Genomic DNA, 56955 nt, shown 5'->3' on the forward strand with positions numbered 1-56955 from the left:
GGTCCACGATCTCTGCGGTCATCACTCACAGTGCCCATCCCGCCGGATCGAAGTCCGGCGAATCGGGCCAGAAACACCGTTCGTGGCACAGTCCCGCAGGCGGTGCAGATTGCTCGTGAAGATGTCGAGGTTCTCGATCTCCTGATCGCTGTCCGGGGCGAGTTCCGACCGCATCCAGTCGATGGGGTGGTGCAGCAGCCGCAGCTGGAACTCCGCTGCGGTGTAGCGTGCCGCCGCCGCGATCCAGGCGAGGACCAGTTGCGGGTGTTCGGCGAAGGTCTGGTCGAGGTCGCCGTTGTCGGTGATGGTGTAGCCGGCATGTTCGGTGAGGTCGGTGAGGACTTGATCGATGGTGGCCGACTGCGGCACCGGCCGCAAGTCGTAGTTCTCGAGCACGATCCGTTCCTTTCGCGGTGACATACAGAGAGCCACGGCCGGATGGCCGTGGCTCTGCGGGGCGGTGTAGGGCTGGTCGTACGCGGTCAGTCGGCGCGGGTGCCGGGGTCGGCGCAGCGCGGCGGATACGGCAGCGCGTCCTGCGGGGCCGGTTCCAATCGGACGCGGGCCGGGTCGATCTCGGTGATCGCGTAGCCGGGGACGGTGGGTCCGATGTCGCCGAGAGCCACCAGGTCGTACTGGTAGGGGGCGTGCAGGTCGTCGCGGACGACGTACAGCTGGTCCGGAGTCTCGTCCCGGTGCTCGGGGTCGATGATGTGCACCAGGGAGCCCAGGCCCGGCAACGCCGCTCGCTCTTGCCGGTCGGTGATGTGGGCGGCGACGAGCGCTATCTGCCAGTCGGCGGGGTCGGCTGGTGCGCCGGTCGGGCCGCGGTGCCCGTATGCGGTCAATGCCGCTTGTACAACGGTGCGCAGGCCGGTGGAGACCTCGCCGGATGTCGTCTTGTCGAGTGCTCGAAGTCCGTAGAGGCCGTCGGCGTACAGGTCCGGGCTGGTCGTCTCGCGTACGGGGGTGAGGTGGTCGCCGGCCGGGAACCGGAAGTGTGGGTCGAGCAGCCGGGGCAGCGGGATCAGGTCGCCGGGATGCGGCGCCCACTGGCCGGTCGGGGCGAGGACGGTGCCGCGGCTACGGCCGGCGAGTTCGGCGTCGCCGCACCTCAAGCAGTTGTCGGCGGCCCGGCCGGTGCCCGTGCAGTCCGGGCAGTCGCGCCAGTTGGCCGGGTCGCTGCGCGGGTCGTAGCCGGGGTCCCAGGCGCCGGTGAATTCACCGCCGAGCCGGTAGCTGTTGGCGGGCAGGAAGTGCAAGGGTGCGGCGAGATGCGCGCTGATCGTGTCGATGGTGGCGCTCGCCGGGACGAGCACCGCGACGATGGAAGCGATCGTGGTCATCGAGGATTCCTCTCTTGGCGTGGTTGGGCGGTGCTGGGGTGCCGGGTGCCGGGAGTGCGGCGCGGCGTCACCACGCCTGTTCCTGGCCAGCGGCCGGCAGCTCACCGACGAGGCGATCGCAGGTGGCGGGGTCGACCGCGTCCCAGCACAGGTTCATGGACCGCACCGACCACCGGCCGTCGGCGCGGGCGGTGCTGCGTTCGATCGCTTGCGGATCGCCCTGCCTGCTCCGCTGGTCGACGACAAGCGTGTCGCCGTCGAAGTACATCCGGCCCCAGCGCAGGTCCAGTTCCCGTTCCTGCTCGGCCGGGGTGAGCCCGCTGTCACGGTCGGCTTCGCGGTCGGCGGCCCGGTCCGCGAGGATCTGTTCGGCGACCGGCCGGTCGCAGGCGAACACCACCCACCCGTTCCAGAAGCTCTCGAGGACGCCGACGAAGCCGACCCGGTAACGGACCGGCCCGTCGTCGTCGGTGAGGTACCACTCGCCGGAGAACACCCCGTACCTGCCGACCCGCATGACGTTCGGGTGCAGGCGGGACAGGTCGCGGCCGTCGCCGGTCGGGCTCACCACCAGCCGGCACTGCTCGGCGACGTGCTCGAGCAGGGCGGTGTCGTACGCCTTGATGTAGGCGTCGAGGGCCTGCTCGTGCTGCTGCGGGGTGACCGTTACCTCCGGGGGCACGGGCATGCCGTGGCGCAGGGTGAGCAGGTCCAGGCCGGTCGGATGCTCGGTGAAGGGTTCGTCGCGGGCGGTGGACATCGGCAGCTCGTCGATCATGTCGGGGCAGTCCTCTGCGACGTCGAGGAGTGCGTTACGGGCGGCCGCCTTCGGATTGCGCAGGGCGTTCGCGCCGATGTGGTGGCGGCACCACCAGTCAGCGGCTTCCCGCCCGGCTCGCTCGCCGGCGGCGCGGACCGCGTCGAGGGCCTGCTGCCAGGACAGGCCGGTGCCGGCGGCGGGTACCCAGCTGGAGGTCAGCCGGATGAGCCGCGTCGTGGCGGACAGGGTTTGCCGGTTGCCGTCGTCGAAGTCGACGACGAGGGTCTGCTGCTGCGGGTCGAAGCTGTGGACGGTGCCCTGCGGGCCGTGCCCGAAGGTGCTGGCGATGTCGCCCTCGATCACGGCGGCGACGCGTTGTCCCGAAGCGAAGGGTTTCACTGTGGTTCTCCCATCACGTGGTGGAGGGTGCGTTCGGCGCTGTCGTTGCCGGTACGCAGAGGTGGCTGCCCAGGTGGCCGCCGATGTGCGGCCAGTGCTGGTGGCCGTCGCTGTTGGGCTGTGGTCTGGTGATGGCGAGCGGCCGGTCTCCGGCGCCGGGGCGGCACGACGTGCTGCGCCGATGGCAGCGCAAGCGCCGGTGGGGCTCAGGGCGCAGCGCTGCCGTCGGTGTGACGGCGCAGGATCAGCCGCTGGCCACGGCCGAGACCGAGTCCGACGCCGTGGGTTCTGAAGCAGTCGTCGCACATGTAGGCCCAGGGGCCCTGCCGTGTCGCGCCGTCGTAGCTGGCGGCGGGAGCCGCCGTGTCGCGGCTGGGACGGTGGAAGGCGCACGGCGGCAGTTCGGCGATGTAAGCGACGGCATCACTGTCGGCTGGTCTCGTGCCGCCCGCTCCAGGTGGTTCGAGGGGATTCGGTGGGGTTCGGTTCACCATGGGGTTCTCCTTCGCGGATCTGAGCGAACCGCGCCGGTAGTACGTCGGCGCGGTGTCCCCGTGTTCTCGGGCATTGGCGGCTGGCAGGCCGGTGGAGAGCAACGCGGGTGCCGGCGAGGTGGCTCAGTGACCGCCGTGCGGCGCGGGTCGGCGTTGCCGCGCGAGCGGTCGGGGCGGGCTAGTTCATCGAGATGTGGACATGATTGGTGTGCCAGCCGCTGGCGTCGTCGCCGCCGAAGGGGTTGTCGTAGGCGTGCCAGCCCCGGCCGTTGGCAGTCCAGATCATGCGGAACCAGATGACGTACCGGATGCCGAGCGCGTCGGCGTTGGCGACCGCCCAGGCGGCCATCGCGTCGCCCATCGCCTTCTGGCTGCCGGTGGCTTGCTCGCCGGCGGTCACCATCCAGTCGCAGGCGCGGCCCTGCGGGTGTTCGCCGTGGTCATCGACGCGGAAGCAGCGGGGATCCGGGAACCCGGCGGCGGTGGCCTGGCGGACCAGGTGCAGCGTGCGCGGGGTCAGGCAGCCTGCGCCGGTGGTCGGATCCGGTCGGATGGCGCATCGTTCGTGCGGCCAGGAGCCGTCGGGGTTACGCGGGGCGGGGACGGCTGTCCCGTTCCCGGTGCAGACGATGTCGGTGCCGGTGATCGCGGCAACGACCTGGATGGCCTGCGGCTCCCATTTAGCGTAGGCGTCCGGGTAGGCGCTGATCTGCACCGTCTGCGCTGCCCGGGTCAGGGGCATCGTCTGCCAGCCGGCAACGGCCAGCAGTCTGGTGTAGAACAGGGTTGCCGCGTACTGCGGATCCTGCAGCTGGGCGGGTGTGCCCCAGCCTTGGCTCGGGCGCTGCTGGAACAGCCCGATCGAATCGCGGTCTCCGCCGGGCAGGTTGTTCAGCGAGGATTCCTGCATGGCGGTGGCCACCGCGATCACGCGACCACGCAGCGGGATCTGCATCCGCTGGCCGACCGCGACGATGACCGCCGCGTTCGTGATCTGCTCGGTGCTCCACGCTCCGATCGGTGTGGGCGACATACGTGTGCCGCCGCTGCCGGATGCGCTAGAACCGGTCGGTGATCCACCAGCGGGCGGGCAGTTCGCCGGCGCGCCACCGCCGAGCATGCCGGCCAGCAGGCCGGAGCAGCCCAGCAGCACGACGATGACCGTGACCACGATTCCCGCGATCGCCCGGGAGATCACCATCGGTCACCACTCCTGGCGGTTCCTTTGCCCGGCTGGGCGGCGGCAGGTCCACCCGTCGTGAGCGGCCCGCCTCGTGGCCGATCCGGGTGCGGGCCGACCACGAGGCGGCGGCTCATGACGCGAGTGGCACGGTGCGGACGATGCAGGCACCGATGGCACGCACGGTGACGGTGTCCTCGCCGGGGCCGAGCCGGTGGATCCGTGGGGCGTCCACGTCAACGGTCGCGGGTAGCGCGGCGACGGTGACCGGTCGCGGCGCCCGGACCTGCGTGCGAGCGCGCAGGTCAACGGCGGTGCGGGCGTATCCGGCGAGAGTGTCATGGGGCACGAGGTTCATGGCTGGTTCTCCTGTTGTCATGGGGTGGCGGTGGGCCGCCGGAACGGGGCGAACACCGTCGGGTGAGTTGTGGCGTCCACTGCGGTGGTGGGCTCAGGCGCCTCGATGAGCGAGGCGAGACCGCTCGGTCCACCGGGCACGGCGGCGCGCCCTCGCGCCGGATGCCGATCCGTCGGCGGCGGTACCGGGCCAGCCGGGATGCGGCGGGCCTCTTGGGCGGCGGCGTGTGCGGTGCGGGCGGGACCGCAGGGTGCCCGCTGGCCGGGGCATTGCAGATTCGTGCAGAGGCCGTCGGGTCCGGCCTGGTGGGCTGCGGCGACGGCTGTGGCGAGCGCCGACAGCCTGCGGTCGTGGATGTGGTCTGATCCCGGGCTGTGGAAGGGACGTGACGGGTCCGTGTGCGGGTGGTGGTGCGGTGATGCCATGGGCGGTGACCTCCGTCGGCAGGCGTCGGGCAGGGTGACGGCCACTGCCTGGTATCTGGCCGGCGAGACGTCTTTCCTGGCCAGGGCACCGAGCTGCGACCGCGATCTGATCGACGCTTGCCTGTGAATGAAGGTCAAGTCGGCGGCTTGCGGGGCGCGCCGGGCCGAGGGCTTCGCGTCCATGGATTCCGGAGGCGCGTCCCGGGCCGGTAGGCATGTGAGGTCAGGTGGGCCGGGCGTCGCGGCACCGGCGGTGACGCGGCATGGTGGGCGGGTCGGTGGCCGCCGACCGGTCGCAGACCCCGCCGCCGGCTTGTTTGGCCTGGTACATCGCGATGTCGGCACGGCGCAACAGGTCGCGTGGCGTAGCGCCGTCGGTGGCGTAGCCGACGCTGGCGGCGACCGGCCATGCGGTGCGGTCGTCAATGAGGATCGGGCGGCCGGTGATCGCCCGCCAAGCGGCGCGGGCGCAGGCGGCCGTCTGTTCGGCGTCGCCGTCGACGATCAGGGCGAACTCGTCGCCGGAGAGGTGGGCGGCGAGCTGGACGGGTGCGCGCAGGTCGGCCAGGCGCATGCCGACGGCGGCGAGCAGGTCGTTGCCGGTCTCGTGACTGAAAGTGTCGTTGACCGTTTTGAAGCCGTCGAGATCGATCATCACCACCCCGGCCGGTTCACCGGAGCGCAGTGCCTGCTGAAGGTGCTCGAGGAAGGCGAGCCGGTTGGGCAGGCCGGTGGTGGCGTCGCGGCGGGCCAGCCGTTCAGCCGTCGTGGCGCGATGCTCAGCGGCAGTGATCCGGTGCCGCGCGGTGTCGAGCTGGGCGAGGAACCGGTACAGCGTCGCGGCGGTGACGGCGAAGCCGGCCAGGACGCCGCCGAGGGCGGTGAGGATAAGAGTCCAGGTGGATGACAATGGCGTGGCTCCTTCACCAGTAAGGAGCACCGGAGCGGGCGGGTCCTGCACGACTGACGCCCGCTCCGGGCTGTCAGATGTATCCGGGTTCAGCCGTCGTCGGCGATCCGGAAGGTTGCGGCCTTGCGGTCGTCGATCCGCACGGCGGTGCCGGCGGCGGCGAGGTTGTCGAGGGCGTTGGCGACGGCGCCGTGACTGGCGGCCGGGTAGCCGGTGCCAGCGTCGGCGTGGTCGATCGCCTTCTTCAGTTGATCGACGGTGTACTCGCTGGCCGGGGCCGCCTGAAGGATGTCCAGCGCTCGCCTTTTCAGCGCCCCTTTTGGGCGCCTGATCTTGGCCGGTGCGCCAGCGGGGCTCCCGGCCGCGGGAGTGGGATGCCTGGTCGTCTCGTCCTTGCGGGATTCACCGGCCGTGTCGTGGGGGTCTGTTGTCGCCTGCGGTGAGGCGATCGTGCCGCTGTCGGCCGCGATGGCGTCGGGTGGTTGCGGCACCTCGCTGGCGTCGTTGCCGGCCGGTGCGGGTGCGGGCGGCGAGTCCGGGCCTGTTGCCGGTGTGTCGGCTGCGGGCCCGGTGTCGGCGGTGGCGGGCGTGGCCGCGGCGGTGGCCGGCTGGTCGGCGGTGAACTGGGAGGGGGTCGCGGTGCTGGCGCGGCCGGCGGCGGTCAGCCGCCACATGGTCTGCCCGTTGTGCCGGACCCGCTCGGCCAGTCCGGCGGCTTCCCAGGCGCGCAGTTTCGGGTTGACGGTGGAGTAGCCGATCCCGACGCGCTGAGCGATGGTGGCGGGGGTGGCCTGGCCGAGATCGGCGATCGCGGCCAGGACAGCGAGGTTGGTGTTCGCCGGAGGGTCGTCGGCGGGTACGCCGGCAGAGGAGTCGTCGGTCATCGGTGTTCCTTCCCTGGTGCGGCGGTGGTCGAGGGATGCACTGATCCACCCTTCGACCAGGCGATCGATCAAGTCGGATGCGGGGCCGGGGCTCGGGATTGGTGCCGCGGTCACCGGTTGTCCAGGCGGAACCAGGTCCAGAGGTGAGCGCCGAGGGCATACCGGCCGTCGGGGTCCGGGCCGATCACGTCGTAGCGGCGCGCGCTCGTGAGGCCGCCGCCGATCTGCTCGCCGTACACCTCGACGCGGTCACCGGCCCACCGCAGCAGGGCTTTGGTGCCGGGCTGGTAGCCGGCGGCGTGACGGACCTTGTCGAGGTCGGCGATCATCTGGGTGACGGTGGCGGTGTCGAAGCGGGCGAGCACACCGTGATGCCGGTTGTGGTAGCCGTCGGCGACCAGCGCCGGGTATCTGCCGCTGCCGGTGTGCGGTACGCACGCCACGGTCGTCTCGACCCAGGTCACGTCGTCGGGGTAGCGGCCGCCGTGCTGCTCGTGCAGATCGAGGCGGGCGAGGCTGATCACGCGGCTGCGGCCGGTGGTGTCGAGGCTGAGCCAGTGCTTGTCCCGCGATGCTGCGAGCAGCCCGTAGACGAGGACGGTGTCGCAGTCCGGGCCGAGCAGCGGAAGGTAGCCGCCCCGGCCGGAGTCGATGCCGCTGCCGGTGGCACGGGCCCGCCAGGTGTGGGCTCGGGCGACGTGCGGCTGACCGTTCTCGTTGTGCCAGCCGGGCACGCCGTTGGAGGTCAGCGTGTCGCCGCCGGGTCCCGATTGCCAGGTCAACGCCGGGGCGAGCGGAGCGAACGTGGTCAGCTGGGCCTCGGTGATCGCCAGCTGTGGTGTGCCGACGGCGTGCATCGCCAGCGGTACGACGTCGTCGAGGTGGAACCAAAGCCGCCTCTCAGCGTCGGCGGGCGGCTGCGGGCGGGGTGTGGTGGGCAGGGTCATGGCGTGGACTCCTTGCGGTGAGAAGGGAGTCCGGGCACGGCCGATCACGGCCGCGCCCGGAGACTGCGAAAGGGGGGACGCGCGGAACGCGTCGGGGCCGGGCGTCGGCCGCACAGGGGATCTAGGAGAGGTGCTGCGTCATACCGAACCCACGTCGCTGACGCGGGACGGTGGCACCCGCCGGCAGGCGCCCGGCGCACCGGTGTGACCAGTGGGGCTGGCGGCTCTGCCGGTGCGGCCGTTTAAGGCTGCTGGGCGGCATGGAAGGCGTCTTTCACCTGGCGGGGGATGTTGCCGTGCTCCTTGAATACCGGCAGGTCGTGGGATTGCTCGTTGGCGGCCCACCAGCCGCGGATGGTGCGGGCTATCGGGCTTCGAGCGGCGGGCGTGGCGGATCTGTTCTTCGGTAGCCGGCGTGCCGCCGCGAGGTAGGGGCGTAACGCGGCGACGAGGGTGTCGAAGTTGTGGTCGGCGAGGTCGATCTCGTAGTCGATGCCGTCGAGGGCGAGCCGGTGGGTGGCGACGTTGGTGGGGGTGCCGTCGAGGTCGTCGACCAGGACGTGACTGACGCGGGTGGCCATGTGTCTCTCCTTTTACGGGTTGATCGGACTGAAGCAGCCGTGGGGTGGCTGGTCTGGTCAGAACGGCTTCAGGTGGGACAGGACATCGTCGGCGCCGGTGACCAGCCGGTATTCGGGTCGGCGCAGCAACTGGTGGCAGCCGGCGGACAGGTGCGAGGTGACCGGCCCGGGAACGGCCATCGCGGGTCTGTGCAGCGACGCCGCGGTCGTGAGGGCGACTTTCACAGTGCTGCCGATGGCGGCTTCGACCAGGACGCTGCCGCAGGTCAGCGCACCCATGAGGCGGGTTCGGACGTGATGCCGTTCGGCGGTGGGGGTGCTGCCGGGCGGGTACGGGCTGACCAGCAGGCCCCGCTCGGTGATCCGGTCGAAGAGGGCGGTGTGCCCGGCGGGGTACGGCCGGTCCACGCCGCCGCCGAGAACCGCCACGGTGACACCGTCGCGGGCGAGGACGCCGCGGTGGGCGGCGGCGTCACAGCCGAAACTTCCCCCGGCCACGACGGTCCAGCCGACGCCGGCGCAGCCAGCGGCGATCTCGGTGGCCACGTGGACCCCGTAGCCGGTGGCGGCGTGGGCGCCGACGATCGTCACACTGCGCTGCAGGGCCGCGGCGAGGTCCGTGTCGCCGCGGGCCCACAGCGCCAGCGGCGGCTGCCAGTCCTCGTCGGTGGCCGGCGTGTCGAGGTGGGCCGGCCAGTCCGGGTCGGCGGGGATGACCAGGCGTGGCTGGCCTCGGCGAGCGGCGTGGAGGGCCCGGGCCAGCGGGAATTCGAGGTGGTCGAGGATCTCCCGTTTCGCGGTGATGAGGTGCCGGTACGCGTCGACGGGCCCGTGCCGGCGGATCAGGTCGCGTGTGGCGGGGTCACCGCAGGGGGTGAGGGCGGTGATCGCGGCGAGGGCGAGCCGGTCGTCGCCGTCGCGGATGGCGAACGGCCCGGGTGCGGAGCCGGAACGAGGTGCGGCCATGACGGAATCCTCTCGATGAGAGCGGGTGGAATCCGGGCACCGCCAGTCGGCCGTGCCCGGGGTGCGCGGGTCGCGCCAGGTGGCCGGGCAACGGCCGGTGTCTGCGAGGGTCAGGGGTCCACGGTGGTGCGGTCAGGTCGCCGGCTGGGCAGCGCTGTCGCGTCGGTGCCCCAGACCAGTACCCGCGGATACGGTCTCGCCCGGTAGGGCGGGATCGGTGCGGTCAGTGGCGATCAGCGGTCAGGTGGGCGGGACGCTCGGTGACGTCGATCCAGCGCCCGGCGTCTGTGGCGGTGTCCCAGAGTTGCCACCACGCGAGTTCGTGCGGGGCGAGTTGCGGATCGCCGAGCAGGTGGGCGCGTAGCCGGTCCCGGTCGGCGGCCCACGCGGGTGTGACCTCGGTGGTGGCGGCTTCGGTAGCCCAGCCCATCGGTCCGCCCAGGTCGTGGTCCTCCAGCAGGCGCAGCAGGGTGTGGCCGCGCTTGGCGGCCCGGGCGATGTCACGGCCGGTCTGGTACTCGGTGACGAGGTCGCCGAGCAGCCATTCCAGGTCGGGTGTGATGCCGTGTGCGATGGTGCAGCGGGCGGCGAACGCCTGGAGGGCGGGTACCTGGGTGTGGTGCCCGTCTGCCCTGTTGGGGTGGAAGGTGTCGGGGCCGCCTCTGCCGTCGTTCTCGATGGTGCCGATGGTCGTGCGGTTCAGGCGCAGCGTGGCGGTGAAGGCGACACCGTCGTGGGTGCGGCGCTGCTGGTAGGAGGTCACCGTGTATCCGGCGTGGGGGACGGTGAGGCCGCTGTGCGGCAGGTGAAGCGGTGCAGGCTGCATGACGGGTCTCTCCTTCATCGGATGAGGCGGGCGGCGTTCGTCGCCGTGGGGTCGGTGGCGTGCCGCCACGGCCACTCGTAGGCGCCAAGCGGGTAGCGGCCGTCGCGGTCGGGGGTGAGGTGGTCGGTGGTGCGGCGCGGCTGCACGTGGCCGGGGTCGAGCCGGTACACGATCAGCAGGTCGCCGTCCCAGCCCAGCCCCACGTGGGCGCGACCGGCCGCCGATGCCTCGGCCGAGGCCCGGCGGCCGGGCCGGGTGTGCAGGTCGTCGGTGATCTTCTCGACGGTGTCGGGGGTGAAACGAACCAGCAGGCTGCCGTCGTCGCTGGTGTAGCCGTCGGCGATCCAGCCCCCGTAGGCGCGGCCGCCGACCTGCGGGCAGGTGACCTGGCCGGGATACCAGCCGGCGTCGGCAGGGACGAGTTCGTCGCGATTCGACACCAGGTGCACCCGGGAGGCGTCGATCAGATGCCGGTCGGCGGGGTCGATGTCCACGGTGAGCCAGCCTTTGCCGCGGCCCTGCCCGGAGCGCAGCAGGTCGATGATCGGGCCGGTGTTGCCGCCGCCGTCGGTCAGTGGAAGGTAGGCGGTGGTGTAGCCGTCGCGGCCTGCGGTGTGGTAGCCGCCGTGCGGGTCGCGCCATCCTCGGGCGATGGCGGCCAGGGGGGTGCCGTTGCTGGCGTACCAGGCCGGCAGGCCGGTGGAGGTGAGCAGGTCGAGCGAGGCGGTGCTGGTCCAGATCAGCGCGGGCCCGGCGAGGCCGGCGCCGACGACGGGGATGCCAGTGGCGGGTTCATGGTCGGCGCAGTGCAGGGCGTGTTCGGCCAGGGGCACCACGTCGTGGGACCGGAACCACAGTCGATGCGGCATAAGGATCGAGTCCTCCAGTGCTGGTAGCGGGATGAGGTGAGCGAGGGCGGGACCGGGTTCGCCCCGGGGAGGGCCTGAACCCGCGTTACGGGGCGGGTCATGTCGGCCGGTGGGACGGGGTGAACGCGAGCCCGCCGTCCGGCAGGCGGCAGGCCACCAGGACACCGGCGTGGAGGGCGTCGATGAGGGCGAGGTCGAAGGGCAGGCCGCCGGCGTCACTGCCGGGATGACGGCCGGTGGCGACTATCGCGATCGCCTCGTCGGCGGTGAGCAGCTGCGCGCCGGGCGGCAGCGGTGGCAGATCGGCGGCCGGTGGTTCGGTGACACCGTCGCGCGGTGCTGCATCGTCGGCGGTCTGCTCGGCCTGCTCGGGCGAAGGCGGGGATGCGGTCACGGATTTCTTCTTTCTCGTTGTGCGCTGGCTGGCGCCCGCGCGTCGGCGTAGCGCCGGGTTCTCGGGCCGGTGATGGGGGCGGCTGCCGGGAGACGGCCGTCCGGCTTCGGGGACGATCCGGTCGGGTGATCACTGATCCAGCGGCGGCAGCGTCGCGGCGAGAGCGGCGGTCTTGGCGCCGAGCCGGAACATCGCCACCGCGTTGCCGGGCTGATCGGCGATCCCCATGGCCCGCTCCTGGGTGGTGAACGGCAGTTGGCCGTGCGGGCCGATCCGGAAGACCGGCAGGTCGCGGTACTTGCGGGCGACAGGGCCGGCACCGGCGACCGTGTACAGGTCGCAGCCGTCGGGGCCGCCCAGGCCCTGGATGAACGGTTCCTTGGCGCCGGTGCAGAGCACGGCCAGGTCGTAGCCGATGCCGTCGATGAGGGCTCTGCCGGGAAGGTTGACGACGCTGGCGCGGCGCGGCACCACGCTCAGCCGGCGGGTGCCGTAGCGGTCGGAACGCAGGTGCGGGCCGATCGCCTGGTATCGGCCGCGGATGTCCTGCTGCCACTGCGGGCAGCTGGTCGGCAGGTCTTCGGCGTACCAGTCGATGCGCTGGACCCAGTCGAGGGCGGCGGCGGCCATGAACGGTTGCGGGGCGATGCCCAGCAGGGATTCGACGGCGCATTTGCCGGAGTCGCCGCCGCCGACGACGGCAACGCGGCGTAGTCCTCGCAGAGGCCAGGGTCCGGCCATGCGCTGCAGAAACTGGCCGAAGTGGAGGATGGTGGTGCCGTTGGTGAGGGGGCCGTCGGCCGGGTCGCCGAGGCCGCGGGCGTCCAGGACGCGGGTGGCCTGCACGGTGGGACGTCCGTCGAGGTCGAGTTGCAGGCGGGCGCCGTAGTCGTCGGTGACGGCGGTGACGGCGGCGTTCGGTACGACGTCGGCGAACTGGGCCAGGGCCAGCCGGATGACGAAGGCCATGTCGGTGTTCGTCTGGTACTCGGTGGCGGACACGTTCGCTGCCTGGATCGGCGCGCCCGGCAGGTGGTTGGGGCTGGCGGTCTGATCGCCGGCCAGTCCGGGGCCGCCGGGGCGGTTGCGGGAGTTGAGCCAGAACACCGGCCGGTGGGTCATCGCGAAGGTGCCGCCGACGCGCGGGCCGCGTTCGAGGACCAGCGGTCGCGGGTGGCCAGCGAGCACGCGGGTGGCGGCATAGACGGCGGCGTGGTATCCGCTACCGATGATCACCTCGCGCGCTTCGGTGGCGTCGAGGGTGTCGCGCTGGCGGGGTTCGCTGGCCCAGTAGGTGTCCAGGAACCGGTCGGCGATCTCGCGGCTGGCCGGGTCGAGGGCGATCCCGGTCAGCTGGGCGGCGGTCGGGTGCGGGAAGTCGGCGGCGCGGTCGTTGATCAGGCGCGGACCGTCGGCGGGGGTGGACGCGACGGCGGCCAGCAGGTCCGCGATCGGCGTGGAGGGCTGGAACATGGTGTGGGTTCCTTTCTGGTTTGCCCGGTGGTTCCGGCCTGCTCGTGGCGTCTGCCGGAGGACGGGAACCGGGCAGACGGTGGCTTGAGAGGCCCGGCTTTCCGGGGGAGGTGGCGGCGGGTCGCCGCAGCACGGGGCCGGCTGGCGCCCGTGGGAGGTGATGGGTGGGGGGAAGAGGGATAGGCGGCTGTGTCGCCGGCCGCGGCTGGAGGAAGCGCCCCGGCCCGGGCCACTGGCCTGCTGTTCACGAGCCGGGACGGTGGCAGGGCAGTGGGCTGGTGTTCGCCGCTACCGGCCGGCGCGGGGTCGTCTGCCCATCGCCAAGGTGCCGCTGTGTGGGCGCCGGGGTTGGCGGCCGGTGAACGGCGGCGCGGGCGTTCGGTCAGGTGGTCACCGGCTGGCCGGATTCCGCGTCAGGTGGCGGAGCGAGCGCCGGTTCGAGGTGGAGCCGGTCCGGGCTGCCGTGTCCCTGGGGTGCGGGGGTGTGAGGGCAGCTACCGGACCGGTCCGCGGGGTGTTTCAGAGGGTGACCGCGACGAGCCGCTGGCCGGTGTTGTCGATGCCGGCCAGGTATCGGACGGCTTGCTCGAGGTAGGTCATCCGGTCGGCGAAGGTGTCGCTGGCGGGTGCCAGGTGGGCGCCCTCGGCGGTGAGCAGCGCGTCGCCGCAGATCGCGGTCATGGCGCTGTAGTGCTGGTAGGCCGCGGGTCCGGCTTGCAGCATCTCCAGTTCGTCGATCGCCAGTGGCGTGCCGACGGTGGCCGCGTTGTGCGCGCGCATCGCGCTGATGCGGGCCTGCTGCCAGAAGTCGGCGGCGGCCTGCTCGTAGCTGTACTTGCCCGGCTCGCTCAGGTGCCGGGTGTGGAAGGTGACCCACGGCTGTGCGGGGCGGGTGCCCTGTACGGCCTGCTGCCACAGCTGGTGGCGGATGCCCGCACCGACGCCGGCGGCGTGCCGCAGGCCGGTGAGATCGAGCAGCCGAGCCGGTCCGCCCGCGCACCAGAGGGGCTGGTTCCTGACGGCCTTGGCGCGGCCGATCAGGTGGCGCAGCTGCCACAGGTGCAGGTGGGGGTTGGCCCAGTACCGCGGCCGCAGGGTGCCGGAGACACCGAAGTGCCGGTCGAGGTGGTGAGCCGTCAGCGGCTCTCGGGACAGCTCGTCGGGCAGGGACACGATCATCGTGGTGATGGTCGCGGCCGGCCGGACCGACGGTTGTTCGTTGGCGGCAGCCGGTGCCGGCGGGTTGGGCACGCGCCGGCCGTTGCGGGCCGCGGTGTTAGTGCGCATGGGTTCCTCCCGGGGTGTGGCGTGCTGCGGGCACGCGGAAGTGACCGGCCCACCGGGTGCGTGGGTCGGTTCACAGGGGGTTGAGGGATTCGGTGCTGCTGGTGCTGTGGTGCGGTGCGACCTGCGGGTCGCCGCGCGGCGCGGGCGCCGACCGGCCTCGCAGGGGAGGGCGGTGGGTGCGGGCACCGGTGTGGATGCGGCGGTGGTTCCCCAGGGCGGGACCGGACCGGGTGGAGCGATATGTGAGGTGAGGTGTTGCCGGAAACGGTAGCGGCCGTCTCTGTCAGGACCGGCCGCGCCCATGATCGCCGGAATGTGCTCTGACCTGTGCTGTCGGACTGCGGTGGTGCGGGTGGCAGGCCGGTGTGCGGGTTCTGTCAGACATCGCGGGCCCGCCCGGGGTCGCCCGGAGGGCTTGCGCCGCGGGACCGGGCCCTGGCGGCTACAGCGGGGTGGCGCCGGTGTAGCGGTGCGGGTTCGTGGCCGGGCTGTCGGGGCCGTGGTCGGACGGCAGTTCGTGCAGCCACCGGCGCGCCGTGGGCTCGTGGGTCAGCGTCCAGGCGGGCCCGGCGGGGTGTTCGGCGTGGATCCCGGTGGCGACCGGCATCGCCAGGCGCACTCCGGCCAGCACGTCGAGCAGGTGTTGTTCGCGGCGGCGGCCGGGGACGCGCAGCAGTACCGGGTACCGCGGGCCGTAGGCGGCGAGTTGCTCGTAGGCGCGCAGCTTGCGCAGCACGGTGCCGATGGTCTCGGTGCCGTTGTCGTGTTCGAGGAAGAACCCGACCTGCCGGCCGCCGCTGTCCCAGACGCCGTGGCCGTCGGGGCGGATCCCGGCGCGGACGTACACGTTGGTGGCGTGCTGTTCCGACCACCACCGCCGCAGCTGGGCGTGCGGGTCGGTGCGGGTGTAGGAGTGTAGGTCGATGAACAGCTGGTTGGTGCCGAGCAGATGGGGCAGGCGGCGGCTGCCGATGATGCGTTCGGTGCGTTCGACGGCGGACCGTGGTTCCCGGCCGTCGGCACGCAGCGGATCGTTGTACTGGGTCGGGTAGACCACCGTGCCGAGCGGGCCGAGGGTGTAGAGGTACTGACGGTCGCCGGTGGTGACGTCGACGAATCGGGTCACCGCCTGCAGGGTGTGCAGCACCGCCAGCCGCAGCCGCGCCGCGCGCGGGGACGGGAACAGCGCGGCCGTGATCTGGGCGGTGCTGAGCACGTAGTGCTCGGCGAGCCAGGCCAGCAGGAGATGGTCGCGGCCGGTCAGGCGGCGCAGCCGGTCCAGGCGCTCCAGCCGCGCCGAGGCCCGCACGGGACGGACGGAGGCGGGCAGGCGCGACGCGGCAGACGACGCCGGAGGGGAGACGTTGGAAGCGGACACGAGGGTGCTCCTTCAGGCGGAAAGGGTTGTCCCTCCGGTGGAGGGGTGTCGGAGTTCGCGCGGCGACGCCGGGCGGCGGGCTCGGCGGCGGGTGCTGGGCGAACACGGCGCGAGCCGCCGGTTCTGTCGGCGGCATCGGCGACCGGTGGTGAAGGGCGGGTGAAGCCACGACGGAAACCCGGCCGGTGATCGATAGGCCCCGATGGGGACTGCCCAGCCGGTGTTGACAGACCGGGGCCGCTGGGCAGGGCGGGGTGTGGCCGCTGACGGTTCGCCCGGGGTCAGGTTCGCGGGTTCTCGCTGTTGGCTCCGCGCCGGCGGCGGCCGTCGTCGGACGGGGCCGAATACTTCTCCACGAGTTCGTCGATGGCGCTGGTGTCCTGTGCCGACACGCGTGCGGCGGCGGCCTGCCGGATCGCGGTCGCCTCTCCGACGACCGGTTTCGGTGGGCGGGTCTTGAAGGTGAAGGCTGGGGTCTGCCGGCCGTCGACGATGAGCCGGGCGGCGGCGGTGTAGGCGTCCAGGTGCGCCAGATCGTGCTCGTCGAGTTCGGGCATCGTGTGCCGGGCCAGGACGCGGGCGTCTTCGGGCGCCACCGAGAAGAAGATCTTGTTGCGGGCGTTGGCGGAAGCCGCCGCGAGGAGGTCTTTCGGGAACTGGGCCAGGTCCTGGTGCGCGAGGACCATGGCGAGCCGGTACTTGCGGGCTTCGGCGAGCATCGTGTCCAGCGACGAGGCGAGGGTGAGGAAGTTCTGCGCCTCGTCGATGATCAGCGTGGCGTCGCGGCGCCGTTGTGGCGCGACGCTGGCGCGGGCGGTAGCGGCCTGCCACACCTGGGCCAGGATCAGGCTGCCGAGCAGTTTGCTGGTGTCCTCCCCCAGCTGGCCTTTCGGGATCCGCACCAGCAGCGCGCCGCCGTCGAGGATCTTGCCCATGTCGAAGCTGCTGCGCGGGTACCGCATGGTGCGTTTGACGAAGTCGCGCAGCAGGAACGACCGCAGCCGGGCCAGCACGGGCCCGATCACCTGGGAGCGCAGCGCCGGGTTCAGCGAGTCGTACCACTGCCAGAATCCGGACAGCCCGGCCGGGTCGTCGAGTCCGACGGTCATCGCCGACCGGAACTGGGCGCTGTTGAGCAGCGGCGGGATGTGCTGCAGGGTGACGTTGGCATGCCGCAGCAGGGTCAGGCAGGCGACGCGCATGACGTCGTCCATCCGCGGCCCCCACGCCTTGGCGAAGATGTTGCCGAAGATGCTCACGATGTTGTCGACCACCAGATCCGGGTCGTCGCCTTCGAGCGGGTTGATGGTGGGCGGGTTGGGCTGGTCGGGGTCGAACAGCACCACCCGATCCGCGACGCTCGCCGGGAGCCGGTCGAGGATGTCCAGGACGAGGTCGCCGTGCGGGTCGATCACCACGGTGCCGCGGCCGGCCTTGATGTCGTCGACGGCCATGTTCACCAGCAGCGTCGTCTTGCCGGAGCCGGTCGAGCCAACCACATGCAGCTGGTAGCGGGCGTCCGCCACCGCGAGGGCGACCGGGTGGGCGCCGATCTCGGCGTCGCCGATCACCTTCGCCGCGCGGCCGCCGGTAGGAACCGCCACCGGCGCGGGCATCGACTTGGCGCGGGCCCGGTCCAGGCCGGGCACGGCCAGGTCCCGCGGGAGCGCGGCCAGCACCGCCAGTTCGGGGGTGGAGGCGAGGAACCCGGCGCCGAGGCGCCGGGCGGCGGCCACGGCCACCGGCCGGCTCATGCGGGTGCGATGCGCCAGCCGGTTACGGCCGGCGTAGACCGCGTACGCGGAGGCGATCGTGTCGGCGATGCCCCGCAACCGGTCGCGGGCGTGGGTGCCGCCGCGTTCGTTGTCCTTGGCCACGACGTAGCGGATGCCGACTGTCCACAGGCTGTGGACGGTCTTGTCCAGGACCGCGCGCACGTCGCGTTCCACGCCCGGATCCCGGCGAACCGCCGGGGCACTGCTGCGAGCTGGTGTGCCGCGGCCGGGCAGGAAGATCTCCAACAACCACAGCAGCGGCGCCGCCGGGTTGATCGCCGGGATCGCGGACGTGCCGTCGCGCAGCCGGCCGGCGGCCCGCCGCGCCCGGGCCGCCCGCCGGGGCGGGGCCGGGCGAGCAAGGACCTGCACGCAGGCATACTCGTCGTTCTTCAGTTGGGAGCCGGCCGACATCAACGGCCGCAGCGGGTCGTTGTCGTGGTCGGTGTTCCACGGCAGCCACTCCGCGGCCTGCGGCAGCAGGTGCCCGCCGGTGGCCTGCGGCACGCCGAGCGGAATCGGCGGCGCGCTCTGGCCGGTGGTGCAGGCCGCGCCGGGCCAGGCGGCGCGGATCGCGGCCTCGACCGCGCCGTGCGGCACGGTGCCGGGCACCCACACGCTGATGAGCAGCTGCCGGCCGGTCCAGCGGTATTGCCAGACCACGTGCGGGCTGCCGTAGCACCATCGCCGGCGGGTGGAGGGGGTCAGGGTGCCGTGCAGGTTCGCCCACAGCGCCGCGGCGCTGGACGCATCGACCTGCGGTGGCGGCGCGATCGTGACCAGGCGGGCGCCGCCGGCATGGTGGCGGTGCCGCCACCCGGCGAGGAGGTTCCGGCCCGCCGCAGAGGTCACGAGCAGGCCGGCGGCGATGCCGAGCAGCCAGGGCCGCTGGATGGTCCAGGAGGCGGCGTCGAGAATCCACTGCGTGGACACGCTCGGCGGCGCGATACCGGGCGCGGCCGGTGTTACCGACAGCGGGTTCACAGGCCGGTCTCCTCGTCGTCGAGGCCTGCCAGGTCGGAGGGCTTCGTCGTGGCCAGCGCGTGTTCGGCCCGCGACGCGATCGCCTCGAACGCGGTCCGCTGCGGCCCGGAGATCAACAGTCCGTGGCCGATCCGGGCGGACAGCAGCATGCGCCGCTCGCCGGCGGTGAGCCCGAACGCCTCGGCCACCGCGTCGATGGCCTGCGGCGCCTGCTTGAGCAGCACCTGCGTGGCGGCGTTGCTCACCACGGCCTGGCCCAGGCCGGTGCCCAGCACGTCGGCGGCGTCCTGGGTGACCACGGACAGGCCGGCGTTGCGTTTGCGGGCCGCCTTGCTCATCTTGAACAGGAACTTGGCGCCCTCGCCGTCGCGCATCAGCAGCCACGCCTCCTCCACGACGACCAGGCGCCGCACGCCGAGACCGGCCGGGCCGGGGGCGTCGACGCCGCGCCAGATCGCGTCGAGTGCCAGCAGCGTGCCGACGGTGCGCAGTTCGTCGGGCAGCTGCCGCAACGACCACACCACCAGGTGCCCGTCCGGGCGGGTGGTGGTCGCGCCGTTGAACAGCTGCGAGAAGCTGCCGTGCACCCACGGAGCGAGCCGGGCGGCGAGCTGGGCGGCGGCCGGATCGGGATCGGCGGCCAGGACCGCGGCGAGATCGGCCAGCAGCGGCGCCGAGCGGTGGTGGGTGGCCGGGTCCGCGGTGATCCCGGCCTGCCGGTACACCGCGAGGATGGCCCGGTCCAGGGCGGCCCGTTCGGCCGGCGGCGGCACCTCGGCCAGCAGCACCGCGATCAGGGTGTGCAGGAACAGGCCGCGGCGGGTGAGGACATCGGGCCGGCTGTCCCGGACCGGCAGATCAAGAGGATTGATCTTCACGCCGGGGGCGCCGAGCCGCACGACGGCGCCGCCGACGGCGTCGGCCAGGCGCAGGTACTCGTCCTCGGGGTCGACGACGGCGACCCGTACCCGCTGGTAGAGCTGGCGCAGCACGTCCAGCTTGGCCAGGTACGACTTCCCGGCGCCGGAGCGTGCCAGCACGATGCTGTTGTAGTTCTCCTGGCTCCACCGATCCCACCAGACGATGCCCTGGGAGTCCGGGTTGACGCCGTAGAGCACCCCGCCGTCGGTCGCGGGGTCGCCGGGCAGCGGCGCCGGCAGGTCCGCCGACGCCAGCGGGAACGCGGCAGCGAGGGCCTGGGTGTCCATGGTGCGGCGCATCTGCAGACTGTCGGTGGCCAGCGGCAGGGTCGTGGTCCAGCCGGGCAGCTGCCGCCAGGTCGCCGGCTGCACTTCGATCAGCGTGGACGCGGCGGCGGCTTTCACCTGGTCGCACGCCTGCAGCAGTGCGGTCTCGGTGCGGGCGTGCACGGTCAGGTACAGGCCGACACGGAACAGCTTCGACACCCCGCGGGCCAGGCGTTCGGCGAGGTCGGCGGCGTCGTCGGCGGCGGCCTCGACGTACGGGTCGGTCAGCTTGCCCGTGGCCGCGTCGGCGCGCCGGGACGACTCGAACCGGGCCCGCTGGGTCCGCAGCCGCGCCGCGGCGGTGGGGGCGGGGATCGGGTCGATGTACAGGGCCAGGTCCAGCCGGCCCGGCCAGGACAGCAAAGGTTCGAGCCAGGCCGGGCCGACCTCGGCCGGGTAGCCGGTGACCACCAGAGTCGCGACGTACCCGTCCCCGACGCGCAGGCAGCGGGGGGTCACCTCGACGGCGGCGGGGGCGGCAGTGGCCGCCAGCGACGAGATCCCGCCGCCGGGCGGCGGCGTGTGTCCTCGGCGGATGAATGTCTTCACGATCGTCTCCTCGATGGGGCCGGTGTGGGGCCGGTGATGACGGCGTCGGGCGCGGCCAGCCCGCCGGGCCGCGGCGGCCGGTAGGGGTCGGCCGCCGCGGCCAGGGCGGCGGTGGCGGCGGATCCGTCCAGGGCGCGGGTGGTGACACCCAGCCCGGACAGCGCCCGCACGGTGCCGTCGGCGCGGCGACGGGCGGCGTGCTCCCCGCGTTCGCCGGTGCCGGCGCGGGTGACGATCAGGACCTGCCGCCGCAACGGGTCACGGCGTTCGGCGAGATCGTGCAGGAACCGGGCGTGGTCGGCCGCCGCGGCGGCCAGCGCCGGATGGGGCATCGTGTCGGCGGCCGCGGCGAGGGTGCGGGCGTGGGTGGGCAGGTCGACCGGCTGCGCCGACACCACGATCTGCGTGGCCGTGGACAGGCTGTTGAGCCACCGGCCGAACACCCCGACCAGGGCGGCCTGCTCGTCGCCGGTGCGCAGCGCGAGGTTCACGCTGGTGACGGCGACCATCGCCGCCCGGCTGCCGCCGAGGACGATCTCGCCGTCGCCGGTGATCGCGTCGGCGGGCAGCCGCAACGGCGCCGGCAACAGGACCTTCCCCGCCGGCGGCTGGACCCAGTCGGGAACCTTCGCGGTGGTGTCGGTGGTCGACAGCGCCCGCGGCGCCCGGCTGTACCGGATCGCCGCGAGCAGCCACCCGTCCAGGGGCAGGCCGTCCCGGCGGCCGACGGCGAGCCCAAACGCCAGCGCGGCGACCACGACGCCGCCGGCGAGCAGCACCGGCACCGCGACGAGATCCCGCAACAGCCCCCAGGCGCCGTAGCCGCAGACCGCGGCGACGGCCAGGATCGCCAGCTGACGGAAGGTCAGCCCGTAGGCGACCTTGTCGGGAGCATCCACGTCGGCCGGCATCCGGGCCCGCACCACGTCAGGATCACGAGGCTCGCTCATCGGCGCCTCCGGATGATCGGCAGGGCCCGGGTCAGCTGCTGCACGACCACGACCCGCACCACCGCGCCGAGGAACCCGTTGGCGCGGCCACCGTCGGCGGCGTACCGGCCGACCAGGCCCGGCACCCGCACGCAGAGCCACAGCAGGACCATGACGATGAACAGGTTCAGCACGCTGCCGGGCTCGACCGGCAGGCCCAGCTGGGGCAGCAGAGCCGCCGGGTCCAGCAGCATCCACTGGGCGGCGAACAGCACGAATCCCTGCAGCAGCGGGACGGCCAGAACCCCGGCGAACGAGCGCCACCACAGCCGGGCGATCGGGTCGGTCTGCGGTAGCGCGTGGCAGGCCAGGGCGATCGGCGCGGCAGCGGTCAGCACCAACGCGACCGTGATCCGCACGATCGCCGAGCAGAACGTCGCGGCCGTCAGAAACAGGATGATCGCCAGGCAGATCAGCATCAGCAGGCCGCCGCTCTCGCCCGCGGTGGTGATGTGCCGGCGCATCGCCTGGAACGCGCCGTCCCGGTCGAGGTCCCGGTCGGTCAACGCGGCGGTGACCGCATTGACCAGATCGATCATCCGGCCGGCGATGAGCTGCGAGAAGTGGGCGGTGATGAACGCAACGACACAGCGCGGCACCAGTTCCTTGACCGTGTAGCGGGACCTCTCGTCCCCTTGATCGGTCATGGTCAGCACACCGGCGGCCAGGAACACCAGCACGAACGTCGTGTCGACGATCCAGAGGGAACGTCCGGTCAGCGCCTGCACCTGCGGCAGGCCGGTGACGTTCGGGGTAACCAGCAGGAAGTCCGTGATCAGCCCGATCATCGTGGTGAGGCTGTCCAGCAGCAGCCTGGCGAAACCGTCCAGGATGCCGTCGAGCCAGCCCATCGGGTCGAGCCAGCCCATCGGTCAGCCCCCGACGATGCCGCGGACGACCTGCAGCAGGACCGGGGCCAGCACCGCCAGGCCGTAGCCGACCAGCGCGTTCTTCAACGCGTTCTTGGATTTGTCGACCTGGGCCGGATCGCCGCCGGCAGTGGCCCAGTACACCCCCGCCAGGATCAGAAACAGCGTGGCGACACCGGCGAGAATGCCCATGATCCACATCTGCAGGTTCGTCACGACCTGCGGCAGGCTGTACGCGGCCACCGTCACCGTGCCGGGATCGGCAGAGGCGGCAACCGGAGCAAGAAGGATCAACGCGGCCACCACGGCGGGCGCGGCGATACCGGCGACTCGACGGGCCAGGGTCAGGACAGGGATGATCAGGGCACGCCGGCGTGCCCGCGGTGTGCGGTACATGAGTGGGTCACCTCCCGCCGCGGCCCGTCCTACAGGAGAGGGCCGCGGCGTTGCTCGAACGGCGAGAAGACCGCCGCCCGGGCCCCGAGACGAGGCAGCGGTCGCGACGTGAGCCGGTATCTCGGGAGGAGCTCGTCCTCCCTTGTCGGGTTCGCGATGATGAGTGTCAGCGCATCACAGACGCGGCACCCGAGATCGTCACCGGCTCACACCGACCGCACCCGACAGGTTCCGGGACCAGGCGGCGGGCGTCTCCCTCACCGGCGCCATGAGTCGGTGCCGCGACGGATCCGCACCCTCAAACCGGGGCTTGTCGGCTCCCGCGAACACTCGCCCACCTGACACGGATCTGACCCAATCCTGACAAGCCTGTCAGTGCGGCCCGGAATCCGCTCCGGGACCGCGCAGGGTGACTTCGCAGGGTCAGATCATCGGCGTGAGCGTGGGACGCGCTGAAGGGCGGGTGACGTCAAGCGACAAGGAGGAATGCACCCGATCGAGTTGGCCCCCGAAGCCAGCAACAGACCCCGGTCAGACCGCCACTGAGCTATGCATGATCGAAGGTGCGGCGGAGCGTGAAAGGCGGCGCGGTGTCATCCATCGGCTCCACGCTGCCGCCGGGCTCTGCCGCATAGGCATGACCGTCCTGCACGTAGAAGTTCAGCCAGGGGTGCAGCGACAGCTCCTCCCGCGCCTGACCGATCCACCCCTGCGTCAGCGACCACCGCGCCAGCCAGGCCGGCACCACCGACATCAGCTCATACATAACATCGTCGAGAACGAACGTCCGCACGAACAGCCCCCACGAGCCGGGCCGGTTCACATACGGCTGCTGAGCAATCAACGATCGCACGCTGCCGCCGGGCAGAGCATCGTCCGGCTCCGTGAACAGGCAAGGCCGGTCGATCTCCAGCTCAGCCTCTTCAGGCAGCTGCTCAGCCAGACCGAGGTGGAAACGGAGCTCCTCCAGCAATGATGCGGGCACGTCCGGGCGCAGACGCAGCGAGAGTGTCCACTCGTAATGCAAGCTCACCGGCTTCCACCCGTTCACCGCTCGGCCTGGTCCACTGGCAGGTATCGGCAATGTAGCGCCCAGGGACAGACGGGTCCTTCACAGGCGGAAGCCCCGGAGTCATCGGCGAGCCCGAGCGCGCCGGCTCACCCACTTGGGCCACGGCCGACGCGGCCCCGGTCAGGAGCCCGATTCGTCAGCCTCCGGTAGCCGGCTCTTCCGTGAGACGCGCGTTCCGCCGCCCGGTGATCGCCGCCGGCGCAGGGACCCGGCGGCGGTCATCGGTCAGCCCACCAGGTCGCGGTAGGTGGCCGTCAGCCGTGACGGGTCCAGACCGGCGCCCTTCAGTGTCACGTTGAGGGGGCCGTCCACCAGCTCTCGCTCCGTGCTGTTGCACAGCGTCACGTACAGGTCCGCGGCTTTCTGCCGGCCGCCGACCTTCTCGGCGGCCAGGAAGTAGGCGGCGCCCAGCTCATAGTTGAAGTTCGTCCGCTCGTTGCCGCCGGTGTGGAAACCGGCGTTGGTAGGAAAGAGTGTGGCCGGCCGGAACCTCGTCATGTTGCGGCGCACATAGGCGGCACCGGCCTGCGCCGAGCCCGGCTCGGCCAGGTGCTCGACCCAGCGGGCGAAACCCTCGATCACCCAGCTCGCCTGATCGTTGCCCGGAACTTTGGGGTCGCTGGTGAGCTGCAGGTTGTAGAGCAGATGGGGGCCGAGCGCGTGGGCCATCTCGTGCGCTGCGACCTTCTCGATCTCTCGCGCCCCGATCTTCGTCATGTCCAGCGTGATCCTGGCCCCGGCGGTGAGCTCCAGGTGGCGCGGCTTCGCCGGGTCGTCGAGGGACCGGCCCCGGTCGCGTACGGCCCGGCGATGCTCCCCGTTTTCGTCGGCCAGTCCGGGGAACGTGGCCACTCCGATGGCGTGCTCGACACTGTTGACACCGAACCAGCGCCGGAACTGCCGCTCGTCGCCGAGGAAGAGGGTGAAGTCCGTGGCGCCCTTGCGGTTGCCCCACACCGAGACGACCAGTTGCCGGGCCCGGGTCACCGCCGCCAGGTAGGCGCCCGGATCCCAGAGGCTGTCCTGCGCGGCCACCACGGTCACACCGTTGCCCCGCGCTACCCGCAGCGGCACATCGTCCCAGGGGGTGTTGAACGTCCGGTCCTGCTGGTCGCCCATCACGTGCCCCGCAGACGCGGTGATCATCGGCCGGTCCCCGCGGATGTCGATCTTCCACTGGTGGTAGCTGCCCGAGTTCGCCACATCCGACGGCAGGCGCACAGCTTGCCTGACGAGGTAGGTGGAGGTGTCGCTCGGGACGGTCGTGGGGACGAAGACGAGCCGGAAGTGAGCGGGGTTCAGCAATCGGAGGTTGCGAAACCGCATCCGCTCGAACTCCACGGCCGCGGTCGCGGTGGGATCGATGTCGGCCAGCCAGCCCGCCTCGTCGCCGGCCATCATCGCAGCACTGCGCCGGGCGGCGATCTCCACGCCCGCCTTGATCTTGCGCTCGTTGGCCTGCTCCCACGACAGGGACATCTCGGTGGAACTCGCAGGTCCGGGCTTCGGCTGATCTTTCCTGCTGGTCACCACGATGGCGGCGCCTACTACCAGTAGGACGGAGAGACCAACAGCCAGGAGCACCCACAGGCGGTTCGAGAACACCGGCTCCTCGGGCCCGACCGCACCCGATGCGGCTACGGTGCTCCGCGCCTGGCTATCCGCGCCGTCATCCATCCGCATCCCCCGATCGATTGAAGCTGGCCGATCATATCGGCCAGCGTCGAGGCTGCTGTCGCTCGTTGACCCCTCATGCCGCAGCCCGGTGTCGGCGTACGGATTCCAGTGGAGAGATTTGCGACGCGAAGCGCTGCAGGGCCAGAAGTTTGGCACCCCCACCACCGCTCACAAGGAGCAATCGACGGGTGTCAGCCGACGCCCGGATCGCGGCAGAAGAGGTTATTCGATCTTGAGCAACCGCCGCAGCATGCCCTGTGACACGAACTCCCCCAACCTACCGTCATCGCGAACGCCCCCTGCCGCAACCACGCGATATGCGGCATGACAGTGCGTTGCGGGACGGAGGGGATTTGGACCCCCGGTGAGGCATGGCATGCCAGTGGCCCCACGCGTCTTCACGAGCAACCAGACGGTGCTCTTTAGAACTTCAACGGCGAGGGTTTGGCGTGGAACATAATCCAGTCATGACCGAGTTCCACCCTTATTACCTGGTTGTCATACTCATCTACGCCGCCGGTCTTGCGATCATGTATTGGTTGATCCGGTTGGCGGTTCGGCACGCCATCGCCGACGCGGACAGGCGCCGCCAAGGACCTTCCTCCTGAGGCCGAGTCCGCTGCTGACAGGCCGATAGAAGACTCCGGCCATACCCGCACAGCCCACTTGGAACACGCGATCGTGGGGTGCTCGTCACGATAGGACGCCAGCCCGTCATGGTTGTCCACCGGCCGTGACGGCGGCGGCCCAGTCCTGGAGCGGATCGCGGCAGATCCGGATGTTTCGGCGCATGCAAAGGAATTAGCGTCACAGTCATGACCGACCATGGTGATGCCGACCTCGCCCTCCTGCTTCACCGCCACGTCACCGATCTCTTCACGTGGTTGAGTCACTACCCGAAGGGCCAGGTTGACCTGAATGCTGTGGCATCCGTCAAGCGAGACATCGACTGGACCGCCGGCCAGCTTCCTGACTGCCCTCACGCACCACAGCTCGCCAACAAATCTGGCAGCGAGACGCTCAAGCGCGTAATCAGCCTGCTCGTTGACATCGCCTGGTGGCTCGACACCTGCCCGGACGAGGATGTCGACGAGTGGGTAGTCGGAAATCTCCAGGAGGGCACCGCCTACCTCATCACAGAGATGCCCGACCAACAGCGAAGCCGGCTCCTGGAAATTCTCGAGGGACTCGCCGCCACGGAGCAGCACGACGGCCGCCGGTACGAGATGCGGTTCCTCCCCTTCGCAATGGGCCTCGTCGAGACGGAACCCAAGGAGGCGAAGCCGCTCACTCGGCGATGGATCCGGCCTCAGGACCGAAATCCCGGTTTGGCGGCCGAAGAGTAACCCATATGCACATCGTGGTGGCACCGCGCACGATCGGCGGCAGATCAGTAATTCCTGGGAGACTTCTCGCCCTGTTCACGTCTGCCAGCATGGGGCCGTACGTGGAAGTGGAGACGCTACGGTGCAGGTCAGGGTAGGAATGAGAGCGTGACTCCGAGGGGATTGGCGGCGCTTGCCGTTGTAGCCGTCATCTCGCTCTCCGGGTGTAGCGATGAGGATGCGCCGGTGAACGTGCCGGCTGTGACCTCGCCATCTCCTCCGGTGCAGGTCAGCGATGGACCGACTACCGCAGGGATCTTGGCTCGTCTTATGGGACGCACCGGCCAGTGGCAGGCGTCGTTTGGCAAGCCAGGTGAGCAGGGCACTCTCACGGTCCGATACCGATGCACTGGCGGCGGGAAGATCACAGTCGGTACCTCGGGTGGGGCCGAAACGGTCGAGGCCAAGAGCAGCTGCGATGGTGTCCCCAGGCTTCTCAGCGGCGAACCGGTCGGGGCGTCAGCCGGAACCGTAACCGTCACGGTCGAGCCCGATGGAACCCAGCGCTGGTCACTGCTCGTCTTACAGGGTCCGATCAACACGAGTGACGGCTGGCCGAAGGACGCCCCGGAGATTGAGCCCAGCGGCTGAGGCTTGGGCGGGTCTTCCCGACTCCGGGTTCACGCTCCCTCATGTCGGCGCCTACGCCATCGCGCCGGCTCCGTTCCGAACTCGCAAAGTAACGGACGGCGGCATGTGAGTGAACAGCGGAGACGCGCTACACGGACGCCGAGGGCTAGGAGGAGATCGTTCGCGATCATCCGACCATTGTTTGTCCGGGGCGGACAAATTGTTGCATGAACAGCATCCGATGCCACATCATCCTCACCATGACCGGGACCTCGAAGGCATTTCCCACTTGCACTGAATCAGTAGCTCTGTCTGCCGACGAGTTGATTTGAATCAACGATCGGGAGGATCAGGAATTTGATTTCTGGCATCCGGGCCGATGCGAATATGAAGTAGGACATATTGGACAGCATGCGGCGTTAGTTGCCGTCCCCTACGGCGCGGAGAAGGCATCTGATATCGAGAGAAGCGCCTGGCTGTTTTGGGGTGGCCTTGCGGAACGACGCATCGAGGAAGTCGCACTATGTCCTCTGGAGGCGCTCGGAAAGGATGACGTATTCTGCGCCTGGCCCCTCGATCATCCGGGAACTCACGAGTATCAACTCCGTCCGCTCGGATCAGCCGACTCCGCTACGCAGTAGTCCTTCTTAAGTGCCTTCGAACGTCCTGAGAATCCCACTCATCTTGGCATGACAAGACCCTGGTCCTCAGCTGTCGACCGCCGCCCGTGACTACGGCGCCAGCCGAGCGCGAACAGCGGTAGTTGAGTACGGTACCCGGGAAAGGCCGTGAGCATCAATCAGGCAAGTCGACGTACTGGTCATGATCAATCATCACGTTGAGTCGAGCCAGTCGCTTCAAGGTATCTGCTGTGTACGTGATAGCGGCGGTGGAGACGTGGATCCCCCCATCCTCGGTATGGCGGTCCCCGCTCATCTCGATGACCACGTTGATCCCGACACGCATCCCCAGGGCGGCGCAGGCCTCGACGATGCCCGCGGCGTGAGGCTCGATCTCGTCCAGGAGCCCGGTGACTACTTCCTCGGTGAGATACGTTCGAATCTCGGGTGACTCGTACGTCCAGCTACTGAATCGCTGCGGCTCGGGACGTCCGGCTCGCATATCGCCTCGTCGCCACGCTTCGGTCGGTTGCAGGCCGACCAAGCGGGTGACATCGTCTGGCTCGAACGCCATGAGATCAAGATCTTCGATGTCGTACGGCGGCTCGCCCGCATCGACATCCTTCTCGAAGTAGAGGTAAGCCCGTTGTCTGCAGTCCGCGGCCGGCGCAGTGGAGTGCTCGTCATCTGCCACCAACGGAGAGATTAGGTCAAGCCCTATCGCCGGGTCGCGGCGATTAGCCCGCCTTCGCGTGCCCGCTCGTTTCAACGCAGTCGGGTAGCCCCGACGCATTGCTGCGCCGAGGCCCCCTCAAGGGATCGACGAGTCCGGTGGCAGACGCCGGACCGGGCCGTCTCTGACCTTCCTGGTGGCCGTCGCCGTTGTCGGCCGAGCGGCGTGAACCGGTCAGCGTCGAGATGGCGAGACATCACCACACTGCTCAGGTGACTGGAGGACCGAGTATGGCTTCAACGAGACGGCGTCGCCGGTGATGCTGGACATGGGTCAACGCGAATCCGACTCTGCCGTAATAGAGGCGTCGGGCCGCGACCCGGAGATGTTCGGGCTCATCTACGATCGGTACGCGGCGATGCTGTACCGGTTTGCCTTCCGGCGCCTTGGTCCGGAGGCGGCCGAGGACGTGGTGGCGGAGACTTTTCTGGCGGCATTCCGGCGGCGGGCCAGTTACGACATCGACCGCGCCGACGCCCGGCCCTGGCTGTTCGGGATCCTGGTCAAGGAGATCAGCCGGTACCACCGTATCGAGGACGCGCGATTGCGCGCGGCCGCCGCGGTGAGGGCTCCGCGGGACGACGAGGGCCTGGCCGACCGGGTAGTGGAGGTGGTCAGCGCGGGCGCCGCCGGTGGTGTGCTGGCGGCGGCCTTGGCTGAGCTGAAGGGCCGCGACCGCGACGTGCTGCTGCTGATCGCGTGGAGCGATCTGAGCTACGACGAAACCGCAACCGCCCTCGGCATCGCGATCGGGACGGTGCGCTCCCGGCTGAACCGTGCTCGCCGCCAGATCCGTGAGGCGTTGGGCAGTACTGACCCGACCCGCATGACGGAGGACTCATGACCGACGAACTGCACCTGCTCGACCGGCTCGGCACCCAGCTCGATCCGCCGGACAGTCCGCCCGCGGCGTTGCGCTCCCGGGTCATGGCGGAGTTCGTGGCCGACGGCACGCTGCCGCGCCGCCGCGCCCTTGCCGGATGGATGCGCCAGCCGCGGTCGCCGGGAGGCACGACCCGGTCCTGGTGGCTGCTGCCAGGGCTGGTAGCAGCCGTCGCGGCGGTTCTGGTCGGGCCTTTCATCGTGGGCCTCTGGCCGGGAGGTGGGTCGCGGACCGCTCCGGTTCCGGATTCGGCACCGGCGACCTTCGTGCCCGGCGCCACCGCGGCGCGCGCGGTGGACACGTCCGTATTCGGAGAGGCCGGCTCCGATCGCTCCGATCACATGGTGTTCGGCAGCCCGGAGGCTCTGGCGGCGGACAAGAACGTCACGGCGGTATTCGCCGGGCAGGTCGTGGGCTTTACTCAGGGACGTACGCTGTCCGGTGCTGGATCAGAACAACAGCACGTCGTCATGAAAGTCGCGGTAAGTAAGGCCATCAAGGGGCCGGATGGCGATGGAGGCTTCGCGTACGTCGAAATGGCGCAGCCGATCTGCGCCGGCGACGTCCCGTGTTCAACCGTTGCCGACTTCAACAAGGCTGTCCCCGCCGGCGCGAAGCTCATGGTTTTCGGAGAGGACGCCACAGAGGTGGCGCCTGCCGGCGGACGGTTCGTCAACAACCAGGCCGGCCGACCGGCCGGCACCCGTCTCCTCCAGCCGACTCCCCAGGGCCTGCTCTTCGAGAGCACAACTGCCGAAGGCCCGACCATCGTGGGCGCCTATGAGAAGGTCGAGGATATGCCAATCGGATGGCACAAAGATCTTCCAGCCGGAATCGACGGCCTTGCAACGCGACTGAAGGCGGCTCAGATCGACAACTGATACAGCCGTGAACTGATCTGAGCGGCCACTGACCCGCAACGTCTACAAGTGTGGAGCCTAACCGCGTGCTCGTCTCGGCCCGACAAGATGCCGGCCAGTCACCACCACCGGAAGCTGTGACGGAGGAGGCCAGCCACCAGGCACATCGCGGCAAGAGAGTATGTCCGGAGGTCGGGCATGGTTGCTGGTCCGCCGATTCGAGCGCTGCAGGGATGCGCCACACTTCAACCTCACCAGTCGAACACTCCGGGGGAACCATGCGTCGTGTGGTGCGATACGAGCCGGCCGCTGGTGCGGTCGACGCGCCGGTTACCAAGCTGGGCGGTAAGCCGACCTGGCTGCAGGAACCGCAATGGCCGATGTCCCGGTCATGTGACCGGCCGATGCCGTTCATCGGGCAGTTTCGCCTTGATGACGGCAATGGTGAAATTCGTTTGGCGTACGTGTTCATGGCAGACCCCTTCCTCTTCGACATGGAGGACGAGGAGGCCGCCGCCGGTGACGGACCCGAGGAATGGGACGAGGACGCCCACGCGATCGACGACACCTTCGAGCCGGAGGGAGGTGAGAATGCCGTCATCATCCAGCCGGGTGGGCGCGTCCCGTCATTTGTCGTCGTGCAAGGCGAACGCGCCGGGTCCGCGTTTACGGAGGACCACCTGCCCGTGGACGTGGCGTCCGGCACGGGAGACATGCCGTTGGAGTTCCTGGGCGGGGATCCCGTATGGCTTCAAAGCCCGGATCCGCCCGGCTCGGACTGGCAGCTGGTCGGTCAGCTGAGCGATCGCCTCGGGCACAACTTCGGAGATGGAGGAGTCGCCTACATCTTCGTCTCAGCCGACGGCGCAGAGGGACGTTTCCTCTGGCAGTGTCACTGACGATCCGGCTGGCCGAGGATTCGGCGAACCGCGGGCAGGCTGGCGAGGACGGCATTGTCGGGCTGGCGCTGGACCTTCTCCACGGCATCCACCTGCTGCCGGGCCCCGATGGGCGCTTCCTGCATTACGATGCTCGGCCGCGCCCCTGGCTGAAGGAACTCCAACACCGCAGCGCCCCTGAGTGACCTCACGACCGGCGGCAGTTGAGTAAGTGATCAGCGCGGGTAACTGATGAAGGAAGCCGCGATATCGATCACGCGCCTTACCACAGTTCGAGCTGGTCAGGATCTTTTATCAACCAGGCCAATGGCGACGGCCGGACATCGAGCGGAGGGCGGTCCAGGTCCTGAAGAAGCGTGAAGTAGCTCCGGGCCAGGGAAGGTAGCTTGGCCGCGGGGCGTTGCTGGTCGACGATGTGGGACCAGATGACGTTTTCTACCCAGTAGCGGTACAGGAAGTGCTCGAAGCTCGGCGCGATCCAGTATGCGGCGTCCGCGAACTCTGTCGGCGTGCACGAGGGTGATTCTTCGGGCTCCTCGTCGCGATCCGGAGTGAGCGGCCCAAAGCTACCGAGTACAGGACAGGTGCCGTCAGCGGCGAGGTAGAGGTATGCCTGCCAGTCGGCACCGTGCGCGTCGACCATGAATCCCAGCAGCCAGCCGTGCTGTTCGGCTGGGCTGAGGGCAGGCCCGGACATCCGCCACTTGTCGAAGGGCGAAGGAACCATCTGCTGTAGCGCGGTACTGCTCATGAACGTAACGAATGAGGCTGGCAGGTACAGGCCGCAGCGTGCCAGCCGGTGGTCTAGCTCGTACATCGCTAGTCTCGGGACTGCGCAGGGCTTCATGTACCGGGCGTCCGGTCCCGCCGCGTCGGCGGTGAGCCAGTCGAGATCACCGGTGAACAGCTGTTCCGGAAGTTGCGGTAGACGGCCATACGTTTCGTCGTTGCAGATCCCGTGCGGGGTGAAGTCGTGTTGCAGGACCGTCGACCAATATCGTTGCAGGCGCAGCACCCGGCCCATGATAGGCAGCCAGCAGGGACCTCGGCAGGCCCGGTGAACAGCCCGGGCGGATCGACGCCTATGCGAATACATCCCTCCAGGCGTCACGAGACCCCGGACCGCCGCAGCCGGCCACCGGTTGATACGACGGTGACAGCCCGAGCACCAACAGCGGCAGAAGAGGGCGGCCGCCTAGCGGGAAGCACGGGAAATCTCACGCCAGGGTGGCCTGCCTCAACGATGGGCGACAAGCCGCCGGTTCAGCTCGGCGAGCAGCGCCGACGGTCCGGGCGTCATCAGGCCGACGTCGACGATGAACACGGGGCTGCCCGAGCGTCGACGTACCCGTGGTGCCCACGCCGGAACGGCGGCGACGGTAGCGGCGTTCAGGCTCGTGGGAGTTATCAGCAGCTCGGTCAACGGGCCGGTGTAGCGCAGCCCGGCCGACTGAACCGCCGACCACGGCAAGAACACCGGTTGGCGGCGGGTGGCCGCGAACTCCAAGCCGGCGGCCGAGGCGCGTATCCAGCCGAGATTGCGACCGGCGCTGAGGACGGCTCCGGTTGCTGCGGCGATCGCCGTCAGCAGCACCCAGATCACCGTTTCAGTGAAGTCCCACTCCTCTAGCGAAAGACCGATCGCGATCCCGCGGACCAGCAGAAACACGGGAATCAAGATCAGTGCCATCCGCAGCCACAGCCGGGGCCGGCGCAGACGGAATGTCACCGCGTCGCCGGCTGGGGCGGGGATGAGATCAACGGTGGCCATCGGGGAAGTATCCGCAGCCTGGCTCGTCCTCGGATCAGCCGAATGATCACAGCCCGAACCGTGATCGCAGGCCATTGTCGGTTTCCGGCGCATCTCGGTCGACTCTCTAGCCGAGCCTCATCGGCGGGATACGACGTCAAGCCGTCACAGCTCACCAACCGGCCGCGCCCGCAGCAATCGGTCCGGAGCGCGATCAGCGGCAGATGAACGCACCAGACTGGGCGTGGGCCTGCCCCGTTTTGACGGACATCCAAGATCAGGGGACCTGGGGTCTCCGGGAGGATGTCCAGCATCATGGAGAACGTGGGAAAGAAGCGATCGCGGCCGCGGCGGGCGTTCACGCCCGAGTTCAAGGCCGAGATCGTCGAGTTGTGTCAGCGCGGTGACCGCACCGTCGGGCAGGTAGCGAAGGACTTCGACCTGACCGAGACCGCGGTGCGGGCCTGGGTCAAGCAGGCCGACGTCGACGCCGGCACCCGCACGGACGGGCTCACCTCCGACGAGCGGTCCGAGCTGGCCCGGCTACGGGCGGAGAACCGCCGCCTGCAGCAGGACGTCGACATCCTCAAACGGGCGACGGCTTTCTTCGTGAGGGAGACCCGGTGAACGTGTATCCGTTCATCGCCGCGGAGCAGGCCGGCAAGCACAACGTCAAGCGTGCCTGCGAACTGCTCGAGGTCTCCCGGTCCGCCTACTACCAGCACGCCCGCGGCGAGCAGTCCACCCATGCTCGGGTCGACGCCCAGCTCACCGAGCAGGTGATCGCGGTGCACGCCGCGTCGAACGGCACTTACGGGGCGCCGCGTATCCATGCCGAACTCGCTGCGGCCGGGCTGCGGCATGGGCGTAAACGGGTCGCCCGCCGGATGCGCCAGGCCGGGATTCGTGGCAAGAGCCCGCGCCGCTGGAAGACCACCACGGTTCCGGATCCGAATACCGGGACCCGGCCGGACCTGGTCGACCGCGACTTCACCGTCGACCCTGCGGCGGTCGACACCCGCTGGTGCGGCGACATCACCTACATCAACACCTGGGAAGGGTGGCTCTACCTGGCCACCGTCATCGACCTCGCCTCCCGCCGCGTGGTCGGCTGGGCCACCGCCGACCACCTCCGCACCGACCTGGTCGACGCCGCCCTGAACGACGCCATCGCCCGGCGCCGACCCCCCGACGGGTTGATCTTCCACTCCGACCGCGGCTGTCAATACACCAGTGCTCAGCATGCCCGCCTCGCACAGCGGCACGGCGTCCGGCTCAGCGTCGGCCGGCGGGGACAGTGCTGGGACAACGCGGTCGCCGAATCGTTCTTCGCCACGATCAAGACCGAGCTGATCCACCGCCAGTCCTGGCCCACCCGCAAGGCCGCTCACCAGGCCGCATTCGAGTACATCGAAGGCTGGTACAACACCCGCCGCCGGCACTCCAGCCTCGGCTACCTCAGCCCCGCCGCCTACGAGACCGGCACCGACATCAACCCGCTACCCGCCCTCAAGATAGCCTGAAGATCAACTCATCGACCCCGTCCGTCGAAACGGGTCAAGCCCAGCGTTACTCGAAGCCGCGGAAGATGCCGTCGCTGTCTACATTCTCGGCGAACTCCTCCCAATCCATGTTCGAAATCGTGAGGTTGTTCTGAACCGACCACATCTCTGACGGCACGACTCGGAACGTGGCACCGTACTGAGGCCCCTTGCCCTGATCCTCCAGACCTTCCACGTAGTCGTAGAGGTTGACCACCAGGAGCGGGCGGTCCGGGTGGGTCAGCGTCTTCGCGTCGACGAGGAAGGCGACGGCGTGATCCACGTCTTCAGGCACCATTTCCACCAGTTGTGACGGCGTGATCTTCTCGTACGCGCGGTTATCCACGAACGCAACGAACGCCATAAACCCTTCCTCCGTCTGCGGTTCAGCGATTGCCACCTGAATCTCATCCCATTCCTGTGGATGAGTGAAGTCAGTGCGGATAACTAGAGAAACGTCGGAGTTCTGGTGCCATATGCGATCGTCCACGCCCGCGAGGGTAGGCCAAGCCGACGGTATCGACGTCCTCTCATCGGCACGAAAAGACGCTGGCCAGTCACCGCCGCCTGCCAGCAGCGACGGCGCCGGCTGGCCACCGCGCGGATCGCGGCAGATCAGTGCGTTGCAGCTCGTCCACCGATTCCCGCTTTGATGACGGCGATGGTCAGCACGATCGGAAACTCCTTGTCCATCTGACCGAGGAGCAGAGTAACGACGCGATGTTCGTGAAGCCAGGCCGGAACCTGGTTATCACCGGTGAACATGGCAAGGTCGTATTCGAGCAGTGAGACGCTCTCGTCGTCGGCTGTGACCCGGTCGTACTCCGCTTGGAAGGAGTACTGCTGGGGTGGCCCCCATCGAGCCGTCAGCGCGCCAACGATTTCTTGCCGCTGCTGGTCGAAGCGGTTGTATGCGTCGTTGTATAGCTGCGAAGCAGTGAGGTCGTAGTCAGCGGGTGTCTCGTGCAGACTCTGGAAAACCGCGATTGGGGCAAAGTGTGCTTCTGTTCCGCTCTGGCATTCGCCTTCTAGCCAGTCGCTGACCTCAGGCGCCTCGCGGATAAAGGGGCGCGAGAGAAGCTCCTCGGCTGACGCCACGACTCCCTCGATATTCACCACCGGAGAGTACCGGCCGGATGGTGCCCGGACAGCGATATGAGCAAAGCAGATTGGCTGCGGAGTCAAACGCTCACGGGCCGGGAGTGATACGCCAAGTGGGTCGCCACCACGGAAGAAGTCAAAACTTCGGTGGTGGGGCGGGCTTACAGCCGACCACCGCAACGAGCCGACGCAACCGATCAGCGGCATGTGAGCGCAGTATCAGAAGTGCTTCTGTGGCGTACCTTGTCTACTGATGCGATTGGTCGGTAGGAGTGCGTTCCCAGCTTTCGAGTTTTAGCGAAAAACTCAAGATCACCGCTCGCTGCGAATAGTCTGGTGCGATGCTTCCCGACGATGGTGATGCGCACACGATACGCGTAGTCGATTTGGCTGAGGTTCTTCTCGATTTGAAAGAGATCCTTAACCTAGCCGCGTTCGACGCATACATTTTCGGATCGCGCCGACGCCGCGCATCGAACCCGATTTCGGATATCGATATACTGCTATTCGGAAGCGTTGACGCCACCCCAGACCGGGTTCGACGGATAAGGGAACTTGAGCCATACCTGGATATATTCTGCGGGGAAGATGGATCGGTACGAAGTGTCATCAACGACTCCGCTTTGTCTCGGCCGACACAGGAGGACTTACTTGCCACCCTAGATGCGGTCCCTTTATTTCTCAACGGAACCTGGCAGACTGAAGCGGATGTACACAGGATTCAAGAGGTTCAAGCCGATTTCAATCCGGCTAAAACGGTGTTGGATAATTACCTTGAGCTCCGTCTAGCTCCTCCCGATATAAGAGCCGACTTGCTTGTGGTTACGGCACTGCCCGAGGAGTTCAGAGCTGCTACGCGGGCGCTCGGTAGCCGCCCTCCTCTTGGGGGAGCCGTCACACGTTCGAAGATCACTGACAGGTTTGGCTACATATGGAAAATCGAGATCGTACTCATTGGATCCATGGGGTCGGTGCCCGCCGCGTTAGTCACGCAGGAAGCGCTCATCCGAACGAAAGCGTCTCACGTGGTGCTACTAGGGATTGCAGCTGGGGTGCCCGGACGAGTAGATCTTGGTGATGTGGTTGTTCCCGAACAGATTCTCTACTATGAGTCACAGAAGCTGACCGAAGAGTCCGAGGAGAACGCTCCTTCTTGGCGACACACGCATGATCCCGTTAGAGTTGCCGCATCTATAATCTCCAATCTTGGGGGCTTGGAGGGAAAGCGAAATCGTGTCAAGATTCACGCGGATGCAGTGATTGCCAGTGGTGATAAAGTCGTAGCGTCACAAGAGTTTCGTGACAAGATCTGTTCAGCTCATCGAAAGACTATTGCCCTCGATATGGAATCGTACGGAGTTGCGCGAGCGGCAGAGCGCATGGGAAGCCGAGTGACGATTATTAAGTCAATATCCGATTTCGCCGATTCGTCGAAAAACGACGACTTTCACGATTTCTCCGCGATGGCATCTGCGGCGACATTCAGATATCTCCTTACCGGCGGAGCATTTCAGCAGCCTACGGGAATTTAGAGAAGCACTCACATCGGCAGTTGAGGACGTCGCACAGCTGCCCGGTGCCGTGTGGCTGCCGCCGGAACGTTCACTGACGACGACTTGCCGGTTACTCAACGACCGGCCACTCTACGGGATGGCAATGCTGCGGGGTCACCGGATTTCGTGCGCGACCTCGATAGGCCCGACTAAATACGTGTTGAACTCGTGCATGCCCTCTGCTGGCACCCACAACATAGGAGCGGCGGAGCCACCGAACGACCGCGTCGAGTAGCGCCTAATGAAGTCGGTCTCGGTGTATAGGCGAAGGACGTATCTGTTCCCCGTGCCTAAGGAGTTCCAATGCTGAGCCTGAGATATAGCGAAGTCTTCATGGAGGATCGGATAAAAGTACAAGCGCCCGCGCGGTACCGGCGGCCACTGCCGCCATCCGGACGCGCGAATGTAGTCAATTTCGCGAGTCCCAGCAGGATGCCACAAAGTTGTAGTTTTGCCACCTTCGCTCACGCCTATCTCACCACTCCGCTTGATAATGGTTGTGATGTCCTACGCGACAGTGTCGCGGCCCGCGCCTGGGACGGGAAGCAGTAGCTGGGGCCCAGCAGCGTGCAGCCGAACCCAAACTGAGCCTGTCGAGGTCCATGCGTGCAGTTCATGCGCACTCAACTCGGCAGATCCGGTCATCCACTACGCCAACGCGGTGCCTCTGCGTTTCGACAAGCTCCTCGCGATTAGCCTGCGCAGACGCGCCGGGTCCGTACCGTGATCGGTGTTTCCGGCTCTTCGGTCAGTAGGTTTCGGCGGCCGGCCAGCGGTCACCGAAGGTGATGGCGAAGGCGTTCAGCACGGGCTTCCAGCGCATCGTCCACCGGGTGCGGCCGGCCCCGGTCGGGTCCAGGCTGCGGGTCACAAGGTACAGGCATTTCAGCGCGGCCTGCTCGCTTGGGAAGTGCCCGCGTGCGCGGACGGCACGCCGGTAGCGGGCATTCAATGATTCGATCGCGTTCGTCGAGCAGATCACCCTTCTGATTTCGACGTCGTAATCGAGGAACGGAATGAACTCGTTCCACGCGTTTCGCCACAACCGGATCATCGCCCGATATTTGCTTCCCCATTTCTCGTCGAGGTCGTCCAGAGCGGCGAGCGCGGCGTCAGCGTTCACCGCCGTGTAGATCGGCTTAATGTCTCGTTTGATCGCGTCGGCATCCGCCCGTGACGTCAGACGGAAGGTGTTCCGGATGAGGTGAATGATGCAGGTTTGGACAATCGCTTCCGGCCACACCGCCTCGACGGTGTCCGGCAGGCCTTTCAAGCCGTCGCAGACGACGAAGAAAACGTCCCGCACGCCCCGGTTCTTCAAGTCGATCAGGACGCTCATCCAGAACTTGGCGCCCTCGCCGCCGGAACCGGCCCAGAGGCCCAGCACGTCCTTGCGGCCGTCCACGGTGACCCCGATGGCCGCATAAATCGGCCGGTTGGCGACTTGACCCTCACGCACCTTGACCATGATGGCGTCGATGAACACCGCCACGTACACGCTGTCGAGTGGCCGTGTCGACCATTCGTTCATCTCGGCCACGACCTTGTCGGTGATCCGCGAGATCGTTTCCTTCGACACCGACGCCCCGTAGATTTCCGCGAAATGCGCGGAGATCTCCCCGGTTGTCATTCCTTTCGCGTACAACGACAGAACAATCTCGTCGACCTCGGTCAACCGGCGCTGCCGCTTCTTGACGATCTGCGGCTCGAACGTGCCCTCCCGATCTCGGGGTACATCAATCCGGACTTCGCCGGCCGCATCCGAGATCACCGTCTTCCCGCGGCTACCGTTGCGCACATTCGTCGACTCACGTCCCGGCTCGGCCTGGTTCTTCTCATGACCGAGGTGCTCGGTCATCTCCTCGTTCAGCGCCGTTTCCAGGACATTCTTGGTGAACAGCTTCAACAAGCCGTTCGGGCCGGTCAGTTCCAGCCCGCGCGCCTTGGCCTCGGCCACCATCGCCGCCGCGGCGGCCTGCTCCGGCGACAGCTGCCGCCCGTCACCCTCGGTCTTTCTCCGTGGACTCACAACGTTCGATGTCATCACTCACAGTGCCCATCCCGCCAGGTCTTCGACCCGGCGTGTCGGGCCGGAAACACCGCTCCTGGCACAGTCCCGACGCGCCGAGTCGATGGCTGCTGTGCACTTGGTGGCGTACCGGCTCTGCAGGCCAAGGCGTACGCCGACACCGGGTCATGCTATGGCGAAGGGGACAGCCAAGTCTTCCGAGCGATGACTGTGACACGTCATCGGGTCTGTTCGCCCGGCCCGGAGAGTGATTCGTCGCTGGGGCCGGGCGGTTGACTCGGTCCTGGTTGCAGCCTTTTGGGGTTAGGCAGCCTGTGGCTGCAACGCGGCGGTGCCGCGTCCGGCTCGGATCCGGCGGCGTTGCTCGGCTTTACGCGCCCATGTCTGGCGGGTCTGCGGGGAGATGATGTCGGTGAGCGTGCCGTCGTTGACTGCTTCGGCGATGCGGGCGTCGAGGCGTTCGATGCGGCGGCGCAGGGTGTCCACCGGTAGGCCGAGGCGGGCGGCGATTGGTTCGATCGCGCGGTGGCCGAGCCGCAGGTCGATGTAGGGCTGTTCGTCGTCGGCGTCGACGATGCCGAGTTCGACGGCGCGGCGCACCAGCAGGTCGGGGTGTCCCCACGGGCGTTTGGGGGTTCGTGGTCCGATGGCGTGTTCGAGGATGTCCTCGGGCAGCGGGATCGCTTCGGCGCCGTCGCGCTGTTGCAGTTCGTGGCCGGCGCGCCAGGCCGCGCGGCACAGTGACGCGTACGGTGCCGGCCGGGTGAGGTCGACCCGGTCGCGCAGGGCAGTCAGGAAGCCGGTGAGGATCTCAGCGTCCAGGTCGTGGGCGTCGCCGCCCCAGCCGCGGCGTAGTTGCCCGGCGTAGCGGCGCAGTGCCGGCAGGGCGAGTGCAGTCGCGGCGATGACCCAGGCGGGCCCGTCGAGGCGGGCGCGGCGGATCAGTTCCTGCCATACCGCGTCTCGAGCCTGGTACGAGCGGGGGTGCTGGAGCAGCCAGCGCCGCAACGTCGGTAGGTCGGGCTGGCCGGCGGGGAGGTCGGTGCCCTCCCGCAATGGGTCCAGGTCGAGCAGCAGCGGTTGCGGGCCGGTGGTCAGCACGATGAACGCCGCGTCGACGGCGTCCAGCGGAGACTCGGGCCAGGCGGTGGCGGTCATACAGGCAACTCCAGAGTGAGATCGGGCCGGCTCCGCACGGCGGCGTAGGCCTTCACGAACGGGGTTCCGGCCGTCCGGAAGGGCTGATTACGCCACGACCGGCTGACGCGATGCCGACAAGGCAGGCCACGCCCGGTAGAGGCCGCCGCGTGACGGTTTCTGGGGCGGGCGGGGCTGTGGTGCGCGGCTCACCGGCCCTGCGAGAGCAGCGCTGCGACCGGTAGCGCCTGTGAGGTTGCGGTCAGCCGGTGGGCACGGACGACGCACCGCTTTCCGACGAACGTCTGTCGGGCGTCTGACGGCAGGGCGGTGCGGGTCGGCGGGCGCCGGAGAGGCTAGCCCGGGGCGCGGGCCGCTCTGACTTTCGTCGCGTGGTTGCCACCGGGTGTCTGTTGTCGGACCGGTGTCAGAGGGGTGACAGTGCGGCGGGTGTTCGCCACAGCGCACAGAATCCGGTTTGAGGGAGTCAGCGCATCACGGCGCGGCGTGGAGCCCACCACGTTATGAGCGAGCACACGCCGCAGCATCACGCCCCGCCCATCGCCATCGACTCTGCCGCGATCGACGCGGCTCCGACCGACCTGATCGCCGGTGACCCGCCGGTGCCGATCACCGTCTGGCGTACCGCCCGGACCGAGGCCGACACCGGCCGTAGCATCGGCGTTCGCCTCGCGGCCCGGCTGATCGCCGCCTACTCACGTCCCGGCGAGACCGTCGTCGACCTGACCGACGGTTATCACCTCGCCCAGGCCTGCAGCGACGGTGGCCGTCGGCACCACCCGGCCCGGTTCACCGACGCCTCCCGCCTCGTCATCGGGCCGGCCAGCCCGGCGCCCCGCGCCGGAACCGACACGGAGGCCGCCACCGGCGACGAGGATCCGCCGGAGCTGGGCGTGTGGTTCGGCAACGATCTCACCGACCCCGCCCTGCCTCCGGCCGTCGCGGCGGACAGCAGCCCGCCGGCCGATACCTCCCTGCAGGGCCGGACCAGCCTGGTGGTCACTCTCTGGCCGCTCGACGAGGCCGACGACGCCGCCCACCGGACCCGGCTCGCCGGGCTGGTGAGCGCCTGCGCGCAGCTGCTGCGTCCCGGCGGATGCCTCATCCTCGTGGTCGCCATCCCGGCCGGGACCCCGACGGTTCCGGAGGACTTCACTCCGGTGGTGCAGGCCGCCGCCGGGGCACGGCTGGGCTACCTGCAGCACATCGTCGCCGTCGTCTCCGACACCGCCGGTGACGTGTTCATCTACCACGTCACCGACGAGGAGCTGCTCACCTTGGCCGGCGGCACCGGGCAGTGGCAGGCCGAACACCTGCGCGTGCACGCCGACCTGCTGGTGTTCAGCCAGACGGTCTCCCCGGGGCCGTCGGCTGGCACGGGCACACGCCGGGGCGGTGGTCGCCGTGGCTGAATACCGTTCTACGCCAGTTCCGGCGACGCGTCCCGACACCGCCGCCGGTAGTGGGCCGGTAGCTGGTGGACGGCACCGCGCCGACGACCGTCACGTCGGTCCGGACGGCCTGTCGGTGTGGGCGACCGCCCAGGCGACCGGGCCGGTTCAGCGCAGAGGCCGCTACGTGGCCGAGTCGGTGAAGCATCCGGCGCGGATGCTGCCGGCGATCGCCGCGCATGCCATCAGGCACTACACCCGGGCCGGGGACCTGGTGCTGGACCCGATGTGCGGGATCGGCACCACCCTGGTCGAGGCCGTGCACGCCGGCCGCGACGCGTTCGGCGTCGAGTACGAATCGGCGTGGTCTGACATCGCCGACGCCAACATCCGGCACGCCCACGCCCAAGGCGCGACCGGCCGGGCGGCGGTGATCCGTGGCGACGCTACCGGTCTGCTGTCGCTGGTCCCGGCCGTCCTGACTGGGCAGGTGGCGCTGGTGGTCACCTCACCGCCGTACGGGCCGACCGTGCACGGCCTGGTCGAACCCGGCGACGGTGGCGTCCGCAAGTCCGATAACACCTACAACGACGGCACCGACCGGGGCAATCTCGCCTACCGCGACCTGACCGGCCTGGCCGACGGGTTCGCACAGATCCTTACCGGCTGCGCGACGCTGCTGCGTCCTGGCGGCGTGGTGGTGGTGACCGCCCGGCCGTGGCGCAAACACGGCCAGCTCGTCGACCTGCCGTCCGCGGTTATCGGCGCCGGCCTGCGGGCCGGGCTCACCCCGGTGGACCGGTGCGTCGCCCTACTGGCCGCGGTCCGCGACGACGCGCTGGTGGCCCGGCCCAGCTTCTTCCAGCTCCAGGCGGTGCGTAAGGCCCGCCGGGCCGGCACACCGATGCACCTGATCGCCCACGAGGACGTCATCGTGCTCCAGCGCCGCGGACCACTGGCCGACAGCGGGGTGGCGGCATGAATAGACCCGCCCTCCGGTTCCTCTCCCTCGGCGCCGGGATCCAGAGTTCGGCGCTGCTGCTCCTGGCGGTCCACGGCCGGATTCCGCCGTTCGACGCCGCGATCTTCTCCGACACCGGCTGGGAGCCGGCCGGGGTCTATACGCACCTGTCGCGGCTGGAACAGCTCGCCGCCACGGCCGGGATCCCGGTCGTGCGGGTCTCGGCCGGCAACATCCGCGACGACGCCCTCGACCCCGCTCACCGCTTCGCGTCCATGCCGCTGTTCACGCTCGGCCCCAACGGCGAGCGGGGTATGGCGAGGCGTCAGTGCACCAGCGAATACAAGATCCGGCCGATCAAGGCCGAGGTACGGCGGCGGCTCGGCTACCCACATCCGGCCCGTGTGCCCACCGGCACCTACGCCGAGATGGCGATCGGTATCTCCGTCGACGAAGTACACCGGGCGCGCGACGCCGACGTCGCCTATATGCGCAACGTCTTCCCGCTTCTCGATCTTCGGTGGCGGCGCGGCGACTGCTCAGTCTTTCTGTCCGAGCACGGACTCGCCGACACCCCGCGTTCGGCGTGCCTCGGCTGCCCGTTCCACACCGATCTCGAATGGGTTCGGCTGCGCGAGCAGAACCCCGAGGGGTGGGCGGACGCGGTCGCGTTCGACGCCGCGATCCGCACCGGCTCGGCGCGGGCGACCGCGGATGGCCATCCGCTGCGTGGACGGTTCTTCCTGCATCGTCAGCGCGTGCCACTCGACCAGGTGGTGCTACGGCCCCGCCCCAGCGGCCAGGACGAGACGCCGGGGTGCGGGCCGTGGAGCTGCCCGCACCCGGTAGAGCCGCAGCACGAGGAGTTCCACGACACCCCATCAGGCATCGACGGCATGGTCCGGCTGCGGGAGGTGGCGTGAGTGAGCCGCGCGCGCACCAGCCCGACCGGTTCCGGATCGGGTCCCTCTGTACCGGCTTCGGGGGCCTTGACCTCGCCGTCGAAGCAGTCCTCGGCGGCCACCTCGCCTGGTACGCCGAAACCGACTCTCACGCGAGGAAAGTCCTCGCCACCAGGTGGCCGGACGTCGCCAACCTCGGCGACATCCGCACCGTCGACTGGGCCAGCGTCGACCCAGTCGACATCATCACCGCCGGGTTCCCCTGCCAAGACATCTCCAATGCCGGGCGGCGGGCCGGCATCACGGGCAAGAACTCCAGCCTGTGGGAATCGATCGCTCAAGCCATTCGCGCGCTTCTACCGCCGCTGGTCTTCGTGGAGAACGTGGCCGCCCTCCGCAGCCGCGGCCTCGACGTCGTCCTCGGTGACCTGGCCACGATCGGGTACGACACGCGGTGGGTTTGCTTACGCGCATCCGATATCGGTGCCGCCCACCGCAGGGACCGGCTGTTCCTGCTGGCTACTGCAGCAGACCACGGCGGGAGGCGGTCCCCCGACGTTGCCGACACCATGCGCCCGTGACGGCAAGGGCCGCGGCCATCAGACCAGCAGCCTGCCCACGTTGCTCGAGCCGAACACGCCGTGGAACGGGCTGCTGCCCACGCCGACCGCGTCGGCGTACGGGTCGAACCGGTCGATGTCGGCGGGCGCGGCCCGCCGACCCAGCCTGTACCAGGTCGGTCGGCTGCTGCCGACCCCGACCGCAGCCGACAGCCGCAACTCGGCCAACGCCACCGCCGGGCGCGGCAACCCGACGGCAGCCCACGCCAGGTGCACCCTGACCGACGCCGCCCGGCTGCTGCCCACCCCGCGTGCCAGCGACACCGGCACCGGCGGCCGCCGGGCCGGGCCGGGCTTCCGGCCGCCGCTGTCGCAGGTGCTGCTGCCGACACCCCGGGCTACCGACGGCACGAAAGGATGTCCTGGGCAACGCGGCAGCCACGGTGATCTCACGTTGCCGTCAGCAGCCGTCCAGGTCCTGCCATCTGCGGACACGCCAACGGCGCTGTTGGACGACCATCGGCAGGCGGCAGTCGGCGTCCACGCGGCACCCGGCGAGTTCGACCGGCAGCTGTGGGGTGGATACGCCGAGGCGGTAGGCCGCTGGGAGGTACTCCTCGGCCGCCCAGCACCTGATCCCACGCAGCCTGGCCGGCACGGCAGGCCGGTGCTGGCGCCGTTGTTCGTCGAGTGGCTGATGGGGTTGCCCGCCGGCTGGGTCACCGATCTCGGCTTACCCCGCACCGCCGCTCTGCGGGTCCTCGGCAACGGGGTGGTGTGGGCGCAGGCGGCCACCGCCCTGCACGTCCTGCTCTGCTCGCAGCCGGGTCACCACACGCCGTGAACCACGCGCCTCCTCGGATGGCCTGCTCTTTGTGTGCGTACACCGGCATCTAGCCAGCATCGTGGCACTACCCCTTCGGCGCGAAGGCGGCGTATATGCCAGGGCTCATCCCGCCAGGTAGCTGTCGGGATGAGCCCTGGCTCTGACGAAGCGCCGACGCTCGGCGTCGGTGAGGGCCGTCTCCGTCAGAGGCGTCACCCGCGGCGTGGGGTCGTCGGTGACAAGGTTCGGATGGCGGCGCGCCGGGGCAGTCGAAACGCGCCGCCAGCACCGGGATTCGCCCGGTGCGACACCATGAACCCACGCGACAGCCCATAGATCAAGTTGGCTGCCGCAGCCCTCGTCGGCCAGGCCAAAGACTGCCTGTTTCAGTGAGGCCAACGGAGGACGACGTCCCCCGTCCGCCGTCGCGGGACGCGACATCCTGCCGTCCGTCCTCGTCGCAGGCCGGGCCCGGCGCGGCCCTCCCAGTACCGCACGAATAGTCACCCGCATCACCCACCGCAATCACTCTCTACAGCCCTTTACAGGGCAAGGTGCACCGCCCATAGGGAGGCTCCGCAAGCCATGACCCAGTCCGACCACCCTGCTACCGCTGTGCGCACGGCCTTGGCCGCTGCCGCCGCATGGACCCCGGCGCGTATCCGCGCGCTCGGAGCGGTCACCGACGTACCCACCGCCGCATCCATCTTCGGTATCGGCCGGTCCGCCGCCTACGAACTGATCCAACTCGGCAAGTTCCCGGTGACCGTCCTGCGGTTCGGTGCCCGGTACCGAGTGCCCGTCGCAGCGATTCTCACCGCCCTGCACCTACCTCCCGACACCGGCGGCGAACAACCTCACCCACCGACTTGATCGACGCGGCTCGCCGAGCGTGGATCAACTCTAGGAAATCCGCAGCCCGGCTATGCCCGGGCTGCGGCCCGGCTGACCTTTTCAGGAGGACCCCGGTATGGCGGAAGGTTCCGTCTTCAAACACTGCACCTGCAAAGACGACGACGGGAGACGACTCGGCACCAGCTGCCCGCGGCTGCGCCGCCCCAGCGGCGCCTGGCACTCCAGCCACGGCCGGTGGGCGTATCAACTCGAGCTACCCAAGTCGGCACAAGGAAGCCGGCGCCAGCTACGCCGCTACCGGTTCGACAACCGTGACAGCGCGGCCAAGGAACGCGACGACGCCCTCAGCCTGCTCGCGCTCGCGGGAAATAACACTGACCTCGCCATCGAGATCGGCGACCTGCTCCACCAGCTCAAACCGACCGATCCCCTGCCCGACCGCAACATGATCGCCCGCCGGGTCAAAGCCGGCATCCCCGCCACCACTGCCGTCCTCCTCGGCGACTACCTCCGCGAATGGCACACCGGCCGCCGTATCGAGGCGAGCACGAAACGCTCCTACGACAGTCACATCCGTAACCACCTCGAACCCCACCTCGGACACATCCCGATCGAGAAACTACGCGGCGGTCACATACAAGCCATGTTCAACGCGATCACCGACCACAACGTCGCCATCGAAACCGCCCTCAGCAGCGACGACCCCACCGTCCAATCGTCCGTGAAAGGCCAGCGCATCACCGGCCCCGCCACCATGCACCGCATCCGCGGCACCCTGCGCAAGGCCCTCAACGACGCGATCCGCATCCACCGGCTCATCGAGTTCAACCCGGCCACCCACGTCGAACTGCCCTCGGGAAAACGGCCCAAAGCACGCGTCTGGACCACGGCGGCCGTCAAACACTGGCAGATCACCGGCAAACGGCCCAGCGCGGTCATGGTGTGGACCCCCGACCAAGCCGGACGGTTCCTGGACTACGCCGAAACCCACGACATCGTGCTGTACGCGTTGTACGCCCTCATGCTGTACCGAGGCCTGCGACGCGGCGAAGCGATCGGTCTCCGCGACCTCGACCTCGACCTCGCCACCGGGACAGCGGTCATCAGCCAACAGATAACAACCGTCGGATACGAGCCGGTCACCAAGAAGGTCAAGTCCGAGGCCGGCGAACGGACCATCGCCCTCGACCAAGTCACGACAGCCGTCATCCGAACCCATCTAGCCCGCCGCGCGAGATGGCGGCTGGTCAGCGGACCCGCCTGGCACCAGACCGGCCTGGTGTTCGTCCAACCGAACGGCGCGGCATGGCACCCCGACACCGTCACCAAACGCTTCGACGACCTTGTAGAGAGATCCGGCCTACCGCCGATCCGGCTGCACGACCTGCGGCACTGCGCCGCGACATTCCTCAAAGCCTCCGGCGCCGACCTGCAGGACATCAAGGAGTTGCTCGGCCACTCGACGATCACGATCACCTCGGACACCTACACGTCAGTGATCCAAGAGCTAGAGACAGAACGCGCCAAGGCCGAAGCCGCCGCCGCCCTGGTGCCCCGCGCGATGCGCCCCGCAAGCTGAGCCACTTCCTCCGGTCGCTCCCGAAACCGTTTTCGAGGAGCGACCAGAGGAAGGATGGTTAATCCAGAATCTCAAGTTTTCCCAGCTCAGCGCGGTGGGCCGCCAGGGACTCGAACCCTGAACCTAAGGATTAAAAGTCCTCAGCTCTGCCATTGAGCTAGCAGCCCGCAGCAAACAGAGTACCGGCGTATGACCTTGCCGCCTATCGGGATACCCCAAAGCACGTATTCCTGCAGCTCATGGGCTCATTCAGGGTGTCCCGCGCAACGAACCCGCGCACGCTGAGCAAGATAGGCATAGCCATAGGCGAGCGACCACGGAGCAACACGCGGCCGAGGCGCGAGGGCTACTCGCCCTCTGTCTTGAGATAGTCGCGGTACGGCTGGCTCGGGCGCTGGAAACATGCCCCCCCCAAACCCGGCTCTCTACCGTTCGGACGTGCTGAGCCCCGTACCGCACGTTGTAGGCGGGCAGCCGCGGGTTCGTGGTCCAGGTGCCCAACGAAGCCATGTCAGGCCGTCCTGAAGGCTCGGCCATCTGCCCAGTCGAGCACCTCTGCGCCGAGACCAGAGGCGGACCGAGACGTCGGCAGCATGGCCTTTGCGGCGTAAAGCGCATCGGCCGGGTCGACGTCAGCGAAGCAACGGCGAAACGCGATATCCGTTAAGCCCGTAATCGCGCCAAGGCATAAAGAGACACGATCAAGCGCCGCTGGTGGGCACCTGGTGGGGTGGGGCGCTTCGTCGCGCCCACCGAGCGATGTCGATCGTTGATACCGTCGAGTTGGCGGCCGGAGTAGAGGCCGGCCGCCGCCCCTGTCCTCTACCAGGGAGCGCCCGATGGATCCGTACACCGACCCGCTGGCATTCGGCCAGCGGCTGCAACTTCTCCGCACGCGCCGCGGTCTCACCCGGGACCAGCTCGGCGGTCTGGTCGGCCGGTCCGGGTCGTGGGTCAAGGGGGTGGAGACCGGGCGCTTGAAGACGCCGAAGTTGGACCTGACCCTCGCCCTGGCGGAGGCCCTGCGGGTACGCGACCTGTCCGACCTTACCGGCGACCAGACGCTCCACGTCGACCTGTTCGCCGGGCCCGGCCACCCGAGGCTCGCCGCGGTCAAGGCCGCCATCGATGCCTTCCCCCGTGTCACCGGGCAGGAGGCGTCCTCGATCGCGCACATCCAGGCCCGGCTTGCCGGGGCATGGTCGGCTCGGCACTCCGCCCCGAACCACCGCGAGGTGGTCGGGGCGCTGCTGCCTGACCTGATCCGGGACGCGCAACTGGCCGTCCGGCAGGCCGACACCGGCCTGCAGCGCCGGGACGCGCAGGCCGTGCTGTCCGAGGTGTACTCGCTGAGCCAGTTCTTCGTGGCCTACCAGCCGGACGCCGCCCTGCTGTGGCGGGTGGCTGAACGCGGCCTGGTTGCCGCCCAGGAGTCCGAGGACCCGCACGCGATCGGCGTGGCCGCGTGGTTGACCGCCCAGGCGCACCGCGACTCCGGGCCGTCGCACTTTGACGCCGCCGACGCGGTGACTCGGCAGACCCTTGACTACCTGGAACCTCTGTTGGGGGACGCGTCGGCTGATGTCCTGGCGATCGCTGGCGCCCTAGAATTCGAGGCCGGGTACACGGCGGCCCGGCGCGGGGCTACCGGGGTGGCGTGGCGGCACTGGGAGACTGCCCGCGCGATGGCCGCCGAGCTGCCCTCGGGCTACTTCCACCCGATCACGTCGTTCTCCCGGGCCATCATGGGCGCCCACGCGGTGACGGTGGCCGTGGAGCTGCGTCAGGGCGGCGAGTCCGTCCGCCAGGCGGTGGCCGCCGACACGGTGGTCATCCCGTCTCGCCCGCGCCTGGCTCGGCACCGGGTCGAAGAGGCACGCGGGTACCAGCTCGACGGGCAGCCGGACGTCGCCCTGGCAACCCTCGAGAAGGCGCACGAGGCTGCGCCCGAGACGATCCGGTACAACGGTTACGCAAAGAGAATCGTCCTCGAAGAGGCCGAGTCCAAGAGCCCCGCCCGTCGCCGGCGCGCCTCTGCGCTCGCCGTGAAAATCGGCGTGCTCGCTGCATAAGCCACGGGCACAAACTGTGCCCCTGCTTCTACTTGCCCGCCCTTAGCTTCGTTCACAGCGGCGGCGGGCCCGGAACCGCAAGACGGGACGCCAGCCGTCGCCCTTAGATCGGCGGGTCGCGCCCGTGATCGCGGCCCGCCCCGGGTGCTGGGGAGGCGAGATGCTGGCGAAGGTGCAGCGACACCTGCTGTGGCGCAGGCGGCTACGGGCAGTCCGCGACTGGCAGGAGGCAGAACGGCAGCAGGCCGTCGAGTACTCCGCCGCGATCCGCCGCATCCTCGACCAGACAACGGAAATCCGAGACCAGGCATGACCGGGCTGGCGCGGCCTGCCGTCGGTCCCCGCGAGCTGCCGGCCGGGGATCATCGCGGCTCGGAGCATGTACCGGAGAAGACGAGCGGCCTGGCTCCTCTCCCCGCAGTTGAACGCCGTCGGCACTTCACTCGAAGTCAGGGCTCCCCGGCCTTCCGAGTGAGCGGATTGGCGAACAGCAGCCCTGTTGCGCTAAGCGCCTTCATGCGAGTAAACCATTTTGCTGATCTATCGATATGCCAGCCTTGCATGCTGACTATGTGATCTCTATGCGCGATTCATCATGGCGGCTTCGGCCTTGGCCATTAAACATCGGAGGTGGCGGTTCGCTGCCGGATCACCTCCCGCGCTGGAGGCACCCGGCCAGCCCTTTCGCTGCCGCAACACGGCATGGGCGACCTCGGCGGTGAATCGGTCTCTCAATTCCCGAGGCCGTTGATCAAGATACGCGTTTCACCGCACACATTCATGACAGTCGGGCCAGTTGGGCGGGATTCACCTGCCTCATCCGGCTTGCCGACGGATGCGACTTTCACATTCTTTTCGCGAGTAGGGGGTTTTTGTAATGCCGCCGCAGTACAGGGATCGGCTCGATCTCGGCGACGCGCGTCTGGGGCCGGCGATGTCCGGTGTCCGGGCCGGCAGTGGCCGCCATGCTGGACCGCGGCGTTCCGCGGGTATGGCGCCTACGGTGCCGAGGCCGCGGCGTGGTGGTTCGCTGTCGCGGTCCTGGTCGGCGGCGGGGTGGCCGTTGCTGGCTGATGACGTGTGGCGGTTGCTACACGACGACCGGTCGGGGGCGCTGGTGGTCGACGGGCGTGCTGCCGCGTTGGCGTTGTCGGCGGGGTTGCTGGGTGAGCTGGTGATGGCCGGCCGGGTGACGGTCGGGCTCGGTGTGGTGCAGGTGGTGGACCGGCGGGCGCCGCAGGACGCGGTGGCTCACACGGTGCTGGACTGTGTCGATCGGGAACCGGCTGCTGTCGGGGTCCGGTCGTGGCTGGAGGTCCTGGCGCGTGGGCTGGCGACGGTGTTGGGCGCGTATGAGCTGGTGGCGCAGCGGATGTTGTGGGCCGGGCATGTGCGGGAACAGCGGCGGCATTGGTGGTCGCGTGAGGTGGTGTATCCGCCGACGGACACCAGTATCGCCGCGTGGCCGGCGGCTGGACTGGCCACCGGTCTGCGTCGGGGTGTGGCCGTCAGCGAGTTCGAGGCTGCTCTGACCGGGATCTGTTTCGCGGTGAATCTGCAGCATCGGGTGTTCGCCGCGGACCACGCTGCCGCGGCCGGACAGCTGCCGTCACTGGTCACGGCTTTGCCTGCGCCGTTGGCGCAGTTGATCGGAGAACTCGACGCCGCGGTGACGAACGCGGTCCTGCACCGCCGCTAGCCGGCCTGGCCGCGGCTGGGCCTCTCTTCTTCCCCTCGCTTTTCGTCTCTTGGCAGGAGTTCTTTGTGGTGATCCTTCAACCTGGGCAGCCGGCCGTCGGTACGGTGACGCGGTCGCTGGCGGCGTCTCGGCTCGGTGTGCCGGGTGTGGTGTTCTTCGTGATGGCGGCGGCCGCCCCGTTGACGGTGGTGGCCGGTGGCGCGACCACCGGTTTCGCGACGACCGGGTTGTTGAGCATTCCGTTGGCGTATGTGGTGGTCGCGGTGGTTCTGGCGGTGTTCTCCGCGGGTTATGTGGCGATGAGCCGCCGGATCGTCAACGCGGGCGCTTTCTATGTGTATGTGACGCACGGGTTGGGTCGGGCGCCGGGGGTGGCGGCGGCGTTCGTGGCGGTGCTGGCCTACAACGCGATGCAGGTCGGCCTGTACGGCGGGCTCGGTGTGGTGGCTGCCGCGGCTTTCGAGGGCTGGTTCGGGATCGGCTGGTCCTGGTGGGCCTGGGCGTTGATCGCCTGGGCGCTGGTGGCGGTGCTGGGGCTGTTGCGTATCGATGTCAGCGGGTGGGTGCTGGCGGTGCTGCTGGTCGCGGAGATCGTGGTCGCCGCGGTGCTGGCGGCGGTGCATGTGGCGCATCCGGCCGGTGGCACGCACACGTTCGCCGCGTTCGACCTGGGGCAGTTGTTCGCCGGTGGGTTCGGGGCGGCGGCGGTCATCGCGATCACCGGGTTCGTGGGGGTGGAGGCCACCACGGTGTTGTCGGAGGAGAGCAAGAATCCGCAGCGGACCGTGAAGGCCGCCACGTATCTGGCGGTCGGGTTGATCGGTGTGTTGTACGGGTTCTGTTCGTGGGCGATGGTGCAGGCCGCCGGGCCGGAGAACATCGTGGTCCGGTCGCAGGCCGAGAGCACCGAGCTGATCTTCAATCTGGCGGGCCCGTATGTCAGCCGGTGGCTGCTGGATGTAGGGCATCTGCTGTTCATCACCAGCCTGTTCGCGGCGCTGCTGTCGTTTCACACCACGGTCGGCCGGTACCTGTTCGCGCTCGGCCGCGAGGGTGTGCTGCCGGGTGTGCTGGCGCGGACCGGGGCGCGGACGCGGGCGCCGTTGACCGGGTCGCTGGCGCAGACCGGGATCGCGTTCGTGGTGATCGTGACCTACGCGATCCTCGGCTGGGACCCGCTGGTCAGGCTGTTCTTCTGGGTGAGCGTGTCCGGTGGGCTGGGGGTGCTGGCGCTGATGGCGGTGACCTCGGTGGCGGTGCTGGCGTATTTCCTCGGCCATCGTCGGGAGGCCGGCGTCGGGATCGTGGCCGGGCTGGTGGCGCCCGCGTTGGCGGGGGCGGCGCTCAGTTTGTTGTTGGCGTTGACGGTGCTGCAGTTCGACACGCTGCTCGGGGTGGCCGCGGGCCATCCGCTGCGTTGGGCGATCCCGGCCGGGTTCGCGGCGGCCGCGGTCCTCGGCGTGGGGTGGGCGAGCGTGCTGCGCCGGGTCCGGCCTGCGGTGTACGTGGGGATCGGCAGCGGTAACCGCCCTCAGGTGGCCGGTGTCGAGCCGGCCTGGGTCACGCGGCCGGTGGTGCGGCCGTGACCCGCGAGGCGAGCCTCATCCGGCCGGCGTCCATCCAGGACCGGGCCCTGCTGACCGCGATCCTGACCGCCGCGTTCCTGGACGCCGACTGGGCGTCGTGGCTGATCGCCGACCGGCCGGCCCGGGCCGCGGTCTACCCGCGCTACTTCGACATCCTGGTCGGCCACATCGTGCGGCATGGCCGGGTCAACCTGGCCGGTGAGGACGCGGCCGCGTTCTGGCTGCCCTACGAGCAGAACCCGCCGCCGGACGTCCGCGACTATGACGCCCGGCTCGCCCGGGCGGTCGGCGGACACCTGCCGCGCTTCCGGTGGCTCGACACCGCGATGTGCGAGCACCACCCGACCGGCCGGCCACATCACTACCTCGCCTTCCTCGCGGTCCGGCCCGCCGCGCAGGGCCGGGGGCTGGGCAGCGGCTTGCTGCGCCACCATCACCAGCGCCTGGACACGGTCGGGATGCCCGCCTATCTGGAAGCCACCGGCCTGCGCAACCGCGAGCTGTATGTGCGGCACGGCTACGAACCGCTGCCGTCGTTCACGGCCGCACCCGACAGCCCGCCGCTGTACCCGATGTGGCGGCGCCCCGGATCGGCACGAACACTGCAGGCCACGACCGACGGCGCACCGGCCGACCCTGAGGTGTTCCCGTCCGGGTGTGTGTCCGTCACCTGGCAGCCCGGCGACGTACCACCAGCGGTCACCGCCCACGCCGACCGGGCGGCTCTGCCGCCCAGCCCCACGGCGCAACGGTGACCCGTACCCGATGACTGACCTGCTTGCCCTTTTTGCGGGGCAGGCGCAGAGCCGGGGCCACGTCCCGCCCGCAGCGGTGGCCCCGAACAGGCCGGGTGCGTATCACCGGGACGGTGCGCACCCGGCCACCCGACTCCCTCACGGGCCGACCACCGGCCCCACGCGGAACACAATCCGATAGGAGGTGCCGTCCATGGAATCCACCGTGACCCGCCCACCGAGTGCTTTCCCCGTAATCGCCGCCGAGCGCGGGGTGGGTGCACGATGAACGGCGACGCCGCCGACCGGCTCCAGCGCCTGGCCGCACAGGTCGCCTGGCTGCGCCAGCGCGTCGGCCGGGTACCGCAGGAGCGGCTACGCTCCCCGGCCGGCGGGTGTGCACAGCGGTCGGCGATCGTCGTGCATACGGCCCGCCGGCTGCTGGCCACCGGCCGGCTGGAACAGGCCCAGCAGCTGCTCGACGCTCATCTGCGCACCGTCGACCTGAGCGGGCACACCGGCGACCTCGGGCTCATCGACGCGGTCCAGATGCACACCAGCATGCTCTACACCAGCGCCACGGATCCGGACCGGCAACGCCACGACGCCGAGTTCGCCTACGTCTCGGCCTGCCGATGCGCCGACCTGCACCGCCAGCTGCGCACCGGCGCCCTGCTCGGGCTGATCACGCACGCCCAGGGCCGCTACCGGCAGGCCAGCACGGTCCGCGCCGACCTGCTGCAGCGGATACCCGGCGCGGCCGGCGACGACCCGATCCTGAAAGCGCGGATGGACCTGGCCGACAGCCTGCACCACGGCGGCCGCTGCGGCGAGGCGATCCGGCAGGCCGACACCGCATGGCAGGCTTGGCGCGCCACCCCCGACCGGCGCCGCACGCACGGCACCGGCATCCTCGTCGGCTACCTCGCCATGCTGATGGGCTGCGGCCGCGACACCGACGCCCACTGCATTGCCGCCGAAGCCCTGAGCATCACCGCGGCATGGAGCATCCTGGTGACCTCGCTGATCCACCCACCGACCAGCTGCTCCCCCGGCTTCACCGGCCACCAACCGGTCTGCGCCCGCCAGATCACCACCGCCGGGGACCCGGACATCACCCGGGTGGCTGCCGTCGAACAGCGCTGGGCCCGGTGAGCGGCCATGACGTTCGATCACACCCGGCCGAGCCAGGCCCGCATCGCCGACTTCATCCACGAGGGTAGGGAGAACTTCGCCGCCGACCGCAGGGCCGTCGAACTGGCCGGTGAGTGGGCGCCGCGGCTGGTGGCGGCAGCGGCCCATCACCGGGCGTACCTTCGGCGGCTCATCACGTACCTGGTTCGTGACTGCGGCATCCAGCAGTTCCTGGACATCGGCTGCGGCTACCCGGCCCCGTCCAATGTGCACGAGATCGCCCGCGAGCAGGACCCGGCGTGCCGTGTCCTGTACGTCGACAACGACCCGTACGTGGCCCGGCACGCCTACGCCCTGCTGGGCGACGGGGACAACGGCGTGGACTCCCTGCAGGCCGACCTACGCCGGCCGCAGGACATCCTCACCAGCCAGGCCTGGACGACGACCTTTGACCCGGCGAAGCCGATCGCGTTGCTGCTGCTCGACGTGCTGCACCACTGCCCGGACGACGAGCCCGTACAACCCGTTCAGCACCTGATCTCGCACCTGCCGCCCGGCAGCTACGCCGCCCTGTCGCACCTCACCACCGATGGGCTGCCCGCCGAGCAACGGCACGTGTTCGCGAAGATCTCCTGCGGCCCGTGGTACGCCCGGTCACGACGCGAAGTCCTGGCCCTGCTCGACGGCCTGGACCTCGACGAACACGGCCTGACCGCCACGACCCTCTGGCGCCCCGAACCCGGAGACGTCCCGGCTGACCTGGCTACCGCGTTGCGGTACGCGGCCGTCACCCGCAAACCGTAGAGGCGAGCGCTCATGCCTCTTCCTTTCTCCGGTGACGTCACCTCCGTGACCACGGCGGCGAGCGTGCCGTTTTCGTCGCCTCCGCTGGTGCGGGTCATCCGCGTCAGCGATCTGTCTGCCCACAAGAAACTCGCCCTGGATCGATGGCGGCGGGCGCCCTCGTGGCGCACCGGCGCCTCCGACCTGTTCCCCGAGCCGTCCAGCACGCTCCGCCAGTGCGAAGGAGGACACCGGCATGCCCCCCACAGCGACACACGACCTGTCTCACCCGTCCCGCCCGGCCACGGCTGCCGACCGGCACAGCTCCCGACGGCCGGTCCCGCGGACCGCACCGCCTGATCGGGCCCGTCGACCGGCGCCCGGCAGCGGTGCTCCGCCGACTGCCCGCACCGGTGGCCAGGCGATGACCAGCGGCGGCATCCCTCTCGCGTCCGTCGCGGTGCGCGTCGGTGTGCCGACCGTGGTGGTGGCAGGCCGATGGTGAGTTCCGATGTTGTCGCCGGGCGACGAACTGTATGTGGGCCGGGCGGCGAGTGTGCAGTTCACCGGCGAGCGTGCGCTCAGGTTCCGGGTGATCCGGGTCGATCCGGCGCCGACCTACCACGGGTGGGTCTGGCTGGACGGGTATGTGCTGGGCCCGAAGGACGAAGCGGTCGAGCGGCGCAGGATCTTCGTGCAGAAGGCGGGGCTGCAGCGGGTGACTCGTGCGGCATCGTCTGGGTCGGCGACCGGCAAACGTGGTCGCCGAGGGACGTCTGCGAACGGCGGGCCGGCCACGACGAAGGAGTCCTGACACACGCGCAGGCACAGGACCTCGCCGCGACACGCTGCCCGTACGAACCGCAGGTCCGCCGCTCCCGGTATGCGGTCCGCCCGGCCGCCGGCAGCCCACGGGAGGCAATCGTCCTCGCCACACACGCCGACCTGGTGTGGGCGCTGCGGCGCTGGCTGATGTGCCTGCTCGTGTTCGACCGGGCCGAGGGCTGCTGGATCCTGATGTTCCGCGACGACACCGGCAATCACCTCAGCGGTGGCGAGGACAACCGGGACCTCACCGATCCCCGGGCGGCCATGACAGCACAGCAGTGGGCGACTCAGTTCCTGCAACGCCGGTCACCGGAATGGGACGACCAACCGTGCGACGAGCAGGGCGAGCCGGAGCCGATCCGGCTCTGCGACGAATCGGCCTGCCCGGCACAGTTACCGCCGCTCCAGCCCACGGAATGGCGCACCGTCTGGCACGCCGGGCTACGGGGCTACGCGCCGCTGTTCGCCGGGACACAGCCCTGCCACATCCCCGTCTCAGATCTCGACCCGGCGACCGGCGCGAACTGCTTCTGCGTGCGAACCGGCCAAGGAGACCGGCATGGCTAACCCGAGACCCCTCCTCCGACCCGCCAGAACGCAGCCAAGGCCGCCGTCCGCCACCGGCGATGTGGTTCCCGCCGAGACGGCCGGGACGGCGATGCCCGTGGGCGGGCCTGTCGGCGCAGACGAGTCCGCCACGACAGTGATCGTCCGCGACCCGCACACCAGCCAGCGGCGGGTTCCAATTCCCGCGGATCGCGGCCGAAGCAGCGGGGCCGGCCTCATCCGGGTCGAGCCGCCAGGACGCGGTGGAGGGACGGATGCGATGTCGTGGCCGGAGCGTCCGGCATGACCAGCATGCTGTTGGAAGGCAACGCCCTGACGATGCTGCGCAACGCCAGGGTGATGGCCTGCGGGACGCCGTCGG

At 69.3% G+C, this 56955-nt stretch carries 57 protein-coding genes and 1 tRNA gene (1 of these 58 only partly in view); 26 read left to right on the plus strand and 32 right to left on the minus strand.

The window, feature by feature from the left end; all coding sequences use genetic code 11:
• Positions 1-21: 21 nt before the first annotated feature.
• The 24 genes from ACZ3II_RS39915 to ACZ3II_RS40030 all read right to left on the minus strand — a co-directional run bounded on the left by ACZ3II_RS39915 (position 22) and on the right by ACZ3II_RS40030 (position 24837).
• Positions 22-396, minus strand: a complete 375-nt coding sequence (locus ACZ3II_RS39915; RefSeq protein ID WP_465525392.1) for a hypothetical protein — start codon at positions 394-396, stop codon at positions 22-24.
• Positions 397-482: 86 nt separating this feature from the next.
• The gene (locus tag ACZ3II_RS39920) at positions 483-1346 is read right to left on the minus strand and encodes a hypothetical protein (RefSeq protein WP_465525394.1); all 864 of its coding nucleotides are present in this window, start codon (positions 1344-1346) and stop codon (positions 483-485) included.
• A 67-nt stretch (positions 1347-1413) separates the two neighbouring features.
• Entirely contained in the window at positions 1414-2505 is a 1092-nt protein-coding gene (locus tag ACZ3II_RS39925) for a DUF4314 domain-containing protein (protein ID WP_465525396.1), read from the minus strand.
• A gap of 206 nt (positions 2506-2711) precedes the next feature.
• A complete protein-coding gene (locus ACZ3II_RS39930; RefSeq protein WP_465525398.1) occupies positions 2712-2999 on the minus strand; it encodes a hypothetical protein in 288 nt (95 codons plus the stop codon).
• Positions 3000-3177: 178 nt separating this feature from the next.
• A complete protein-coding gene (locus ACZ3II_RS39935; protein ID WP_465525400.1) occupies positions 3178-4200 on the minus strand; it encodes a VldE C-terminal domain-containing protein in 1023 nt (340 codons plus the stop codon).
• A gap of 112 nt (positions 4201-4312) precedes the next feature.
• Positions 4313-4537 (minus strand): hypothetical protein, encoded by a 225-nt coding sequence (locus ACZ3II_RS39940; protein WP_465525402.1) that lies wholly within the window; start codon positions 4535-4537, stop codon positions 4313-4315.
• Between the two features lie 648 nt (positions 4538-5185).
• A complete protein-coding gene (locus tag ACZ3II_RS39945) occupies positions 5186-5872 on the minus strand; it encodes a diguanylate cyclase domain-containing protein (protein WP_465525404.1) in 687 nt (228 codons plus the stop codon).
• A gap of 89 nt (positions 5873-5961) precedes the next feature.
• Positions 5962-6756: a hypothetical protein gene (locus ACZ3II_RS39950; RefSeq protein ID WP_465525406.1), complete on the minus strand. Its 795-nt coding sequence runs from the start codon at positions 6754-6756 to the stop codon at positions 5962-5964.
• A 110-nt stretch (positions 6757-6866) separates the two neighbouring features.
• Positions 6867-7703 (minus strand): hypothetical protein, encoded by an 837-nt coding sequence (locus tag ACZ3II_RS39955; RefSeq protein ID WP_465525408.1) that lies wholly within the window; start codon positions 7701-7703, stop codon positions 6867-6869.
• A 242-nt stretch (positions 7704-7945) separates the two neighbouring features.
• Positions 7946-8284 carry a histone-like nucleoid-structuring protein Lsr2 gene (locus ACZ3II_RS39960; protein WP_465525410.1) on the minus strand — a complete coding sequence of 113 codons (339 nt, stop codon included), beginning with the start codon at positions 8282-8284 and terminating at the stop codon, positions 7946-7948.
• Positions 8285-8341: 57 nt separating this feature from the next.
• Positions 8342-9250, minus strand: coding sequence for a DNA-processing protein DprA (locus ACZ3II_RS39965; protein ID WP_465525412.1), 909 nt, complete (start codon positions 9248-9250; stop codon positions 8342-8344).
• 223 nt (positions 9251-9473) lie between these two features.
• Positions 9474-10076 carry a hypothetical protein gene (locus tag ACZ3II_RS39970; protein ID WP_465525414.1) on the minus strand — a complete coding sequence of 201 codons (603 nt, stop codon included), beginning with the start codon at positions 10074-10076 and terminating at the stop codon, positions 9474-9476.
• Positions 10077-10090: 14 nt separating this feature from the next.
• Positions 10091-10945, minus strand: coding sequence for a hypothetical protein (locus ACZ3II_RS39975; protein WP_465525416.1), 855 nt, complete (start codon positions 10943-10945; stop codon positions 10091-10093).
• Between the two features lie 97 nt (positions 10946-11042).
• On the minus strand, positions 11043-11339 hold the full coding sequence (locus ACZ3II_RS39980; protein WP_465525418.1) for a hypothetical protein: 297 nt from the start codon (positions 11337-11339) through the stop codon (positions 11043-11045).
• 129 nt (positions 11340-11468) lie between these two features.
• Positions 11469-12812: an NAD(P)/FAD-dependent oxidoreductase gene (locus tag ACZ3II_RS39985; protein ID WP_465525420.1), complete on the minus strand. Its 1344-nt coding sequence runs from the start codon at positions 12810-12812 to the stop codon at positions 11469-11471.
• Positions 12813-13331: 519 nt separating this feature from the next.
• Entirely contained in the window at positions 13332-14099 is a 768-nt protein-coding gene (locus ACZ3II_RS39990; protein WP_465525422.1) for a hypothetical protein, read from the minus strand.
• Between the two features lie 442 nt (positions 14100-14541).
• A complete protein-coding gene (locus ACZ3II_RS39995; RefSeq protein ID WP_465525558.1) occupies positions 14542-15429 on the minus strand; it encodes a replication-relaxation family protein in 888 nt (295 codons plus the stop codon).
• 329 nt (positions 15430-15758) lie between these two features.
• Positions 15759-18236: a type IV secretory system conjugative DNA transfer family protein gene (locus tag ACZ3II_RS40000; protein ID WP_465525424.1), complete on the minus strand. Its 2478-nt coding sequence runs from the start codon at positions 18234-18236 to the stop codon at positions 15759-15761.
• On the minus strand, positions 18233-20020 hold the full coding sequence (locus ACZ3II_RS40005; protein ID WP_465525560.1) for a VirB4 family type IV secretion system protein: 1788 nt from the start codon (positions 20018-20020) through the stop codon (positions 18233-18235). The genes ACZ3II_RS40000 and ACZ3II_RS40005 overlap by 4 nt, the downstream gene beginning before the upstream one ends.
• An 8-nt stretch (positions 20021-20028) precedes the next feature.
• Positions 20029-20982, minus strand: a complete 954-nt coding sequence (locus tag ACZ3II_RS40010; protein WP_465525426.1) for a PrgI family protein — start codon at positions 20980-20982, stop codon at positions 20029-20031.
• The gene (locus ACZ3II_RS40015; protein WP_465525562.1) at positions 20979-21872 is read right to left on the minus strand and encodes a hypothetical protein; all 894 of its coding nucleotides are present in this window, start codon (positions 21870-21872) and stop codon (positions 20979-20981) included. The genes ACZ3II_RS40010 and ACZ3II_RS40015 overlap by 4 nt, the downstream gene beginning before the upstream one ends.
• Positions 21873-21893: 21 nt before the next feature.
• Complete coding sequence (locus ACZ3II_RS40020) at positions 21894-22286, minus strand: pilin (protein ID WP_465525428.1); 393 nt, start codon at positions 22284-22286, stop codon at positions 21894-21896.
• Positions 22287-22833: 547 nt separating this feature from the next.
• Positions 22834-23319, minus strand: a complete 486-nt coding sequence (locus ACZ3II_RS40025) for a hypothetical protein (protein WP_465525430.1) — start codon at positions 23317-23319, stop codon at positions 22834-22836.
• Between the two features lie 264 nt (positions 23320-23583).
• Positions 23584-24837 (minus strand): hypothetical protein, encoded by a 1254-nt coding sequence (locus ACZ3II_RS40030; RefSeq protein ID WP_465525432.1) that lies wholly within the window; start codon positions 24835-24837, stop codon positions 23584-23586.
• A gap of 665 nt (positions 24838-25502) precedes the next feature.
• Between ACZ3II_RS40030 and ACZ3II_RS40035 the strand changes: the two genes are divergently transcribed.
• Positions 25503-25643: a hypothetical protein gene (locus ACZ3II_RS40035; protein ID WP_465525434.1), complete on the plus strand. Its 141-nt coding sequence runs from the start codon at positions 25503-25505 to the stop codon at positions 25641-25643.
• A 207-nt stretch (positions 25644-25850) separates the two neighbouring features.
• Entirely contained in the window at positions 25851-26381 is a 531-nt protein-coding gene (locus ACZ3II_RS40040) for a hypothetical protein (protein ID WP_465525436.1), read from the plus strand.
• A gap of 1404 nt (positions 26382-27785) precedes the next feature.
• Here ACZ3II_RS40040 and ACZ3II_RS40045 read toward each other — a convergent pair.
• Positions 27786-28304, minus strand: coding sequence for a DUF4279 domain-containing protein (locus ACZ3II_RS40045; protein WP_465525438.1), 519 nt, complete (start codon positions 28302-28304; stop codon positions 27786-27788).
• A 307-nt stretch (positions 28305-28611) separates the two neighbouring features.
• Between ACZ3II_RS40045 and ACZ3II_RS40050 the strand changes: the two genes are divergently transcribed.
• The 4 genes from ACZ3II_RS40050 to ACZ3II_RS40065 all read left to right on the plus strand — a co-directional run bounded on the left by ACZ3II_RS40050 (position 28612) and on the right by ACZ3II_RS40065 (position 31170).
• Positions 28612-29187, plus strand: coding sequence for an RNA polymerase sigma factor (locus tag ACZ3II_RS40050; RefSeq protein WP_465525439.1), 576 nt, complete (start codon positions 28612-28614; stop codon positions 29185-29187).
• Positions 29184-30107 (plus strand): hypothetical protein, encoded by a 924-nt coding sequence (locus ACZ3II_RS40055; protein ID WP_465525440.1) that lies wholly within the window; start codon positions 29184-29186, stop codon positions 30105-30107. Before ACZ3II_RS40050 ends, ACZ3II_RS40055 begins: the two co-directional genes overlap by 4 nt.
• Positions 30108-30373: 266 nt before the next feature.
• Positions 30374-30985, plus strand: coding sequence for a hypothetical protein (locus ACZ3II_RS40060; RefSeq protein ID WP_465525441.1), 612 nt, complete (start codon positions 30374-30376; stop codon positions 30983-30985).
• On the plus strand, positions 30976-31170 hold the full coding sequence (locus tag ACZ3II_RS40065; RefSeq protein WP_465525443.1) for a hypothetical protein: 195 nt from the start codon (positions 30976-30978) through the stop codon (positions 31168-31170). The genes ACZ3II_RS40060 and ACZ3II_RS40065 overlap by 10 nt, the downstream gene beginning before the upstream one ends.
• 77 nt (positions 31171-31247) lie before the next feature.
• Here the strand turns inward: ACZ3II_RS40065 and ACZ3II_RS40070 are convergent, their stop codons facing one another.
• Together ACZ3II_RS40070 and ACZ3II_RS40075 are read right to left on the minus strand one after the other, a co-directional pair.
• Complete coding sequence (locus ACZ3II_RS40070; RefSeq protein ID WP_465525445.1) at positions 31248-32000, minus strand: hypothetical protein; 753 nt, start codon at positions 31998-32000, stop codon at positions 31248-31250.
• 222 nt (positions 32001-32222) lie between these two features.
• Entirely contained in the window at positions 32223-32756 is a 534-nt protein-coding gene (locus ACZ3II_RS40075) for a hypothetical protein (RefSeq protein ID WP_465525447.1), read from the minus strand.
• Between the two features lie 303 nt (positions 32757-33059).
• Between ACZ3II_RS40075 and ACZ3II_RS40080 the strand changes: the two genes are divergently transcribed.
• The gene (locus ACZ3II_RS40080) at positions 33060-33362 is read left to right on the plus strand and encodes a transposase (RefSeq protein WP_465525449.1); all 303 of its coding nucleotides are present in this window, start codon (positions 33060-33062) and stop codon (positions 33360-33362) included.
• The gene (locus ACZ3II_RS40085) at positions 33359-34258 is read left to right on the plus strand and encodes an IS3 family transposase (RefSeq protein ID WP_465525451.1); all 900 of its coding nucleotides are present in this window, start codon (positions 33359-33361) and stop codon (positions 34256-34258) included. Before ACZ3II_RS40080 ends, ACZ3II_RS40085 begins: the two co-directional genes overlap by 4 nt.
• Positions 34259-34304: 46 nt before the next feature.
• On the opposite strand, the gene ACZ3II_RS40090 is transcribed toward ACZ3II_RS40085, so the two are convergent.
• Both ACZ3II_RS40090 and ACZ3II_RS40095 read right to left on the minus strand, forming a co-directional pair.
• Positions 34305-34766 (minus strand): DUF6924 domain-containing protein, encoded by a 462-nt coding sequence (locus ACZ3II_RS40090; RefSeq protein ID WP_465525453.1) that lies wholly within the window; start codon positions 34764-34766, stop codon positions 34305-34307.
• Between the two features lie 125 nt (positions 34767-34891).
• A complete protein-coding gene (locus tag ACZ3II_RS40095) occupies positions 34892-35392 on the minus strand; it encodes a hypothetical protein (protein WP_465525455.1) in 501 nt (166 codons plus the stop codon).
• Between the two features lie 326 nt (positions 35393-35718).
• Here ACZ3II_RS40095 and ACZ3II_RS40100 point away from each other — a divergent pair, with 326 nt between their 5' ends.
• On the plus strand, positions 35719-36909 hold the full coding sequence (locus ACZ3II_RS40100) for a phosphorylase family protein (protein WP_465525457.1): 1191 nt from the start codon (positions 35719-35721) through the stop codon (positions 36907-36909).
• A gap of 769 nt (positions 36910-37678) precedes the next feature.
• Here ACZ3II_RS40100 and ACZ3II_RS40105 read toward each other — a convergent pair.
• Positions 37679-38974, minus strand: coding sequence for an IS256 family transposase (locus ACZ3II_RS40105; protein WP_465525459.1), 1296 nt, complete (start codon positions 38972-38974; stop codon positions 37679-37681).
• Between the two features lie 288 nt (positions 38975-39262).
• Positions 39263-40117 (minus strand): hypothetical protein, encoded by an 855-nt coding sequence (locus tag ACZ3II_RS40110; RefSeq protein WP_465525461.1) that lies wholly within the window; start codon positions 40115-40117, stop codon positions 39263-39265.
• Positions 40118-40620: 503 nt separating this feature from the next.
• On the opposite strand from ACZ3II_RS40110, the gene ACZ3II_RS40115 reads away from it, so the two are divergent.
• From ACZ3II_RS40115 to ACZ3II_RS40145, 7 genes are all read left to right on the plus strand, one after another.
• Positions 40621-41529, plus strand: a complete 909-nt coding sequence (locus ACZ3II_RS40115) for a hypothetical protein (protein ID WP_465525463.1) — start codon at positions 40621-40623, stop codon at positions 41527-41529.
• Positions 41513-42490 carry a TRM11 family SAM-dependent methyltransferase gene (locus ACZ3II_RS40120; protein WP_465525465.1) on the plus strand — a complete coding sequence of 326 codons (978 nt, stop codon included), beginning with the start codon at positions 41513-41515 and terminating at the stop codon, positions 42488-42490. The genes ACZ3II_RS40115 and ACZ3II_RS40120 overlap by 17 nt, the downstream gene beginning before the upstream one ends.
• Positions 42487-43392, plus strand: coding sequence for a hypothetical protein (locus ACZ3II_RS40125; RefSeq protein ID WP_465525467.1), 906 nt, complete (start codon positions 42487-42489; stop codon positions 43390-43392). The genes ACZ3II_RS40120 and ACZ3II_RS40125 overlap by 4 nt, the downstream gene beginning before the upstream one ends.
• Positions 43389-43952 (plus strand): DNA cytosine methyltransferase, encoded by a 564-nt coding sequence (locus ACZ3II_RS40130; protein ID WP_465525469.1) that lies wholly within the window; start codon positions 43389-43391, stop codon positions 43950-43952. The genes ACZ3II_RS40125 and ACZ3II_RS40130 overlap by 4 nt, the downstream gene beginning before the upstream one ends.
• A gap of 40 nt (positions 43953-43992) precedes the next feature.
• Complete coding sequence (locus ACZ3II_RS40135) at positions 43993-44775, plus strand: hypothetical protein (protein ID WP_465525471.1); 783 nt, start codon at positions 43993-43995, stop codon at positions 44773-44775.
• A gap of 567 nt (positions 44776-45342) precedes the next feature.
• Complete coding sequence (locus ACZ3II_RS40140) at positions 45343-45630, plus strand: DNA-binding protein (RefSeq protein WP_465525473.1); 288 nt, start codon at positions 45343-45345, stop codon at positions 45628-45630.
• A gap of 97 nt (positions 45631-45727) precedes the next feature.
• Positions 45728-47191, plus strand: coding sequence for a tyrosine-type recombinase/integrase (locus tag ACZ3II_RS40145; protein ID WP_465525475.1), 1464 nt, complete (start codon positions 45728-45730; stop codon positions 47189-47191).
• Between the two features lie 95 nt (positions 47192-47286).
• On the opposite strand, the gene ACZ3II_RS40150 is transcribed toward ACZ3II_RS40145, so the two are convergent.
• A tRNA-Lys gene (locus ACZ3II_RS40150) sits at positions 47287-47358 on the minus strand.
• Between the two features lie 672 nt (positions 47359-48030).
• On the opposite strand from ACZ3II_RS40150, the gene ACZ3II_RS40155 reads away from it, so the two are divergent.
• The 10 genes from ACZ3II_RS40155 to ACZ3II_RS40200 form a co-directional block, all read left to right on the plus strand.
• Positions 48031-49263, plus strand: a complete 1233-nt coding sequence (locus ACZ3II_RS40155; RefSeq protein ID WP_465525477.1) for a helix-turn-helix domain-containing protein — start codon at positions 48031-48033, stop codon at positions 49261-49263.
• A 160-nt stretch (positions 49264-49423) separates the two neighbouring features.
• Positions 49424-49576, plus strand: coding sequence for a hypothetical protein (locus ACZ3II_RS40160; protein ID WP_465525479.1), 153 nt, complete (start codon positions 49424-49426; stop codon positions 49574-49576).
• Positions 49577-50140: 564 nt separating this feature from the next.
• Entirely contained in the window at positions 50141-50962 is an 822-nt protein-coding gene (locus tag ACZ3II_RS40165; RefSeq protein WP_465525481.1) for a GOLPH3/VPS74 family protein, read from the plus strand.
• A 65-nt stretch (positions 50963-51027) separates the two neighbouring features.
• Positions 51028-52548 carry an APC family permease gene (locus tag ACZ3II_RS40170; protein ID WP_465525483.1) on the plus strand — a complete coding sequence of 507 codons (1521 nt, stop codon included), beginning with the start codon at positions 51028-51030 and terminating at the stop codon, positions 52546-52548.
• Positions 52545-53303, plus strand: a complete 759-nt coding sequence (locus tag ACZ3II_RS40175) for a GNAT family N-acetyltransferase (RefSeq protein ID WP_465525485.1) — start codon at positions 52545-52547, stop codon at positions 53301-53303. Before ACZ3II_RS40170 ends, ACZ3II_RS40175 begins: the two co-directional genes overlap by 4 nt.
• A gap of 264 nt (positions 53304-53567) precedes the next feature.
• Entirely contained in the window at positions 53568-54437 is an 870-nt protein-coding gene (locus ACZ3II_RS40180) for a hypothetical protein (protein ID WP_465525487.1), read from the plus strand.
• A 6-nt stretch (positions 54438-54443) separates the two neighbouring features.
• Positions 54444-55220 (plus strand): SAM-dependent methyltransferase, encoded by a 777-nt coding sequence (locus tag ACZ3II_RS40185; protein WP_465525489.1) that lies wholly within the window; start codon positions 54444-54446, stop codon positions 55218-55220.
• A gap of 490 nt (positions 55221-55710) precedes the next feature.
• The gene (locus ACZ3II_RS40190; RefSeq protein WP_465525491.1) at positions 55711-56013 is read left to right on the plus strand and encodes a hypothetical protein; all 303 of its coding nucleotides are present in this window, start codon (positions 55711-55713) and stop codon (positions 56011-56013) included.
• A gap of 134 nt (positions 56014-56147) precedes the next feature.
• On the plus strand, positions 56148-56594 hold the full coding sequence (locus ACZ3II_RS40195; protein WP_465525493.1) for a hypothetical protein: 447 nt from the start codon (positions 56148-56150) through the stop codon (positions 56592-56594).
• Positions 56595-56876: 282 nt separating this feature from the next.
• Positions 56877-56955 carry the 5' end (the start) of a hypothetical protein gene (locus ACZ3II_RS40200; RefSeq protein WP_465525494.1) on the plus strand. 737 nt of this gene lie beyond the right edge of the window, so only the first 79 of its 816 coding nucleotides appear in the window; it begins with the start codon at positions 56877-56879; its stop codon lies beyond the right edge, outside the window.

The organism is Actinoplanes sp. NPDC019969 (assembly GCF_055562375.1).

Bases quoted from the DNA above. Each gene is read 5' to 3' on its own strand.
- ACZ3II_RS39920 (WP_465525394.1), bottom strand. From the start codon at position 1,346: ATGACCACGATCGCTTCCATCGTCGCGGTGCTCGTCCCGGCGAGCGCC.
- ACZ3II_RS39930 (WP_465525398.1), bottom strand. From the start codon at position 2,999: ATGGTGAACCGAACCCCACCGAATCCCCTCGAACCACCTGGAGCGGGC.
- ACZ3II_RS39935 (WP_465525400.1), bottom strand. From the start codon at position 4,200: ATGGTGATCTCCCGGGCGATCGCGGGAATCGTGGTCACGGTCATCGTC.
- ACZ3II_RS39940 (WP_465525402.1), bottom strand. From the start codon at position 4,537: ATGAACCTCGTGCCCCATGACACTCTCGCCGGATACGCCCGCACCGCC.
- ACZ3II_RS39950 (WP_465525406.1), bottom strand. From the start codon at position 6,756: ATGACCGACGACTCCTCTGCCGGCGTACCCGCCGACGACCCTCCGGCG.
- ACZ3II_RS39955 (WP_465525408.1), bottom strand. From the start codon at position 7,703: ATGACCCTGCCCACCACACCCCGCCCGCAGCCGCCCGCCGACGCTGAG.
- ACZ3II_RS39960 (WP_465525410.1), bottom strand. From the start codon at position 8,284: ATGGCCACCCGCGTCAGTCACGTCCTGGTCGACGACCTCGACGGCACC.
- ACZ3II_RS39965 (WP_465525412.1), bottom strand. From the start codon at position 9,250: ATGGCCGCACCTCGTTCCGGCTCCGCACCCGGGCCGTTCGCCATCCGC.
- ACZ3II_RS39970 (WP_465525414.1), bottom strand. From the start codon at position 10,076: ATGCAGCCTGCACCGCTTCACCTGCCGCACAGCGGCCTCACCGTCCCC.
- ACZ3II_RS39975 (WP_465525416.1), bottom strand. From the start codon at position 10,945: ATGCCGCATCGACTGTGGTTCCGGTCCCACGACGTGGTGCCCCTGGCC.
- ACZ3II_RS39985 (WP_465525420.1), bottom strand. From the start codon at position 12,812: ATGTTCCAGCCCTCCACGCCGATCGCGGACCTGCTGGCCGCCGTCGCG.
- ACZ3II_RS39990 (WP_465525422.1), bottom strand. From the start codon at position 14,099: ATGCGCACTAACACCGCGGCCCGCAACGGCCGGCGCGTGCCCAACCCG.
- ACZ3II_RS40010 (WP_465525426.1), bottom strand. From the start codon at position 20,982: ATGAGCGAGCCTCGTGATCCTGACGTGGTGCGGGCCCGGATGCCGGCC.
- ACZ3II_RS40015 (WP_465525562.1), bottom strand. From the start codon at position 21,872: ATGGGCTGGCTCGACGGCATCCTGGACGGTTTCGCCAGGCTGCTGCTG.
- ACZ3II_RS40020 (WP_465525428.1), bottom strand. From the start codon at position 22,286: ATGTACCGCACACCGCGGGCACGCCGGCGTGCCCTGATCATCCCTGTC.
- ACZ3II_RS40030 (WP_465525432.1), bottom strand. From the start codon at position 24,837: ATGTCCCTGTCGTGGGAGCAGGCCAACGAGCGCAAGATCAAGGCGGGC.
- ACZ3II_RS40035 (WP_465525434.1), top strand. From the start codon at position 25,503: ATGACCGAGTTCCACCCTTATTACCTGGTTGTCATACTCATCTACGCC.
- ACZ3II_RS40040 (WP_465525436.1), top strand. From the start codon at position 25,851: ATGACCGACCATGGTGATGCCGACCTCGCCCTCCTGCTTCACCGCCAC.
- ACZ3II_RS40050 (WP_465525439.1), top strand. From the start codon at position 28,612: ATGGGTCAACGCGAATCCGACTCTGCCGTAATAGAGGCGTCGGGCCGC.
- ACZ3II_RS40055 (WP_465525440.1), top strand. From the start codon at position 29,184: ATGACCGACGAACTGCACCTGCTCGACCGGCTCGGCACCCAGCTCGAT.
- ACZ3II_RS40075 (WP_465525447.1), bottom strand. From the start codon at position 32,756: ATGGCCACCGTTGATCTCATCCCCGCCCCAGCCGGCGACGCGGTGACA.
- ACZ3II_RS40100 (WP_465525457.1), top strand. From the start codon at position 35,719: ATGCTTCCCGACGATGGTGATGCGCACACGATACGCGTAGTCGATTTG.
- ACZ3II_RS40105 (WP_465525459.1), bottom strand. From the start codon at position 38,974: ATGACATCGAACGTTGTGAGTCCACGGAGAAAGACCGAGGGTGACGGG.
- ACZ3II_RS40110 (WP_465525461.1), bottom strand. From the start codon at position 40,117: ATGACCGCCACCGCCTGGCCCGAGTCTCCGCTGGACGCCGTCGACGCG.
- ACZ3II_RS40115 (WP_465525463.1), top strand. From the start codon at position 40,621: ATGAGCGAGCACACGCCGCAGCATCACGCCCCGCCCATCGCCATCGAC.
- ACZ3II_RS40125 (WP_465525467.1), top strand. From the start codon at position 42,487: ATGAATAGACCCGCCCTCCGGTTCCTCTCCCTCGGCGCCGGGATCCAG.
- ACZ3II_RS40140 (WP_465525473.1), top strand. From the start codon at position 45,343: ATGACCCAGTCCGACCACCCTGCTACCGCTGTGCGCACGGCCTTGGCC.
- ACZ3II_RS40145 (WP_465525475.1), top strand. From the start codon at position 45,728: ATGGCGGAAGGTTCCGTCTTCAAACACTGCACCTGCAAAGACGACGAC.
- ACZ3II_RS40155 (WP_465525477.1), top strand. From the start codon at position 48,031: ATGGATCCGTACACCGACCCGCTGGCATTCGGCCAGCGGCTGCAACTT.
- ACZ3II_RS40160 (WP_465525479.1), top strand. From the start codon at position 49,424: ATGCTGGCGAAGGTGCAGCGACACCTGCTGTGGCGCAGGCGGCTACGG.
- ACZ3II_RS40165 (WP_465525481.1), top strand. From the start codon at position 50,141: ATGCCGCCGCAGTACAGGGATCGGCTCGATCTCGGCGACGCGCGTCTG.
- ACZ3II_RS40180 (WP_465525487.1), top strand. From the start codon at position 53,568: ATGAACGGCGACGCCGCCGACCGGCTCCAGCGCCTGGCCGCACAGGTC.
- ACZ3II_RS40185 (WP_465525489.1), top strand. From the start codon at position 54,444: ATGACGTTCGATCACACCCGGCCGAGCCAGGCCCGCATCGCCGACTTC.
- ACZ3II_RS40190 (WP_465525491.1), top strand. From the start codon at position 55,711: ATGTTGTCGCCGGGCGACGAACTGTATGTGGGCCGGGCGGCGAGTGTG.